This window comes from Geodermatophilus sp. SYSU D01105 (genome assembly GCF_054050095.1).
This window is the reverse complement of the sequence record NZ_JBJGYR010000008.1, coordinates 172,215-225,786: the sequence shown is the minus strand read 5'-3', so window position 1 is coordinate 225,786 and position 53,572 is coordinate 172,215. Positions and strand designations below refer to the sequence as shown.

Genomic DNA, 53,572 nt, shown 5'->3' with positions numbered 1-53,572 from the left:
CCCCCCCCCCCCCCCCCCCCCCCCCCCCCCCCCCCCCCCCCCCCCCCCCCCCCCCCCCCCCCCCCCCCCCCCCCCGCCCCCCCCCCCCCCCCCCCCCCCCCCCCCCCCCCCCCCGCTCCACCTCCGGAGCGACCGCATGACCTCCACCCTCGGCGTCGGCCTGATCGGCTACGCCTTCATGGGCGCCGCCCACTCCCAGGCCTGGCGCACCGCCCCCCACTTCTTCGAGCTGCCCCTGCGACCGGAGCTGACCGTGCTCGCCGGCCGGGACCCCGCCCGGGTCGCCGACGCCGCCGAGCGGCTGGGCTGGTCGAGCACCGAGACCGACTGGCACCGGGTCGTCGAGCGTCCCGACGTGGACCTGGTCGACGTCTGCACGCCCGGCGACACCCACGCCGAGATCGCCATCGCCGCCCTCGAGGCTGGCAAGCACGTCCTGTGCGAGAAGCCGCTGGCCAACACGGTGGCCGAGGCCGAGGCGATGGCCGAGGCCGCCGCGCGGGCCGCCGCCCGCGGCGTGCGGTCGATGGTCGGCTTCACCTACCGCCGCGTCCCCGCCATCGGCCTGGCCCGGCAGCTGGTCACCGAGGGCCGGCTCGGCCAGATCCGGCACGTGCGGGCGCAGTACCTGCAGGACTGGATCGCCGACCCGGCCGCGCCGATGTCGTGGCGGCTGGAGAAGGACAAGGCCGGCTCCGGCGCGCTCGGCGACATCGGCGCGCACATCGTCGACCTCACCCAGTACATCACCGGCGAGCGGGTCACCGGGGTCAGCGCCCTGCTGGAGACGTTCGTCAAGCAGCGTCCGCTGCCGGTCTCCAGCGGCAGCCTCACCGGGGTCGGCGGCGAGGAGCTGGGGGAGGTGACCGTGGACGACGCCGCGGCGTTCCTCGGCCGGTTCACCGGCGGCGCGCTGGCGACGTTCGAGGCCACCCGCTTCGCGCTGGGCCGCAAGAACGCGATCCGCATCGAGGTCAACGGTTCGGCCGGCAGCCTGGCCTTCGACTTCGAGGACATGAACGTCCTGGAGTTCTTCGACGGCTCCGAGCCCGCCGCGACCGCCGGCTTCCGCCGGATCATCGTGACCGAGCCCGAGCACCCCTACGTCAGCGCGTGGTGGCCGGCCGGGCACGGGCTCGGCTACGAGCACGGCTTCACCCACCAGGTGGTCGACCTGGTCACCGCGATCGCCAAGGGGGAGGACCCCACCCCCTCCTTCGCCGACGGGCTGCAGGTCCAGCGGGTGCTCGACGCCGTCGAGCGCAGCGCGGCGGCCGAGTCCCGCTGGACCGAGGTCCCGTCCTGAGCGCCCGGCCGGAGCACCTGCCCACCGTCGGTTGAAGCCGACTCCCACGGATCCATCGAGAGAGGACCTGCGATGCCCCGTCCCGTCACCCTGTTCACCGGCCAGTGGGCCGACCTGCCCTTCGAGGAGATGTGCCGGCTGGCCTCCGAGTGGGGCTACGACGGCCTGGAGATCGCCTGCTGGGGCGACCACCTCGACGTCGAGCGCGCCGCCAACGACGACGCCTACGTCGCCGACCGCCTCGGCCTGCTGGAGAAGCACGGCCTGCAGGTCTTCGCGATCTCCAACCACCTCAACGGCCAGGCCGTCTGCGACGACCCGATCGACGAGCGGCACCGCGGCATGGTGCACCCGCGCGTCTGGGGCGACGGCGACCCCGAGGGCGTCCGGCAGCGGGCGGCCGAGGAGATGAAGACGACCGCGCGCGCCGCGGCCAGGCTGGGCGTGCGGACCGTCGTCGGGTTCACCGGGTCGAAGATCTGGAAGACCGTCGCGATGTTCCCGCCGGTGCCCGAGTCGATGATCGAGGACGGGTACGCCGACTTCGCCGCGCGGTGGAACCCGATCCTCGACGTCTTCGACGAGGTGGGCGTGCGGTTCGCGCACGAGGTGCACCCGTCGGAGATCGCCTACGACTACTGGACGACGGTCCGCACGATGGAGGCGATCGGCCACCGGGAGGCCTTCGGGCTCAACTGGGACCCCAGCCACTTCGTCTGGCAGGACCTCGACCCGGTCGGCTTCCTCTGGGACTTCAAGGACCGGATCTACCACGTCGACTGCAAGGACGCGAAGCGGCAGGTGGGCAACGGCCGCAACGGCCGGATGGGCTCGCACCTGCCGTGGGCCGACCCGCGGCGCGGCTGGGACTTCGTCTCCACCGGACACGGCGACGTCCCGTGGGAGGCCTGCTTCCGGATGCTGAACACGATCGGCTACGACGGGCCGATCTCGGTCGAGTGGGAGGACGCCGGCATGGACCGCCTCGTCGGCGCCCCGGAGGCGCTGCAGTTCGTCCGCCGGCTGGCGTTCGACCCGCCGTCGGCCGCGTTCGACGCGGCGTTCGCCAGCGGGAACTGAGCAAGGACCCCGTCCGCACCGCTCGCAGGCTCGCGGGCGAGCCTCTGGACGGGGTCGAGGGAGCGGCCGGCGGTCGGGGGTCCGCCGGTCGCTCCCTCGGTGTCCGGACCCCGCCGTGCCCGGCAGGGGTGGGGCGCACGGGTCACGCGCTGACGGTGACCGGCACCTCCATGCCGTTGGCCCGGTGCTGGCCGACGCTGCAGTAGAAGACGTAGTCGCCCTCCTTGAGGGTCACCTCGAGGGTCGCCGAGGCGCCCGGCTGGAGGACCTCGGTGGCGGCGACGTCCTCACCGTCCCGCTCGACGACGAAGTCGTGCGGCATGTTGCCGGTGTTGGTCACCTCGAAGGTGTACGTGCCGGCGGAGTAGGAGTCCTCCGACAGCTCGAAGTCCATCTCGACCGCGTTCACCGTCACCGTCTCGGACTCCGCGGCCGGGGCCGCCTGGGACGCCGGGGCCTCCGAGGACGACGGCGCCGCGGCCGCGCTCGAGCCGGTGTCGGCGGCACTGCTGGTCGACCCGCCGGACGCGGTGTCGGCCTCGGCGTCGTCCCCGCCGCAGGCACTCAGCCCGAGGCCGAGGGCGAGCACGAGAGCCGCGGCGCGGCGGGAGGAGCGGGTGGAGCCGGTCAGTCGGAGCACGGGACCTCCTCGGTGCCGGCGGTGGCCCCGCCCCGTCGGCGGGCACCGCTGTGGCCCGAGATACTGCAACTTTGCAGTACTTCGCGGAACCCCTTCACAGGGGGTTCGCAGGTGGCCGACAGCGCGTCGCCAGGGGAGCCGCGCGGCCTCACTCCAGAGGGTCAGCCGGTGACGCGCCGGCACCAGGCGACGACCGTGGCGAGCACCTCGGCGTCCACCGGGCGGCGCAGCTCCTCCCGGTAGGCCCGCAGCGAGGCGGGGCCCGGCTGGCGGCGCAGCGTGTGCGTCAGGCCGGGCACCCGGTGGACCTCCACCGGGCCGGGCACGGTCGCGGCGATGACGTCGAGGTCGTCCGCGGGCACCTGGAGGTCCTGGTCGCCGGTGATCGCCAGCACCGGGACGGTCAGCCGGGCGAGGTCGGTGCGCGGGTCGTGCGCCAGGAACTCCCGCGTCCACCGGGCATTGAGCCGAGCGCCGCCGACGCGGGCGACGTCGGTCGTCGTCGCCTTGATCTTCTCGTGGTTGGCGGCGACCTTGGCCTCGAGGTCGGTGCGGAACAGCCGCAGCAGCGCGCGCACCGGTCGGGGGAGGGTGGGGGCGATCCGGCGCGCCTGCCAGCGCAGCAGCTCCTCGCCGGGGGTGGCGCTCATCGACAGCAGGACGACGCCGGCGGTGCCGCTCCCGGCGTCCTGGCGACCGGCGTCGCGGGCGGCGAGGGCGGCGGCCAGGATCGCGCCCTCGCTGTGCCCGGCGAGCAGCACCCGGCCGGGATCGACCTCGGGCCGGGCGGCCAGCGCGTCGCGCGCCCGGGCGAGGTCGTCGACGTTGTCGTGCAGGCCGGCGGCCCGCCAGTCCCCCGGGCTCTCGCCGACACCCCGCTTGTCGTAGCGCAGGGAGGCCAGGCCGCCCTCGGCGAGGGCCGCGGCCAGCTGCCGGCTGACGTCGAAGCGGGCGCGGCGGTGGTTGGCGTCCCGGTCGAGCGGACCCGACCCGGCGGCCAGCACCACCGCCGGCACCGGCAGGGGGGAGTCGGGGAGGGTGAGGGTGCCGGCGAGCGGGTGCTCCCCGGGGACCCGCTGCGGCAGCTCGCGCACCGTCACCGGCCCGCGGTCAGGTCGGCGGCCAGCGTGGAGGCGTCGTCCGAGCCCACCAGCAGCGTGTCGAACCGCTGGCCGGACAGCCGGACGCGGACAGCGGGCTGGCCCCGGCGCACCGACACCAGCGTCTTCTCCCCGTGCCCGCGCCAGGTGCCGATCTTGCGGACGCCGGGGAGGCCGAGGCCGGGAGCGCGCAACCCGCGCGGAGCGGTCAGCCCGTCGGGGACGACCTCGACCGATCGCACCGACGACCGCGGGACCTCCAGGTCGCGCAGCAGCCCGAGGGCCTTCTCGGTCGCGGTGAGGGTGACGCGGATGGTCTGCGGAGTGGTCGTCAGCGTGGCCATGGGCCTATCATTCTCGATGTTGAGATCGATGTCAATCATGAGAACGGTGAGGCCATGGCGACCGCGGACCTGCTACTGCACCCGGTGCGCCTGCGGATCGTGCAGGCCTTCCTCGGCGACCGGGTGCTGACCACCGCCGACCTGCGCACGGAACTGGCCGACGTCCCGCCGGCGACGCTCTACCGGCACGTCGGCGTGCTGGCCGAGGCGGGTGTCCTCGCGGTGGCGGGGGAGCGGCGGGTGCGCGGGGCGACCGAGCGCAGCTACCGGCTGGTGACCGAGGCGGCCTCGGTCGACGGCGCGACCGCGGCGACGATGTCGGCCGACGAGCACCGGCGGGCCTTCGCGACCTTCGTCGCGGCCCTGCTCGCCGACTTCGACCGGTACGCGGACCGGGCCGACGGCGACCGGCTGGACCTCGCCGCCGACGGGGTCGGCTACCGGCAGGTCGCGCTCTGGCTGACCGACGAGGAGTTCGCCGAGCTGGTGGGGCAGCTGCGCGCCGTCCTCGCGGCCGCCGCGGCGTACGAGCCCGACGGCAGCCGGCGCCGGCGGCTGGTCAGCCAGGTCTTCCTGCCCGGGTGACGCCGGGCCCTGGAGGGTGGCCGTTCCCGGCCCCGCCCAGGGCACCGGCCCCAGCGTGTCCTCCCTCAGGCGGCCTCGCGCCGGGCCGCCCGGGTGGCCTTGCGGTTGGCCTTGGCGAGGGTCTTCGCGGCCTTGCGGACCTGCCGCGGCTTCCGGTCGATCGTGCCCCGGGTGAGCAGGCCGACGCCGATGCCCAGCAGCCAGACGTCCTTGGCGACGGTCAGGCCCTCCTGGGTCGGGGCCAGGCTGCCGGGCTTGCGCATCCCCGGGGTGTTCAGGTAGAGCCCGAGCAGGCCGCCCGAGAACCCGGTGAGGATGGCGCCGGCCAGCGCCGTCGGGACGAACGGGGTCAGCAGCGCGGCCCCGACGGCGATCTCGGCGTAGGCGAGCCCCTTCACGAACTGCTGCGGCGGGATGTCCTTCAGGAACGGGTAGGTCCCCGTCGCGAACCCGTGCAGGCCGGCGGCGGTCGCCTCGTCGGCGCCGCGCTTGCCGAGGCCGCTGTTGAGGATGAACGCGCCGGCCGAGATGCGGGGGCCGATCTCGGACAGGGTGATGGGCAGGGCCATGGTGTACCTCGCTGGTCGGGGACGGGTGGGTCGAGAGCTCGACCCACCCTGCCCGCCTCCTGCCGCGCCCACCACCCCGGCGGTCGACCGTGCCGGCTGGGCGGTCAGCGGCCCCCGCGCCGGGACCGGCCGCTGAACGTCGCGGCCGAGTGGGTGCCGGCGCGCGCGGCCAGTTCCGCCCGGGTGCGCGCCGGGCCCGCCGCACGACCCGAGCCGCTCCGCCCGCCGGACGCCGCGGTGCCCGCCGTCGGGGCGCCCTTGGCCGGGGTGCCCGCGGACCCGCCACCGGACCGGCGGCGCCGGCCGCCGTCCTGGCCCTGCGGCTGGGGAGCCGGCGCCGGGGCGGGCTCGACGTGCGGCGCGGGCGGCCCGGTCAGCGCGCTGATCTCCGGGGCGCCGGGTCGCACCACGCTCACCGTGGGGCTGATGCCGGCCTGCCGGGCGAGCGTGCGCACCTCACCGGCCTGGTCGGGCGTCGCGACGGTCACGACCGTGCCGCCGGCGCCGGCCCGCGCCGTCCGCCCGGAGCGGTGCAGGTAGGCCTTGTGCTCGGCCGGCGGGTCGACGTGGACGACGAGCGCGACGTCGTCCACGTGGATGCCGCGCGCGGCGATGTCGGTCGCGCACAGCACCCGGGTCGCCCCGCTGCTGAATGCCTCGAGGTTGCGCTCGCGGGCGTTCTGGCTCAGGTTGCCGTGTAGGTCGACCGCCGGCACGCCGGCCGCGGTCAGCTGCTTGGCCAGCTTCTTGGCCTGGTGCTTGGTGCGGGTGAACAGCACGCTGCGGCCCAGGCCGGAGGCGAGCTCGCGCACCACGGCGGCCTTGTCCGCGGCCTCGACCCGCAGGACGTGGTGGGTCATCGTGGCCACCGGGGCCACCGCGGGGTCGACCGAGTGGGTGACCGGGTCGGACAGGTAGCGCTTGACCAGGACGTCGACGCCGTTGTCGAGGGTGGCGGAGAACAGCAGCCGCTGGCCGGTCTTCGGCGTCCGGTCCATGATCCGCTTGACGCCGGGGAGGAAGCCCAGGTCGGCCATGTGGTCGGCCTCGTCGAGGATCGTGATCTCCACGGCGGAGAGGTCGGCGTGGCCCTGGCCGATGAGGTCCTCCAGCCGGCCCGGGCAGGCGATGACCACGTCGACGCCGGCGGCGAGCGCCTGCACCTGCGGGTTCTGGCCGACCCCGCCGAACACGGTGGTGGCCCGCATGCCCAGCGCCCGGGCGAGCGGGTCCACGACGGCGAGCACCTGGTTGGCCAGCTCACGGGTGGGCACCAGCACCAGCGCGCGCGGCCGCCGCGGCTGCCGGCGGCTGTCGGACGCGGCCAGCCGGGCCACCAGCGGGAGGCTGAAGGCGAGGGTCTTGCCCGACCCGGTGCGGCCGCGGCCGAGGACGTCGCGCCCGGACAGGGAGTCCGGCAGCGTCGCCACCTGGATCGGGAAGGGCGCGGTGATGCCGCTGGCGGCGAGCACCTCGACCAGCGGTGCGGGCACGCCGAGCGCGGCGAAGGTGGTGTCGGTGGGCAGCACGGTGGCCGGGGCCCCGCCGGGGACGACGGCGGCCGGGACCGGGTCCTGGCGCGGGGTGGAGGGGCGCGGCTGCGGCGTGGCCGCGGGGTGGTCCTGCCGGGGGGCCGAGGATCGACCGCGGCCCCGGCTGCCGCGGCGGCGGGAGCGCGGTGCGGCGTCGGAGGCGGGCGTGGACGGGTCGTGCGAGGTCATGCGGTCTTCCTGACGGTCGGGGTGGCCGCCGTCGATCCCGGGCGCGGCGCACCTGCGCAGGGCAGGGCGAGCTCGCGTGGTCCGCGGGACGTCGGGCAGCCGGGCGCGCCTCGGTGGCGCAGCCTCGGGCCGACGTCGAGTCCTGCAGCTCCGGATGAGCGGAGGGCGGCGCCGGTACCTCGTACTCAACCAGACACCGCGGGCCGCGGTTCCGTCAGGCGGGGGAGTCTCCGGTCACACCCGCGCCGCGGTAGGTGCGGCGGTAGGTCCCCGGGGCCACGCCGATGCTGGCCCGCAGGTGCTGGCGCAGCGAGGCGGGCGTGCCGAAGCCGGCGTCCGCGGCGACCCGGTCGATCGGCGCGTCGGTGGCCTCCAGCAGCTGCCGCGCCAGGGCCAGCCGCTGCCCGGCCAGCCAGCGCAGCGGCGAGAGCCCGGTCTCCTCGCGGAACCGGCGGGTGAAGGTGCGCACGCTCATGCCGGCGTGCGCGGCCAGGTCGGCCAGCGTCAGCGGATCACCCAGCCGTTCGGTGGCCCAGGCGCGCGTGGCGGCCGTGCCCGTGTCGCCGGCCTCGGGCAGCGGGCGCTCGACGAACTGCGACTGGCCGCCCTCCCGCCACGGGGCGACGACGTTGCGCCGGGCGACCCGGTTGGCGACCTCGCTGCCGTGGTCCCGGCGCACCAGGTGCAGCAGCAGGTCGATCCCGGCCGCGTTGCCGGCGGAGGTCAGCACGTCGCCGTCGTCGACGAAGAGCACTCCCGGGTCCAGGCGCACCGACGGGAACAGCCGGCGGAAGGCCTGCGTGTGCATCCAGTGGGTGGTGGCCGGGCGGCCGTCGAGCAGGCCCGCGGCGGCCAGCACGAAGGCGCCGGTGCAGATCGACAGCATCCGGGCGGAGCCGGACGCCGCGCGCAGCACCTCGGCCAGCTCCGCGGGCACGGTGCCGTCGGTCATCGCCGTCCCGCCGTAGACCCCCGGGACGACGACGGTCTGCGCGGTGGCCAGCAGCGAGGCGTCGTGCTCGGGCACCACGGTGAACCCGGCGGAGGTGCGCACCGGGCCGCCGTCGAGCGTGGCGACCCGCACCCGGTAGAGCCGCCGGTCCTCGCCGTCCACGGCGGACTCCAGCAGCCGGTGGGGGAGGCCCAGCTCGAAGGCGATCGTGTTCGGCAGCGCGAGGACGGCGACCTCGTGGCGGTCCGGGCCTGGGGGCATGGCCGGACTCGGGCCTGGGGGCATGGCCGGGCTCGGGCCTGGGGGCATGGCCGGGCTCGGGCCTGGGGGCATGGCCGGACTCGGGCCTGGGGGCATGGCCGGACGCGGGCCTGGGGGCATGGCCGGACGCGGGCCTGGGGGCATGGCCGGATCGTTGCACATGTTGGCCTCCGGGCCACTGTCGGTCCGCGGCGCCGGTCGTCATGCTCGTCGCCGTGACGACGACCGACCACCGCTCGGCCACCGCCCCCCGCATCCACCCGGCCTGGTGGGTGGCCGCGGTGACGTTCCTGGCGCTGGTCGGCGCCGCGGCGTTCCGGGCCGTGCCGGGGGTGCTCATCGACCCGCTGCGGGCGGAGTTCGGCTGGTCGGTGACCACCATCTCGGCCGCCGTCGCGGTCAACATGGCCCTCTACGGGCTCACCGCGCCGTTCGCCGCCGCGCTGATGGAGCGCTTCGGCGTGCGCCGGGTCGTCGTCGGTGCCCTGCTGCTGACCGCGACCGGCAGCGGCCTGACGGTGTTCATGACCGCCAGCTGGCAGCTGGTCCTGCTGTGGGGGTTCCTGGTCGGCCTCGGCACCGGGTCGATGGCGCTGTCACTGGTGGCCACGGTGACCGGCCGGTGGTTCGTGGCCCGCCGCGGGCTGGTGTCCGGGATCCTCACCGCGGGCGGCGCGACCGGTCAGCTGGTGTTCCTGCCGCTGGTCGCGTGGGCCGACGCGACCTGGGGCTGGCGGTCGGCGTCCCTCGGGACGACGGTGGCGGCGCTGGCCGTCGTCCCGCTGGTGCTGTGGCTGCTGCGCGACCGGCCGCGGGACCTCGGTGTGGCGCCCTACGGCGGGACGCCGGACGACGACGTGGCCCCGGTGCGGACCGGCGCGGCCCGCTCGGCCGTGCGCGGCCTGGTGGAGGGTGCGCGCAGCCGGCCGTTCTGGCTGCTCGCGGGCGGCTTCTTCATCTGCGGGCTGTCGACCAACGGGCTGGTGCAGCCGCACTTCATCCCGGCCGCGCACGACCACGGGATGCCGGTGACGACCGCGGCGGGCCTGCTGGCCGTCGTCGGCGTCTTCGACATCGCCGGCACGGTGTTCTCGGGCTGGCTCACCGACCGGGTCGACCCGCGGGTGCTGCTGCTGGCCTACTACGGCCTGCGCGGCATGTCGCTGTTCCTGCTGCCGACCCTCTTCGGGCCGGACCTGCACGTCAGCATGATCGCGTTCATCGTCTTCTACGGCCTGGACTGGGTGGCCACGGTGCCGCCGACCCTGGCGCTGTGCCGCGAGCACTTCGGCGCGCGGGCCCCGGTGGTGTTCGGCTGGGTGTTCGCCTCGCACCAGGTCGGGTCGGCGTTCGCCGCGTTCGGCGGTGGTGTGGTCCGCGACGTCACCGGCTCCTACGACCTGGCCTGGTTCGCGGCCGGGGCACTGTGCCTGGCGGCCGCGGCGATGTCGATCGCGATCCGCCGCGCCCGCCCGGCCGCGTCCGACGTCGGGCTGCCGCCCTCGCCCACCCAGGCCGCGGCCGGCCAGGCGCACGGCTGAGGGCCCCGTCCCGGGGACCGCCGCGAACTCGCGAGGGGTGGGGGGAGCGGGTCCTCAGCCGGTGCGCTCGAGGGTGAGCCGCACGGTCTGCACCCGGATCAGGTCGCCCTGGAAGACGAAGGTGTCCACGCCCTCGGCACGGGCCTTCTCGGCGACCGCCGTCCACTCGATGAACAGCACGTCGCCCTCGTAGATGCGGGTGGGCACCTCCCAGTGCGCGTCGGGCAGGTCGCCGAGCAGCGACGTGAAGACCTGCCGGATGCCGTCCCGGCCACGGGTCACGCCGTCGGGGGTGATGAGGACGGCGTCCTCGGCGTAGTCGGCGACGATCGCGTCGACGTCGCCGGCGCCGATCGCCTCCACGTGGTGCTCGAAGACCTCCTGCGGCGTCCGGGCCATGGCTCCTCCTGATCGCGTCAGCGGGCGGGGCTGCCGAGCATGCTCCCGACCGGCGGCGCTGCACAGACCCCGTGGTGGCACGGCGGCGCGGCGGGGGAGAACAGCGCCGAGGAGCAGACCGCGACGCCGCAGAGCAGGAGGGCGAACCCGACCGGCCGGACCAGCCGCGCTCCCCACCGCGCGGTCTTCTCCGCCACCATCACCGCGGTGAGGGCGAGCATCCATCCGAGGCTGCCGGCGCCGGTGGCGAACAGCACCAGCATCAGCGCCCAGCAGCAGCCCAGGCACCACAGGCCGGCCCGGACGCCGAGACGCGCGGCGCCGCCGAACCCGCGGCGGTAGGACTGCCACAGGAAGGACGCCGGTGACCGGCAGGTGGTCAGGCACGCGTCCTTGAACCGGCTGTACTGGTAGGCCCCGGCCAGGAGGAGCGCCCCGCCGAGGACCAGCCCGTCGCGCGCGGCGAGCGCCGGCCAGGCCCCGACCAGCCGGTGCAGCCCCCAGGCGGTGGCCAGCGCCACCGGTGCGACGGCGGTCCAGGTGGCCAGGTAGCCGGCGTAGAGGCCGGCCCGGGCGGTGCGGGGACGCGGCCCGCGCGCGCTGACCGCCGCGAACAGGCGGGCGAGCGGCACCAGGGTGGGCAACATCATCGCGCCGAGCATCACCGTCCAGGCGGCCAGGAACACGGCCGCCTGCACCGCCCACGGCGAGCCGTCGGCGGCCGGCGCGTGGCCGTGCCCGGCCACCCCGGTGAGCACCAGCGCGGAGGTGCCCGCCCAGCACGCGCCGGCGACGCCCCACAGGAGGGGCGCGGGGTCGCGCGGGAGGCGCGCCGCGGGCGCCGCCCGGGACGCCGTCGTCACGCCGGCCGCTCAGCCGGAGAAGCGGAAGTGGCCCTGGAGGGCGTTCTTGCCGGAGATGTCGATGTCGGGGCGGCCCAGCATCCGCCCTGCCTGCCGGTAGACCGTGGCCTTGCCGGGCCAGGCGGGGGAGCCGGGGATCGTGCTGAACACCGTCTCGGTCAGCGTGGTCGTCCGGCCGGTGGCGCCCTGGAAGGGGGACAGCTGGGCCTCCACGACGTCCCCGACCCGGAGCGTCCCGGCGCCCTCCTCGACGGTGAACGTCAGGGGTGCCCGCTGCACGGAGACCACCTCGCCGATCAGCGCGGCGAGGTCGGCGATCGGGCCGCCGAGCTGCCCGGTGAACACGTCGAGCAGCGCCTTCTCCTGCTCCTCGGTGCAGCGGTCGTCCACGTAGAGGGCGACGCGCCAGTTGCCGGCCAGCACGTTGCCGGGGATGTGGGTGACCGAGGCCAGCGCCCGGTCGGAGACGTCGACCCCGCGCACCGTGCCGGAGTCGATGTACCAGGCCAGCGCCGAGTCGCAGACGCCCCCGTCGGGGTCCTCGCCGACCCAGCAGGGGCAGATGGCGTCACACGTGCACACCTCCAGGAGGCGCCCCTCGAGGGTGTAGGTCGTGCCCTCGGCGGTCGGGGTGGTCGCGGTGGCGGTCATGGCAGTCCTCCCTCGTCGCGAGCCGTCGCCCGGCAGCGTGCGCGGGAGGCCGCGAGGGAAGCGCCTCCGCCGAGCGCGCCGGGTCTGCGGGCACGGTCATCGCAGCACCGCGGGCCCGCCCGGGGCAGGGTCGGCGGTCCCTGCTGGGCAGGGACCGCCCTCCTCGACGGGTCAGGCGGTGCCGGCGAGGGCGGGGTCGACGCTGCGGCCGGTGACCAGGTCGGCGGCGCGCTCGGCGACCATGATCGTCGGGGCGTTGGTGTTCCCCCGCACGAGCGTCGGCAGCACCGAGGCGTCGGCCACCCGGAGCCCCTCGAGGCCGTGCACCCGCAGCTGCGGGTCCACGACCGCGCCCTCGTCGGTGCCCATGCGGCAGGAGGAGGCCGGGTGGTAAGGCGACTCCAGCGTGTCCCGGACCGCCCGGCGCAGCGAGTCCGGGGTCTGCACGGTGCCGCCCGGGGACCACTCCTCCCCGAGGACGGCGGCCAGGGGGGCGGTCGCGGCGATCTCGCGGGCCTGCTCGACCCCGCAGACGAGCGCGTCCAGGTCACGCTCGTCGGTGAGGTAGCCGGGGTCGATCGCCGGCGCCCACGTCGGGTCGGCCGACCGCAGCCGCACCGAGCCCCGCGAGTGCACCCGGACCAGCACGGCTGCGGCGGTGAAGGCGTCGACGTCGGGGTCGACCTCCGCCTGCCGCCAGTACTTGACCGGGAGGAAGTGGAACTGCAGGTCCGGCGCGGGCAGGCCCGGCCGGGAGCCGGTGAACAGCCCCGCCTCGGCCAGGTTCGACGTCAGGGGGCCCCGCCGGGCGCCGAACCACTGCGCGTACCCCGACGGTGACTCGGCGTGGACCAGCGACCTCCCCGAGCGGGTGTGCCACACCGTCGGCACCAGCGGGTGGTCCTGCAGCCCGGCGCCCACGCCGGGCAGGTCGTGCACGACGTCGACGCCGACCTCGCGCAGGTGCGCCCCGGGGCCGATGCCCGAGAGCATCAGCAGCTGCGGGGAGTTGACCGCCCCGCCGGCGAGCACGACCTCGGCGGCGGCGTGCGCGGTGTGCGTCCGCCCGCCGGAGCGGTACTCGACGCCGGTGGCCCGCCCGCCGGAGACGAGCACCCGCGTGGTCAGCGCTCCGGTCCGCACCGTGAGGTTGGGCCGGCCGGCCGCCGGGTGCAGGTAGGCGTCGGCGGCCGACCAGCGCCGGCCCCGCCGCTGGGTGAGCTGGTAGAGGCCCGCGCCCTCCTGGGTGGCGCCGTTGAAGTCGTCGTTGCGGGGGTACCCGGCGGCGACCGCGGCCTGGACGGCGGCCCGCGACCAGGGGTGCGGCGAGCGCGGGTCCTCGACGCGCAGCGGCCCTCCGGCGCCGTGGAAGCGGTCGGCGCCGCGGGCGTTGTCCTCCATCCGGCGGAACAGCGGCAGGACGTGGGAGTACGACCACGACGGGTCGCCGGTCAGCTCCGCCCACTCGTCGTAGTCGGCAGCCGCGCCCCGCATGTAGATCATCGCGTTGATCGACGAGGACCCGCCGACCAGCCTGCCGCGCGGCCAGAACAGCCGCCGCCCGTCCAGGCCCGGCTGCGGCTCGGTGGTGTAGTTCCAGTCCCGCCGGGTGCGCCAGTTCTTGTACAGCGCCGCCGGGATCCGCACCTCCAGCGCGTCGTCGCAGCCGCCGGCCTCCAGCAGCAGCACCCGCCGCGACGGGTCCTCCGTCAGCCGCCCGGCCAGCGTGCAGCCGGCCGAACCCGCGCCGACGACGACGACGTCGTACTCCTCGGCCGCGTCGAGCGGGCTCACCGGTGGCGCCCGTGCACCAGGCCCATGACCCGGGCGAGCGCGTCGGCGGCCGCGGCGGGACGGCCGAAGCTCATCAGGTTGACGGGGAGCGGCACCCGCTGCCGGGTGATCGCCTTGGCCCGGGTGAACTCCTTGAGCCCGTCCGCGCCGTGGATGCGGCCGAAGCCGCTCTCGCCGACGCCGCCGAAGGGCAGCGCGGGCACCGAGGCGAAGGTGAGCACCGAGTTCACCGACGTCATCCCGCTGCGCATGCGGCGGGCCAGGTCCATCGCCCGCGCCTTCGAGCGGGAGAACACCGCGCCGGCCAGGCCGTGCGGGTTGGCGTTGGTGCGCGCCAGGGCCTCCTCGGCGTCGCGCACCCGCGTGACGGTGAGCGTCGGGCCGAACGTCTCCTCGCGCACCGCGGCCGAGGTCTCGGGGACGTCGAGCAACACCGTCGGCGCCACGTAGCGGCCCTCGACGGTGCCGCCGGCCAGCACCCGCCCGCCGGCGGCGACGGCGTCGTCGAGGTGCCTGCGCACCACGTCGGTCTGCGCGGGCATGGTCATGGGTCCGTACGCGGCGCCGTCGTCCGACCCCGGCCGCAGACCGCGCACCCTCTCGGTCACCTCCGCGACGAAGGCGTCGTAGACCCGCTCGGTGGCGTAGACCCGCTCGATGCCGATGCAGGTCTGCCCGGCGTTGCTCATCGCGCCCCAGACCGCGGCGTCGGCGGCGGCGGCCACGTCGGCGTCGTCGTCGACGATCATCGCGTCCTTGCCGCCGAGCTCCATGAGCACCGGGGTCAGGGTCTCGGCGCAGGCGGCCATCACCCTCCGCCCGGTGGGGGCCGACCCGGTGAAGGCCAGCTTGCCCACGCCCGCCCGGCACAGCGCCGCGCCGGTCTCGCCGTACCCGGTGACGGCCTGCAGGGCGTCGGGGGCGTCGGGCACGGCCGCCCGCCACGCGTCGGCCAGCCACGTGCCCACCGCGGGGGTGTGCTCCGAGGGCTTGAAGACGACGGCGTTGCCGGCCGCGAGCGCGTAGGCGATCGAGCCCATCGGCGTGAACACCGGGTAGTTCCACGGGCCGATGACGCCGACGACGCCGAGGGGCTGGTACTCCAGGTACGCGGCGTGGTTCGCGGCCAGCAGGCCGGGGTTCACCCGCCGCGGGCCGAGGACCGTGCGGGCGTGGGCGCCGGCCCAGGCCAGGTGGTCGATCGCGAGGCTGATCTCGAGGATCGCGTCGGCGTGCGGCTTGCCGTTCTCCCGGTGCACCAGGTCGGCCAGCTCGTGCAGGCGCCGGGCGAGGTAGCCGCGGTAGGCGGCCAGCCGCTGCCTGCGGCCGTCGAAGCCGAGGGCCGCCCACCCGCCGGCGGCGGTGCGCGCCCGCTCGACCGCGGCGCGGACGTCGTCGGCGTCCTGCACGGGGAACACGCCGACGACCGCGCCGGACGCGGGGTCGGTGGACTCGAACGTGGGGGCCGGACCGCCCCCGGCCGGGACGGCGTCCTCGTGCTCCGCGAGCGTCATGGCACCGCAGGTTACCGACCGGTAGTGCCACCCGCCTCCACAGAGGCAGCCCTCTGGCGCTCGTCACCGATCTGCGTATCGTGATCTCCGGGCCGGGAGGGCGGCGGGTCCTGCGCGCCGCTCCGGGGCGCCGACTGCGCCGGGGAGGGGACGCCTCTCCGCGTCGACCGGACGGGAGGACGTGGCCATGACGGGTTCGACCGCGCCACCGGCGGGGAGTGCGCGGCCGTGACGGCCACGGTCCCGGCTCCGGACGGCGGGCTGCTGGCGGAGGCGGCCGACGACCTCGCGAGCGGGGGTGACACGGCCGGCCTGCCGCAGGTGCGCCCGCAGACCCACGTGCTCGTGTTCTGTGGCGTCCAGCTGACCGCCCCGGGTGCCGCGGTCCCGACGGCGGGTCTGGTCGACGTGCTGGCGCGGATGGGCGTGGGGGAGCACGCCGCCCGGTCGACGGTCAGCCGGATGCTCCGCCGCGGGACCCTGCAGGGGCACCGGCGGGGCAAGCGCCTGCTCCTGTCGCCGTCCCCGGCCGCCCGGGCCGAGCTCGCCGAGGGCGGCGAGCGGGCCTGGCGGTCGCCGGTCAACCGCACGTGGGACGGCCAGTGGACGCTGCTGGGCTTCTCCCTGCCGGAGAGCCGGCGGGCCGACCGGCACCTGCTGCGCTCCCGGCTGCAGTGGGCCGGGTTCGGCCCGCTGCAGAACGGGCTGTGGGTCGCTCCCCGGCAGGTCGACGTCGAGGGCCTGCTGAGGAAGGTCGACGTCCTGGACTCCCTCAAGGTGTTCCGGGCGCAGGTGGCCGCGCCCAGCCAGGTCGCCGACCTCATCGACGACGCCTGGGACGTCCCCGGCATCGCCCGCGGCTACCAGCGCTTCCTCGAGCGGTGGGACCGGCCCGACCCGCTGCCCGAGGCACCTGACGACCTCGCCCGCCAGCTGTGGCTGCACGGGGAGTGGACCCTGCTGGCCCGCGCCGACCCGGGGCTGCCCATCGAGTACCTGCCGGCCGACTGGCCCGCCGTCCGCGCCGAGCACGTGGCCCTGCGGCTGCGCGCCCGGTACGAGGCCGGCGCCGCGGCCCTGGCCGCGGAGCTGGTCGAGCGGCTCGACCCGGCCGCGAACCGGCCGCGCTGACCAGCCGCGGTCGGTCGGCGCCGCGACCTCGTTGACGCACGTGCGTTGACGTCCGACACGAAAGTGAATAACTTGCCGGGCAGCGGTCCGACGTGGTGCGCGCCACGTCCACCCCGCTCCCGAACGCCGTCGAGAGGACTCCCATGCAGCTGAACGGCAAGGTCGCCGTCGTCACCGGGGCCGGTCGCGGCCTCGGCCAGGCCTACGCGAAGGCCCTCGCCGCGGCCGGCGCCGCCGTCGTGGTCAACGACCTCGACGTGGAGCTCGCCGAGGAGACCGTGCGGGCCATCCAGGCCGCCGGTGGCACCGCGGTCGCCGAGGGCTCGGCCATCGGCTCCACCGAGGCGGCCGACGCGCTCGTCGCCACGGCGGTCGGGGAGTTCGGCCGGCTCGACGTCATGGTGACCAACGCCGGCGTGCTGAGGGACCGCTCGCTGCTCAAGATGGAGGACGCCGACTTCGACCTCGTCGTCGAGACCCACCTGCGCGGCACGTTCACCTGCGGCCGCGCCGCCGCGCGGCAGTTCAAGGAGCAGGGCGGGAACGGCCGGCTCATCCTCATCGGCTCCCCGGCCGGCCAGCGGGCCAGCTTCGGGCAGACCGGCTACACCGCCTCGAAGGCCGGCATCGTCGGCCTGGTCCGCACCTGGGCCGCCGAGCTCGAGCGCAGCGGCAGCACGGTCAACGCCGTCATCCCGGTCGCGCTGACCCGGATGGTGGCCACCATCCCCGCCATGGCCGAGCTTGTCGAGAAGGTCGACCGCGGCGAGCCGATCCCCGCCGAGGTCCGCGCCAGCGGCCTGGGCACCCCCGACGACGTCGCCGGCCTGGTGGTCTTCCTCGCCTCCGACGAGGCCGCCGGCATCACCGGCCAGGCCATCGGCATCGGCGGTGACCGCATCGCGATCTGGTCGCACCCGACCGAGGTCGCCGTCGAGGTGCGCGAGGGCGGCTGGGACGCCGACGCGATCGCCGCGGCGTTCCCGACCCAGTTCCAGCCGCACCTGCAGGCGTTCAAGCCGGACACGATCCCCGGCGTCCCCGAGGGGAAGTGAGCACGACCATGGGTATCGACCTCGACGAGGTCGTCGCCATCGACGTGCACACCCACGTGCACAAGTCGGTCCACGGCGCCGCGTACACCTCCGACGCCGAGGACATGGGGCAGTACTTCGGCATCGGCACGATGCCGCAGTACTCGGTGCCGGAGGTGGCCGAGTACTACCGCGAGCGCAGGATGGCCGCGGTCGTCTTCGGCGTCGACAGCGTCTCGCAGACCGGTGAGGACCCGGTCCCGACCAACGAGGAGGTCGCCGAGCTCGCCGCCGAGCACAGCGACGTGCTCATCCCGTTCGCCAGCATCGACCCGGCCCGCGGCGCGGCCGGCGTGCGGGCGGCCCGCAAGCTGGTGACCGAGTACGGGGTGCAGGGCTTCAAGTTCCACCCGAACACCCAGGCGTTCTTCCCGAACGACCGGCTGGCCTACCCGCTCTACGAGGTCATCGCCGAGCACGGCCTGGTCGCGCTGTTCCACACCGGCCAGACCGGCGTGGGTGCCGGTCAGCGGGCCGGTGGCGGCATCCGGCTGAAGTACTCCAACCCGATGCACGTCGACGACGTCGCCGTGGACTTCCCCGACATGAAGATCATCCTGGCCCACCCGTCCTTCCCCTGGCAGGACGAGGCGCTGTCGGTGGCCACGCACAAGCCGCAGGTCCACATCGACCTGTCGGGCTGGTCGCCGAAGTACTTCCCGCCGCAGCTGGTGCAGTACGCCAACTCGCTGCTGAAGGACAAGGTGCTCTTCGGCTCGGACTTCCCGGTGATCACCCCCGACCGGTGGATGAAGGACTTCGACGGCATCGCGGTCAAGGACGAGGTGCGGCCGAAGATCCTCAAGGAGAACGCCGCGCGGCTGTTCGGGCTGGGCGGGTCCGGGTCGTGAACGAGAGCTTCGCGACCGTCCTGGAGGCGGTCGGGGACCTCCGTCGCGACCGGCTGGCGGTCAGCCACGGGGAGCGCACCCGCACCTGGGCCGAGCTCGACGAGCGGGCCGCCCGTCTCGCCGGACACCTCGCCGCCCAGGGGATCGGCCCGGAGTCCCGGGTCGCCGTCGCGCTCTACAACGGCATCGAGTACCTGGAGAGCGTCTACGCGATCCTCAAGCTCCGCGCCGTGCCGCTGAACGTCAACTACCGGTACCGGCGCAACGAGATCGTCGCCCTGCTGGAGGACGCGCAGGCCGAGGCGGTGCTCTTCGACGCCTCCCTGGCCGAGCGGTTCGGGGAGGCCCGACCGGCACTGCCGCGGCTGCGGGCCCTGGTGCAGGTCGGCGGGCCGGACGACGTCCCGGGGTGGGCCGCCGACTACGAGCGGGCGGTGGCCGACGCCGAGCCCGCGCCCCGCACCGAGCGCGGCAACGACCTGTGGCTGATGTACACCGGCGGCACGACCGGACGGCCCAAGGGCGTGCTCTCCCGGCACTCCGGGCTGTTCACCACCTGCAGCGCCAACGGGTTCCTGCTGCTCGGGGAGCCCTTCCCGACGACGCTCGACGAGCTGCGGGCCACGCTGGAGCGCCTGGGCCTGGACCGCGACGCCATGGTGTGCCTGCCCGCGCCGCCGCTGATGCACGCGACCGGCATGTACACGACGTTCGGCGCGCTGCTGGCCGGCGGGCGGGTGGTCTACCTCCCGTCGCGGTCCTACGACCCCGACGAGCTGGCGGCCACGGTGCAGCGGGAGCGGGTGGACACCGTGTCGATCGTCGGCGACGTCTTCGCCCGGCCGCTGGCCGACGCGCTCGACGCCGCCGAGGCGGCCGGCCGCCCCTACGACCTGTCCAGCCTCAAGCGGATGATCAGCGTCGGGGTGACCTGGAGCGCGGACGTCAAGCAGCGGCTGCTGCGGCACGCCGACATGGTCTGCCGGGACCTGGTGGCCTCCTCGGAGGGCGGGCCCTACGCCGTCCAGGAGACCCGCCGCGGCGACCCCACCGAGACCTCGCGCTTCCGGCTGTTCCCCGGTGCGCGGGTCATGGACGACGCGGGGCGGCCGGTCGTGCCGGGATCCGGGGAGATCGGCATGCTGGCCGCGCCGGTCGACGAGCACATCCGCTACCAGGGGGACGACGCGGCCACCGCGGGCACCTTCCGCGAGATCGGCGGGACGCGGTGGGTGGTCCCCGGCGACATGGCCAGCCTGGAGGCGGACGGCACCGTCGTCTTCCACGGCCGCGGCAGCCGGGTGATCAACACCGGCGGCGAGAAGGTGTTCGCCGAGGAGGTCGAGCAGCTGCTGCTCACCCACCCGGCCGTCCGCGACGCCATGGTGGTCGGCGCGCCCGATCCCCGGTGGGGGTCGCGGATCGTCGCCGTCGTCGCCCTGCAGCCCGGCGCGCAGCTCACCGACGAGGAGGCCCGGGACTTCGTGGGTGCGCAACTGGCCGACCACAAGCGGCCCCGGGAGCTGGTCGTCGTCGACGAGTTGAAGCGCAGCCCCTCGGGCAAGGCAGACCTGTCCTGGGCCCGGCACGTGGCCGAGTCCCACCAGTAGTCCGGAGAACCACGAGTAGTCCGGAGAAGAGGAGAACCCCATGGCCACCCCCATCACCGTCGACGGCGTCGAGGGCGTCAAGAGCCTGGTCGGCAAGGAGCTCGGCCCCACCGACTGGGTGGAGATCACCCAGGAGATGGTCAATCAGTTCGCCGACGCCACCGGCGACCACCAGTGGATCCACGTCGACGTCGAGCGGGCCAAGACCGAGAGCCCCTTCGGCGGCCCGATCGCCCACGGCTACCTGACCCTGTCGCTGTGGCCGCGCTTCGCGCCGGAGCTGATGGAGTACACCGGCTTCAAGCTCACCGTGAACTACGGCACCGAGAAGGTCCGCTTCCCCTCGCCTGTGCCGGTCGGCGCCAAGCTGCGCGCCAAGGCGACCATCGACTCGGTGACCGACGTCGCCGAGGGCGTCATCCAGACGCTGCAGACCGCCACCTTCGAGGTGGAGGGCGCGAGCAAGCCGGCCTGCGTGGCGACGATCGTCCTGCGCCACTTCGTCTGACCGCCCGTCCGCCCGACGAGAGAGGCCCCTGACCGGCAGGTCAGGGGCCTCTCTCGTCGGATGACGCGATGCCGGTCAGCCGGCGGTGCGCCCGGTGACCGTGGCCAGGACGCCGTCCGCGTCCCCGACCCGGTCCCCGGCCCAGGCGACGTACTGGTCGGGACGGACCAGCACCAGGTCGGCGCCGTACGCGTCACGGACGTCGGCGCCGACGTCCACGACCCGCAGCGGGACCGCCGCGCGCTCCGCGGCCGCGACCAGCTCGTCGCCGCCCGTGCCGGCGCGCAGGAGCACGAACCCGCCTCCGGTCAGGTGGTCGAACAGGTCGACGTCGGCACCCTCGGGCTGGGCGGCGAGGTGGTGCCCCGGACGGGCCCGGGTCTCGTGCCGGCCCAGGGCGCTGGGCGTCCCCCCACCGTCCCCGGCGACGACGGGGGAGCCCTCGTAGTGGGGCTCGAACGCGTCGACCTCCTCGGGGGAGCCCGACGCCCGCTCGTTCCAGGCGGCCTCGAAGTCCTCGAGGTCCTTGGCGGGGTCGTGGGCGGCCAGGAAGTCCCGGTCGACCTCGATGGACTTCGCGATGAAGTCGTCCCGGGTCGAGGCGAAGACCGGCCGCCGCTCGGCGTCGTAGGAGTCCAGCAGGCGCTCGCCGGCCCAGCCCTCCAGCGTGGCGCCGAGCTTCCAGGCGAGGTTGGCGGCGTCCTCGAACCCGGTGTTGATGCCGAAGCCGCCGTAGGGCGGGTGGCTGTGCGCGGCGTCGCCGGCGATGAACAGCCGGCCCGCGCGGTAGGAGTCGGCCAGCGCGAACCGCAGGTCCCAGAACCCGACGTGCTGGAACTCGACGTCGAACTCCGTGCCGACCGTCCGGTACAGCAGGGGCCGGAAGTCGGTCGAGGCGTCGACGACGTCGCGGTCGACCGGTGCGTGGAAGAACCACGTCTCCTGGGCGTCGACCCGCCCGAGGAACTGCCAGTAGCCCTCCAGCTCCGGGTTGAGCACGTTGAAGTACGACCGTCCCCGGTACCGCTCCAGCAGGCCGTCGAGCTGCTGGGAGCGGAAGACGAGCAGGACCATGAGCTGGTCGTGGTCGCTGCGGGTCTGGGGGATGCCGGCCGCCTCGCGGACCAGCGACCGGGCGCCGTCGCAGCCGACCGCGTAGTCGGCCTCGACCTCCAGCACCGCGCCCGACCCGTCGCGGGCGCGGACGCGGACGCCCCCGGCGTCCTGGGTGACCTCCTCGGCCTTGTAGCCGTAGTGCACCGAGACGGCCGGCACCTCGGCCACGCGCTCGCGCAGCGCGCGCTCGGTGGCGTACTGGGGGAGGCGCTCGTTGTCGGCCGCGTAGAACCGGCGGACCGCCGCCCGGCGGTGCCAGTCGTAGGCGTACGGGCCGAGCAGCGAGCCGTAGGCGGTCATGCCGCCGATGCCGTACTCGGTGGGGATGCGCCGGCCCGCGCGGACGCGGTCCTCGACCCCCCAGGCCCGCATGTGCTCCATCGTCCGCTGGGTCAGGTTCTGGCCCTTGGGCACCGGCTGCGGTTCCGGGCGGCGCTCGATGACCGCGCACCGGATCCCGCGCTGCCCGAGGGCGATGGCCAGCCCGGTACCGACCGGCCCGCCGCCGACGACGGCGACCTGCGTCTGGACGGTCTGCGCGTTCTGCACGGTCTGCTCGGTCATCCGACGACGACCTCGTCCAGGTCGACCGGCGCCTCGATCAGGCCGTAGCTGACCATCCGGTCCTGGATGAGCTCCACCGACTCCCGGTCGGTGCCGCCCTGCCAGGTGTTGATCCGCACCTGGGAGGCCAGTTCGGGGGAGATGTCGCTGATCTCCGGCAGCGCCGCGCGGAACGACTCCGGGTCCTCCCGGATGGCGTCGGCGGTGGCCTGCACGCCCTGGAGGAAGGCCTCGGCCACCTCGGGGTCCTCCTGCACCGCCTGGGCGCTCATCACGTAGGTGCCGATCTGCAGGCCGGGTCGCAGCTCGGAGTACGGGTGGCCGACGATCTTCATGCCCTGCTGCTCGGCCGCGGTGACGAAGGGCTCGATGACCACGGCGGCGGCGACGTCGCCACCGAGCACGGCCGGGGCCATGTCGGGGAAGGGCAGCTCGACGAACTCGACGCTGTCGGGGGTGAGCCCGGCGTCCTCCAGCATCGCGCCGACGACGACGTCGTTGATGTTGCGCAGCGTGTTGACCGCGATCCGCTGCCCCTCCAGCTGGGAGATGCCGGTGACCGGGCTGTCGGGCGCCACCATGAGCGCGGAGAAGTCCTGCTCCGGGTCCTCCGAGGTGCTGGTGCCACCGGCGACCATGCGCACCGGCAGCCCCTGCTCGGCCGCCACGAGGACGGAGACGATGTTGGAGCCGGCGACGTCCAGGTCCCCGCCGAGCAGCTGCGGGATCACGGTGGCCCCGCCGGCGGAGGCGGAGACCTCCAGCTCCAGGCCGGCGTCCTCGAAGAACCCCTGCTGCTGCCCGTAGGTGAGGAAGTTCAGCGGCGCGCCGGCGGTGTCGGCGACGGTGATCGTGGTGAGGCCGCCCTCGCCGCCGGACGCGGAGGGGGACTCGTCGTCCCCTCCGCAGGAGGCGAGGAGCAGTGCCGCTGCGCTGAGCGCGGCGACGGAACGGAACCGGGCGGGCACGACGTCTCCTCTCGGGGATGTGGCGGCGCGTTGTGAGAGGCGCCACCCAACTGAGCGAGACGGTAGCTGTCGTTCCGTGCTGTGAACCAGCAGCGTGGGGAAGTTCCGCAGGGTCGAACGTCAAGCGCGGCGTGGCCGGGTCGGCGCGCTCACGTTCCTGCCTCCGGCCGGGTCACCGCGCCGGCACGAGGTCCTCGCGCCGCAGCGCCTCCCGGTCGGACTCCAGGACGTCGGCCGCCGCCACGACGATGTTCGGGTCGGGGGTGCCGACCACCGACGCGTCCTTGCCCTCGTAGTCCACCCGGGACAGCACGTGCCGCATGGCCTCCAGCCGCGCGCGCTTCTTGTCGTTGCTCTTGATGACCGTCCACGGCGCGACGTCGGTGTCGGTGGCGGCGAACATCGCCTCCTTGGCGGAGGTGTAGTCGTCCCACCTGTCCAGCGAGGCGAGGTCGGTGGGGGAGAGCTTCCACTGCCGCACCGGGTCGATGGCGCGGACGACGAACCGGGTGCGCTGCTCGTGCCGGGACACCGAGAACCAGAACTTGACCAGGTGGATGCCGCTGTCGACGAGCATCCGCTCGAACTCCGGGCACTGGCGCATGAACTGCTCGTACTGCTCCTGGGTGGCGTAGCCCATCACCCGCTCGACCCCGGCGCGGTTGTACCAGGAGCGGTCGAACAGCACGATCTCGCCGGCCCCCGGCAGGTGCTGCACGTAGCGCTGGAAGTACCACTGGGTCTGCTCGCGCTCCGACGGCTTGTCCAGCGCGACCACCGAGGCGCCGCGCGGGTTGAGGTGCTCGGTGAACCGCTTGATGGTGCCGCCCTTGCCCGCGGCGTCCCGGCCCTCGAAGACGACGACCAGCTTCTGCCCGGTGTCCTTGACCCAGCCCTGCAGCCGCAGCAGCTGGATCTGCAGGCGGCGCTTCTCCCGCTCGTACTCCCGCCGCGGGAGCTTCTCGTCGTACGGGTAGCCCTCGCGCCAGGTCTCCACCAGCTGGCCGTCGGGGCCGAAGAGGAGGCCGTCGTCGTCCCAGTCCTCGTCGGAGTCCTCGTCGGGGAGTGCCTGCAGCCGGTACTTGGAGACGTCGATCTCGCTCACGGCCGGTGCGGTACCCAGGGGCGGGCCGGTCCCATGCCCCGCTGCCATGCTGACCGGCGTGTCCGACCCCTTCGCCACCGCGGAGCTGCGGCGGCGGGTGCTCGCCGCCTGGACCGACTCCCCGGCCCGGTTCCGCGAGGACGCCAACGCCGAGGAGGACCTCGTCCGCGGCGGGTACCGCGACCGGCTGCTGGTCGAGCTGGCCCAGAACGCCGCCGACGCGGCGCTCCGGGCGGGCGTGCCGGGACGACTGCGGCTCGAGCTCGACACCGACGGCTCCGGGGCGGAGGTCCTGCGGGCGGCCAACACCGGCGCACCGCTGGACGCGGCCGGCGTGCAGGGGCTCGCCTCGCTGCGCGCCTCCGCCAAGCGCGACGACGCGGCGACCGTCGGCCGCTACGGGGTGGGCTTCGCGGCGGTCCTCGAGGTCAGCGACGAGCCGGCGCTGCTCTCCACCACCGGAGGGGTCCGGTTCAGCGCCGCGCGCACCCGCGCCGAGGTCGCCGCGGTCCCCGCGCTGGCCGACGAGCTGACCCGCCGCGAGGGCGGGGTGCCGGTGCTGCGCCTGCCGTGGCCGGCCGAGGGCGGCCCGCCGGAGGGGTACGCCACCGAGGTCGTCCTGCCGCTGCGCGCGGGGACGCGGACCGCCGTCCGCACGGCCCTGGAGGAGCTCGAGGCCGAGCTGCTGCTGGCCCTGCCCGGGCTGGCGGCCGTCGACGTGGTGCTCGACGGCGCGGTCCGGTCCCTCGCCGTCGCCCACCGCGACGCCGTGGCCGACCTCACCGACGGAGCGCGGACGACGACCTGGCGGCTGGAGCGGCGCAGCGGCGAGCTCCCGGCCGAGCTGTTCGCCGAGCGGCCGGTGGAGGAGCGCGCGCGGCGCGGCTACACCGTGACCTGGGCCGTGCCGCTGGACGACGACGGCCGCCCGGTGCCGCTGCCCCTGCCGCAGCGGGTGCACGCACCCACCCCGAGCGACGAGCCGCTCACCCTGCCCGCCCGGCTGCTCGCCCCGTTCCCGCTCGGCCCGGACCGCCGGCACGTGCTGCCCGGCCCGGTCACCGACGCGCTGGTCGACGTCGCCGCGGACGCCTACGCGGGGCTGCTGACGGCGCTCCCGGCCGACGCCTCGGTGCTCGCGCTGGTGCCCCGCGTGGGGCTCGCCGGGGCCGACCTCGACGCCGCGCTGGGCACCGCCGCGCTGGACCGGCTGCGCGCGACCGCGTGGCTGCCGGTCGCCGGCCACGAGGGCGACCGACAGCCGCCCGCCCGGGCCGGGGTGCTGGCCGAGGCGACCGAGGAGCGGGTCGTGGCGCTCACCGACGTGGTGCCCGGCCTGCTGCCGGCGGGCTGGTCCCGGCGCGGCGACGCCCCGGCCCTCGCCGCCCTGGGCGTGCGGCGGGTGGGCACCGCCGAGGCGGTGGAGGCGGTGCGCGGCGTCGACCGCCCGGCGGACTGGTGGGCGCGCCTCTACACCGCCCTGGACGGCGCCGACCGCGAGGAGCTCGCCGCGCTGCCGGTGCCGCTGACCGACGGCCGGACCGCCCACGGCCCGGCCGGGGTGCTGCTGCCCGACGCCGGCCTCCCGGTGCAGCGGCTGGGCCCGCTCGGCCTGCGGGTGGCCGAGCCCGCGGCCGTCGCCCCCGCCGCGGCCCGGCGGCTGCTCGAGCGCCTCGGCGCCCGGCCCGCGACGGCGGCGGGCGTGCTCGCCGACCCGGAGGTGCGCGCCGCGGTCGAGGGGTCGATGGACGCGGTGGAGGACGGCTGGGACGACGGCGCCGACCCCGAGGCGCTGGCCGCGGCGGTGCTCGCCCTCGTCGCGGCTGCCGGGACCGCGCCGGGCGAGCTGCCGTGGCTGGCCGAGCTGGCCCTGCCCGACGCCGACGGCGGCTGGGCGCTGGCCGGGGAGCTGGTGCTGCCGGGCTCGCCGTTCGCCGCCGTCCTCGCCGCGGGGGCCCTGGGCACGCTCGACGGCGCGACCGCCGCCGCGCACGACCCCGCGGTCCTGCGGGCCGTCGGCGTGCTGGACGGCTTCGCGCTGACCACCGCCGAGGACCCCGACGACCTCGACGTCGACGACGCCGAGGAGTGGGCCGACGCGGTGCTGGACCGGCTGCCGCCGGGCGCACCGCCCCCGCGGTGGCCTCCGGTGACCGCCGTCCGCGACCTCGAGCTGGTCGTCGACTGGCCGGGCGCGCTGCGGCTGCTGACCACGCTCCCCGCGGCGGCGTGGGAGGACGTGCTGCTCGACGGGGTGGCGGTGCCGGGTCACCTGCGCTGGTGGCTGGCGACCCACCCGGTCCTCGCCGGTTCCCGGCCCGACCGGTTGCGGCACCCCGGCAGCGTCGAGCTCCAGGGACTGTACGAACCGGCGCGGGCCGAGCCGGCCCTGGTCGACCTGCTCCGGCCCCCGGCGACCGTGGCCGACGTGCTGGCCGACGTCGACGGCGCCCTCGACCTCCTCGACCGGCTCGGCGACCCCCGGCGCACCGTCGCGCCGGCGGTGCTGCGCACCGTCCACGCCCGGCTCGCCCGGGCGCTGGACGGGGTGGACGTCGAACCGCCGGACCGGGTGCGGGTCGCGCCGGACCGCGTGGTGGCCGCTGACGAGGCCGTCGTCCTCGACGCCCCCTGGTTGCTGCCACTGGTCGACCGCGCCCTCGTCCCGGCCGGCGGCGCGCCGGGACCGGTGGCCGACCTGCTCGACCTGCCGCTGGCCACCGAGGTGGTGCGGGCGCGCGTGGACACCCGCCCGGGGCGCCGGCTGCGGTGGGCGGAGGTCCCGGGAGCGGCGCTGGCCGCGGCCCGGCTCGGCGTCGCGGAGCTGGAGGGGGAGGTGGCCGTCCACGAGCCGCTGAGGGCCGGCGGGCGGCCGGTGCCCTGGTGGCCGGGCGACGGCGTCGACCACGTCGACGGCACGCCCGCGGCGCTGGGCCGCGCGCTGGCCTGGCGGGCGGGGGCCTGGCCGCTGCGCCAGGCGCTGGCCGAGGCGTTCGCCGGTCCCGACCGGGCCGGTGAGCTCGCCGCCGAGGACGCTGTCGGCCCCTGGCCGCCGAGGACGCTGTCGGCCCCTGGGCCGACAGCGCCTCCCTCGGTAGCGGGTCCTCCTCAGCTCCCCCAGCGCGGGATCGCCAGGGCGCCGGGCGCGTGACCGTGCGTCGACGGTCGCCCGGTGCGGCCACCCTGGACGCCGGTCGTCCGGATGGCGGCGGTGCCGGCCCAGCAGCGGTACAGCGACGACCACTGGTCCGCGGTGAGGTCGGCCGCACGGGCGGTGGCCGGCAGGCCCGCCGAGCGCAGCCAGCGGACCCCCTCGGTTCCGGGCAGTTGGGAGCGCAGCACCGCGCCGAGCGCCGCGGTGGGCTTGGCGAGGACGGCGTGCGCCAGGCGGTCGAAGGCGGCCGCCTCGGTCTCGGGCAGGGCGGCACGGGCGGTGGCCGGCGCGCCGTCGAACGGGCGGTGCGGGCGTGACATGGCGGACCTCCAGGAGGAGGGCAGGGCTGCGGGCAGCCGGGGGAGAGGGCACGAGGGCGCCCGGTCGGTGCCAGGGCGCGGACGGCGGGGAGCAGGAGCTCGACCCGCGGGAGGAGATCGCTCGACAGGTGCACTCAGAGCCGCATGGGGACGACCGTAGGGACGCCGTCCCGCCGCGTCGACCGGTTTTCCGGGACGCCGGCCGAGGGCCCGGGTCTCAGCTCTCCCGGCGGCCGGCCTTGCGCTGCTGGTGGGCCTCCCAGCGGGCGCGGTCACGGGCCCGCGCGTCCTTGGTCTTCTCCCACTGGGCGGCACGGCGGCGGGAACGGGCCAGCTCCCGCTGCTCGAAGGAGGGGTGCCGGTCCCAGTCGGAGGCGAGCAGGGCCACGCCCCACAGGCACAGGCCGAGGATCGCGATGAAGGCGGCGAGGATCGGGTCCAGCAGCAGGAAGGCCGTGATCGCCACGGCCAGCCAGATCCCGCCCCACACCATCAGCCGCTTGGACACGTGCCCAGTATCCCCAGGTAGCTGGACGTGTGCGGTCGAGGGCGGAACGTGGTCGCCGGGTCGGCGAGGCCTTGCTTCCCGGCCGCTGGGTCCCTACCGTCGGAGGCAAGCGGTTCAACAGTCAGCCGTCGCATAGTGCCGGACTCCGCGCCGCACCCCGGACTGCCGGGGGCCTCGTTCGGGTTCGCTCTCTTCGAGAGGCGTACCGTGACCGCTACCCATCTCCCGCCTGGCGACCAGCTCGTGTCGATCGACGTGGCCACCACCACCTCCGCCGTCCGCGTCACCGTCGCCGGTGAGGTCGACTCCTCCTCCGCGCCGTCCCTGCGCGCGTCCGTCGACGAGGCCTTCGCCGCGGGCGCCGACGAGATCACCATCGACCTCGACGCCGTGACCTTCCTGGACTCCGCCGGCCTGTGCGTGCTCGCCGGCGCCCACCGCCGCGCCGACGAGGCCGGCGTCCGGCTGCGCGTGCTGGCCTCGAACCGGGCCGTCATGCGCCCGCTGCAGATCACCGGCCTGTGGGAGCTGCTGGCCGTCGAGCAGGTCGAGCCCGGAGCGGGCAGCGCCGCCTGAGGCGCCCTCCCGATCCCGTCCACCACCGCAGCGGCCGCTCCTCGTCCCGACGGGGACCGGCCGCTCTCGGGCGCCCGGGAGAGGCCGCTGCGCCGGGCGGCGCCCGGCGGGGGCAGACTCAGGGGCGCTGACGTGGCCTGACGGCCACCCCGGAGATCGCAGCCAGCTGCGGACCGGGGTGCGGAGCAGGTCCCGTGGACCCGGACTGACGAGGAGGACCCCCGTGCGAGATGCGGTCATCTGCGAGCCCCTGCGGACCCCGGTGGGCGGCTTCGGCGGCTCGCTGCGCGACGTACCCGTGCAGGAGCTGGCCGCGACGGTCATCCGCGCCGTCATGGAGCGCACCGGGCTGCCGCCGGAGTCGGTGGACGACGTCCTGCTGGGCCACTGCTACCCGACGATGGACGCCCCCGCGCTCGGCCGCGTGGCGGCGCTGGACGCCGGCCTGCCGGTGACCGCCTCCGGGCTGCAGATCGACCGCCGCTGCGGATCGGGCCTGCAGGCGGTCGTCTACGCCGCCATGCAGGTGCAGTCCGGTACCTCCGAGGTCGTCCTGGCCGGTGGCGCGGAGTCGATGAGCAACGCGCCCTTCTACACGACCGCCATGCGCTGGGGCGTCAAGGCCGGACCCGGTGTGATGCTGCAGGACGGCCTGGCCCGCGGCCGGGTGACCGCCGGCGGCCAGAACCACCCGGTGCCCGGCGGCATGCTCGAGACGGCGGAGAACCTCCGGCGGGAGTACCGCATCGGCCGGGAGGAGCAGGACGAGTACGCCGTCCGCAGCCACCAGCGCGCCGCGGCCGCCACCGAGGAGGGCCGGTTCGCCGACGAGATCGTCCCGGTGACGGTGAAGCAGCGGAAGGGCGAGACCGTCGTCGACCGCGACGAGCACATCCGCCCGGACTCCTCCGTCGAGACCCTCGCCAAGCTGCGGCCCATCCTGGGCAAGGACGACCCCGAGGCCACCGTCACCGCCGGGAACGCCAGCGGGCAGAACGACGGTGCCGCGATCTGCGTGGTGACCTCGCCGGAGAAGGCCGACGAGCTCGGCCTGCGCCCGCTGGCCCGGCTGGTCTCGTGGGGCGTGGGCGGCGTGCCGCCCAAGACGATGGGCATCGGCCCGGTGCCGGCGACGGCCAAGGCGCTGGACCTGGCCGGGGTCGCGCTCAAGGACGTCGACCTGATCGAGCTCAACGAGGCCTTCGCCAGCCAGGTGCTCGCGGTGACCCGGGAGTGGGGGTTCACGCCCAGCGACTTCGAGCGGATGAACGTCAACGGCTCGGGCATCTCGCTCGGCCACCCGGTGGGTGCCACCGGTGGCCGGATCCTGGCCACCCTCACCCGCGAGATGGCCCGCCGGGACGCCCGGTACGGCCTGGAGACCATGTGCATCGGCGGTGGCCAGGGCCTGGCCGCCCTCTTCGAGCGCGTCTGAGGGAGCGCTGCGGTGGGGCTCCCGCCATGATCCGCCGGGAGCCCCGCCGAGCGCCCGAGGAGAGCCGACCATGAGCCAGCCGTCCGCCCGCGTCGCGATCGTCACCGGTGCCGCCCGCGGCATCGGTGCCGCCACCGCCCGCCGGCTGGCCACCGACGGCTTCGCGGTGGCCGTCCTCGACCTGCGCGAGGAGGACGCGCGCGGCACCGTGGCGGAGATCGACGCCGCGGGTGGCCGGGCGCTGGCGGTGGGCGCCGACGTCGGCGACGCCGAGCAGGTGCAGGCGGCGGTCGACCGCGTCGCCGCCGAGCTGGGGCCGCCGGTGGTCCTGGTGAACAACGCCGGCGTGACCCGCGACAACCTGCTGTTCAGGACGACCGACGCCGACTGGGACGTGGTCGTGCACGTGCACCTGCGCGGGTCGTTCCTCATGACCCGCGCGGTGCAGCAGTACATGGTCGAGGGCCCGCTGGGGCCGGATCGTCAACCTGTCGAGCACGTCGGCCCTGGGCAACCGGGGGCAGGTCAACTACTCGACGGCCAAGGCCGGGCTGCAGGGCTTCACCAAGACCCTCGCCATCGAACTCGGCACGTTCGGCGTCACCGCGAACGCCGTCGCCCCCGGGTTCATCGTCACCGACATGACGCGGGCGACCGCCGCCCGCCTCGGGGAGGAGTGGGAGTCCTACGTGGCGAAGCGAGCCGCCGCGATCCCGGTCGACCGCGCGGGGCGGCCCGAGGACATCGCGCACACCGTGTCGTTCCTCGTCAGCGAGGGCGCCGGGTTCGTCTCCGGGCAGGTCCTCTACGTCGCGGGCGGCCCGCGCGCCTGAGGGAGGACCCTCGTGCGCCCCACGCCCCGCACGCTCGGCGCGGGACCCTGCACGAGGGCCGTTCCAGCACGTCACTGCGACGGGTCGCGGTCGGGGTAGCGGGCGCGGGCGAGGGCGTAGACGCCGAACAGGGCGAACCCGGCCGCCACGCCGGCGAGCAGCCACGGGCCACCGCGGACCGAGACGATCGCGGTCATGGCGCCGTCCAGGCCGGTGGCCGAGGAGACGTCCTGCGAGGTCGCCGCCCGCCACAGCAGGACCCCCGCCAGGCCGAAGGCGATCCCCTTGGCGACGTAGCCGACCCGGCCGGCCGCCTCGATCCACGGTTCCCAGCGATCGGGGGCCGCGGGCAGGTCGACGTCCTTCATGAACCCGCCGGTCAGGCCGCGGGTGACGGTGTAGAGCCCGACGGCGACCACGCCGGCGGCGGCGACGTGGACCAGTGCCGCGCCGCCGGGGAGGTCCAGCGCCTCGTCGGTGAGCTCGCGCAGCCGCTCATCGGCCTCGTAGCCCGCGCCGACCGCGAACAGCACCGCGGTGCCCCCGAGGACGGCGTAGACGGTGGCCTTGGCCAGGCACTTCGCGCAGACCACGGCCGTCCGCCGGCGGGCACCGGCGTCGAGCAGTCCGCGCCACCACAGCAGCACCTCGCCGGCCTGCCACAGCGCCAGCGCGACCAGGCCCAGGCCGATGAGCCAGAGCAGCACCAGCCCGCCCGGGGTGGCGGCGACGGTCTGCAGCGCGCCGGTCTGGTCGGCGTCGGTGCGCCCGGCGCCGCGGGCCAGCTGCACGGCCAGCCAGCCGATGAGCAGGTGCACCGCGCCGTAGGCGACGAGCCCCGCCCGGGCCACCGCCTCCAGCACGGGGTGGTCGGTGACCCCGCGGGCGGACTCCACCGCCCGGTGCACGCGGTCGAGCAGCGAGCGGGCGGCGGGCACCGCTCGATCGTGGGGGACGCGGCTCAGGTGCGCTCGGGGTAGCGGGCGCGGACGAGGCAGAACGCCCCGAACGCGGCGATGCCGATCGCCACCAGCGTGAGCAGCCACTGGCCGAACGGCGCGTCGAGGACGGTCCGCAGGGCGCCGTCGAGCCCACTGGCCTTGGACGGGTCGAAGGTGACCGCCGCGTAGACCAGCAGCGCGCCGACCAGGCCGAGGGCCACGCCCTTGGCCGGGAAGCCGACCAGGCCCAGCTTCTCCACCAGCGACCGGGTCTTCGGCGGGGCCTGGCCGAGGTCGATCTGCTTGAGGAAGCGCTTCGAGACGCCCTTGTAGACGTGGTAGGCGCCGACGCCGATGACCACCAGCCCGACGATGCCGACCAGCCACCGGCCACCGGGCCAGCCGAAGACGCCGGCGGTCTGCTGCTGTTGCTGCGCGGAGCTGGACTGCCCGCCGCCGGTGGCGAAGCGCAGCGCCAGCACCGCCAGGGCCAGGTAGACGACGGCCTTGGCGATCGACTTGGCGGTCTTCTGCACCGCCTTCTTCCGGGCGTCCCCGGAGCCGGAGAGTCCGCTGCGCCAGCGCAGCACCTCTGCGGCCTGCCACACGGCCAGCGCGATCATCCCGAGGGCGATGATCCACAGCAGCGGCTTGCCGACGGGTGACTCCGCGACGGTGGCCAGGGCGCCGGACTGGTCGGCCTGCTGGCCGCCCCCGCCCCAGGCCAGCTGCAGCGCCAGCCAGGCGAGCAGGAGGTGGACCACGCCGTAGGCGATCAGCCCGACCCGGGCCAGGTGCTCCAGTGCCTCGCTGTTGCCGGCCCGGTCTGCCGCACCCGCGGCCGAGCCGACGGTCCCGCGTCCGCTGCTCATCGCCGGCTCCTTCCCGTCGTCCCACGGTGTGGGAACGCCCAGCGTGGCACAGGAGGAGCCGGGCTGCTGGTCGAGGTCGCGGGTCAGGGCTCCAGAGCCCGGGGGCGGGCGCGGAGGTGGGCCCGCTCGCCCTGCCGGCCGAACAGGCTCAGGAACTCCACCGGCTCGGGACCGGCGGCGCCGAACCAGTGGGGGACGCGGGTGTCGAACTCGGCGGCCTCGCCCGGTGCGAGCACCAGGTCGTGCTCGCCGAGGACGACCCGCAGCCGGCCGTCGAGGACGTAGAGCCACTCGTAGCCCTCGTGGGTCTTCAGGTCGGGCTGGTTGCGGCCGGGTGGGATCACCAGCTTGTACGCCTGGATGCCGCCGGCCCGGCGGCTCAGCGGCAGCATGGTCATGCCGTCGCGGGTGACCGGGCGCAGGTGGATGCGCGGATCCCCGGTGGGCGGGGCGTCGACGAGCTCGTCGAGGGTCACGCCGTGCGCGCGGGCCAGGGGGAGCAGCAGCTCGAGGGTCGGACGGCGGGCGCCGGACTCCAGCCGGGACAGCGTGCTCACCGAGATGCCGGTCGCTGCCGACAGGTCGGTCAGCGTCGTCTCCCGCTGCCGGCGCAGCGCCCGCAGCCGGGGGCCGACCGAGTCGAGGGCCTGGTCGAGGTCGTCGTCCACGGCCGTCAGTTTGCCATTCCAGCAAGGATGTTTGCCAATCCGGCCGGGTGGCTCGCACAGTCTCCGCAGGAGGTGGTCGAGATGACCGGTCAGGTGGCGCGCACCTGCGACGTGGTGGTGGTCGGCGGCGGGGCCGCGGGGTTGAACGCGGCACTGGTGCTGGCGCGGGCGCGCCGGTCGGTGGTGGTGGTCGACGCGGGCGCGCCGCGCAACGCGCCGGCCGACGGCGTGCACGGGCTGCTGGCGCGGGACGGCGTCCCGCCGGCCGAGCTGCTGGAGCGGGGCCGGGCGGAGGTCCGGGGCTACGGCGGGTCCGTGGTGTCCGGGGAGGTCGCCACCGTGGCGCGCGAGGACGGCGGCTTCGCGGTGACGCTGGCCGACGGCCGGGCCTTCCGCGCCCGCCGGCTGCTGCTGGCCTCCGGGCTGGTCGACGAGCTGCCGGACGTGCCCGGCGTGCGGGAACGGTGGGGCCGCGACGTGCTGCACTGCCCCTACTGCCACGGCTGGGAGGTCCGGGACCGGGCCATCGGCGTCCTCGCGTCGGGGCCGATGTCGGTGCACCAGGCGCTGCTGTTCCGGCAGTGGAGCGCCGACGTCACGTACTTCAGCGCCGCGCTGCCCCCGACCGAGGAGCAGGCCGAGCAGCTCGCAGCCCGCGGGATCCCCGTGGTGGACGGCGAGGTGGCGGGCCTGGAGGTCGTCGAGGACCGTCTCGTGGGGGTGCGGCTGGCCGACGGTTGGGTGGTCGGCCGGGACGCGGTGGTGGTCGGGCCGCGGATGCGGGCGCGCGCCGGCTTCCTGGCCGAGCTCGGGCTGCGGGCGGAGGAGCACCCGTCGGGGATGGGCGAGCACCTCCCCGTCGACGCGACCGGCCGCACCGCGGTGCCCGGGGTGTGGGCGGCGGGCAACGTCACCGACCTGTCCGCCCAGGTCGGCGCGGCCGCTGCCGCGGGCGCGGCGGCCGCCGCCCAGGTCAACGCCGACCTGGTCGCCGAGGAGACCCGCGAGGCGGTCGCTGCCCACCGTGATCCGTTCTCGGCCGGGTCCGAGGCCCGGCTCTGCGCGCTGGTGGGCGGCGACCGGCGTCACGGCCTCTGAGCGCCGGCGGGCCCCGGCCGACGGGTGGCCGGGGCCCGCGGCGGATCAGCTCACCGGGTGCCGGGCGCGGGCCAGGCAGTACACCGCGAACGAGGCCAGCCCCGCCGCGAGGACCGTCAGCACCCAGGCGCCGTACGGCTCCGCGGCGACGGTGCGCAGGGCGCCGTCGAGGCCGGTGGCCCGCTGCGGGTCGAAGGTGGCCGCCGCCCAGCCGACCACCGCGCCGACGAGCACGAACGCCACCCCCTTGAGCACGAAGCCGGCCTGGCTGAACCGGTGCGTGAGGGTGCAGAGGGCGGGGGAGACGGTGCTGAGGTCGATCTCGCCGAGGAAGTCCGAGCGCAGTCCCTTGCGGACCTGGTAGACGCCGATCCCGACGACGACCAACCCGACGGCGACGACGAGCACCTGACCGCCGGGCCACGACAGGACGCCGCGCACCACCCGCGCGCCCTCCGCCGGCCGCTGCCCGTCCCCGAGCGCCGTGCGGGCGGCCGAGACGGCGAGGAAGCCGTACACCACCGCCGTGCCCAGGGTCTTGCCGAGCTGGGCGAGGGCCGCCCGGCGTTCCGGGCCCGGGGGCGGCGGTGTGCGGTGGTGCCGCAGCACCTCCACGGCCTGCCACGCGCACAGCCCGGCCAGGCCGGCGGTGAGGGCCCACAGCAGCACCCTCCCGGCCGGCGTCTGGGCCAGCAGGGCCAGCGCCCCGTTCTGGTCGACGGCGTCCCCGCTGCCGCGGGAGCGTCCGGCGTGCCAGGCCAGTTGCAGCGCCAGCCAGGCGACCAGCAGGTGGACCACCGCGTAGCCCACCAGCCCCACCCGGGCGACCTGCTCCAGGACGGTGCTGCGCGCGGCCCGGTGCACCACCGGGACGGCGTCCCCGTCCGCCTGCCCTGCCCCGACCGCCACGCCGCCCCCGTTCCGTCGACTCCGCAGCGTGACACGGTTCGCGCCCCGTCGCCGGGACGGCCCGCGAGGGGCCGCGGCCGCCCGCGGCCGGTGAGGGACACTGGCACCGTGGCGAACGGCGCATCGGTACTGACGGCGGAGCGGACGACCCCCGAGGAGGCCCGCCGCTCCTGGGCGCGGTGGCTCGCCGGTGGGCTGGCCCTGCTCGCCGTGGCCGTCGCCGCGGTCTTCTGGGACGCTGCGGGGGCGCGGCTGCTGCTCGCCGTGGTCGGTGTGCTGGCCGCCGTCCGCGGCGGGGCCCTGCTCGCCGGGAGCCGGTCGCGCGGACCGGCCGCCGTCGCGGTCGCCGGGGGTCTCGCGGCGCTGGCGGTGGCGCTGGTCTCGGCGTCCGCGGCCGGCTGGGTGCTGCTGGTCGGCGTCCCGGCCGGGCTGCTGGCCGGCGCGCTGGTGCTGCTGCGCCGCGGCGGCGCGGTGCGGCGCAGCGGCCAGGCGGCGCTGGTGTGGTGGGTCCTGGTGACCGGCCTCCTGGTGGTCACCGGGGCGGTCACCGGGTGGAGCCGGGCGGCCGACGGCGCGACCGTCGTCGCCGCGCTCGCGGTCGGCCTGCTGGGCGTGTTCCTGCTCGTCGGCGCGGCCAACCTGCGCACCCTCGCCTCCCGTCCGCCGGCACCGGTCCGGCCCGCGGCCTGCGCCGGCTGTGCCTGCGGCGCCGGCGGCTGCGGCGCGCTCGGCTGAGACCCGGTCGACAGTCCGGACCCGTTCCGGTTACCGGGCGCCCGCGACGGGAACCCCCGTTGCGTGAGCGGACACGTCTTCGTCGTGGGCGCCGACCTGCGCCGCCTGGTCTGCGACGACGTCCTCGTGCCGACCGACCGGTCGCTGCGCGTGACCGCGGAGTGGCGTGAGCTGCTGCCCGCGGAACTGGTCACCGCCGAGGACGGCGAGGGCGTCTGCCTGGACCTGCGGTGGGACGGCGACGAGCGGGTGCTCGAGGTGCCCGGCGCCACGGACCGGCGGCTGTGGCTGGTCGACACCGTCGACGGTGCCGACCGCGCGGCCGACAACGACGACACCCTGCCGTGGCTGCTCGACGGCGCCCGGGAGGCACTGGCCGCCGTCGCCCGCCGGGAGGTCACCGAGCCGGTGCACGGCCGGGCCCGCCGGCTGGTGGCGCTGCCGCCCCTGGGCACCGGGTGGGGTGGCGTCGCCGGACGCCGCGGCGAGCTGCTCCAGCAGCTGCTGCCCGTGCTGCGCGAGGCGGCCACCGAGCACGGCTTCGACGTCGCGCTGGTGCTGCGCGGGCCCAGCGACCTCGCCGCCGCGCAGCGGGTGCGGAGGGGCGAGGACGGCGGCTGGGACCTCCCCGACCACCTGCGCGAGCTGGCCGAGGGCCTGGGCGAGCGGGCCCGCCGCGGGCAGCTGGCCGCCTTCGTCGGCGCCGGGGTCAGCGCCGCGGCCGGCCTGCCGACCTGGGAGCAGCTGCTCGACGAGCTGGCCGAGCGCTCCGGGCTCGACGACGCGCTGCGCGCCGGGCTGGCCCAGCTGCCGGCCCAGGACAGCGCGGCGCTGCTGGCCCGCGAACTGGGCCGCGAGCAGCTGGAGGGCTTCGTCAAGGAGCGGTTCGGGCCGGGCCACTACGCGCTCGCCCACGCGCTCATCGCCGACCTGCCCGTGCAGGAGTTCGTCACCACCAACTACGACCCGCTGGTCGAGACCGCCGTCCGGGACATCGGCCGGGAGCTGTCGGTGCTGCCCTTCGACGACGCCCGCCCCGGCCGGCCCTGGCTGCTCAAGCTGCACGGCGACGCCGCCCACCCGGAGAGCGTGGTGCTGACCCGCGAGGAGTACCTGCAGTTCGGCGACTCGCGGGCCGCGCTGGCCGGGGTGCTGCACTCGCTGCTGCTGACCCGGCACGTGCTCTTCGTCGGGACCTCGATGCAGGACGACGACCTGATCCGCATCGCCCACCAGGTGCGCAGCGCGGTCCAGGCCCCCGGGGCGACCGCGCGCCAGCGCAGCGGCACGGTGCTCGCCCTGCGCGAGGACCCGGCGCGGGCCCGGCTGTGGGAGCGGGACGTCGAGACGGTCGCGATGTCGCCGGCCGACACCCCGCCCGCCGAGGCCGCCCGCCTGCTGGAGGTCGTGCTCGACCTGCTCGGCTGCCTGTCCACGCCCCCCACCGGCTACCTGCTCGACCCGGCCTACCGCGGGATGCTCGACGAGGAGGAGCAGGCGCTGGCCGAGGCCCTGGCGCACGTCGAGCGGGTCATGCCCGAGGAGCCCAGCAGCTCGGCCGCCGGGGAGGTGGGCGCGTTGCTGCGCCGGCTGGGTTCCCGGGCCGGCGCGACCGGCCGGGGCGCGCCGCCCGCCGACGAGGCCACCGACCAGCGGGACGACCGGGTCCAGGAGCAGCGCCCCGGCTGACGGAGGACCCCCTGCCCCGAGCGGCGGGGCGGTGTGAGCCGGCGCCGGGGTGGGCACGCGCAGGACATGCACCGGCCCCGCTTCGAGAACAGCGTCCTCCTCCTGGCCAAGGGCTACGCCTGGCTGCCCGACAAGCGGCGGGCGCTGGGCCGGCGCACGGTGCCCAGCCGGCTCGGGGGGCTGCCCGCGTTCGGCATCGAGGGCCCCGAGGCCGCGCGGTTCCTCTACGACGAGGACCACGTCCGCCGCGCGCACGCCATCCCGGAGCCGGTGCAGGGCACCCTGTTCGGCAAGGGTGCGGTGCACACCCTCGACGGGCACCAGCACCGGGTGCGCAAGGCGATGTTCGTGGCCCTGCTGATGGACCGCGACCGCGTCGCCGCGCTGGTCGACCGGGCCACCGCGGCCTGGGACGCCGCGGTGCCGCGCTGGACCGGGAAGGACTCCGTCGTGCTCTTCGAGGAGGCGCGGCAGGTGCTGACCCGCGCCGTCTGCGACTGGGCCGGGGTCCCGCTGGCCGACGACGAGGTGCCCGGCGTGGCCCGCGACCTCACCGCCATGGTCGACGGCTTCGCCACCGGGGGGCCGCGGCACTGGCGCGCCCGGCGGTCCCGCGGGCGGCAGGAGGCCCGCCTCGGCCGACTAGTGGAACAGGTGCGCAGCGGCGAGACGACCGTGCCCACGGGCTCGGTGGTCGACGTCGTCGCCAGCCACCGGGACGCCGACGGCGAGCAGCTCGACCCGCACGTGGCCGCCGTCGAGCTGCTCAACGTCATCCGCCCGACGGTCGCGATCAGCTGGTTCCTGGCCTTCTCCGGGCACGCCCTGGTCCGGTGGCCGCAGTACCGGGAGCGGCTGGCCTCCGGCGACCCGGCGTTCGCCGAGGCGTGGGCGCACGAGGTCCGCCGCTTCTACCCCTTCGCGCCGTTCATCGGCGGCCGCGCCCCGCGCGAGGTGGAGTGGGACGGCGAGTGGATCCCGCGCAACGCGATGGTGCTGCTCGACCTCTACGGGCAGAACCACGACGCCGACCTGTGGGGCGACCCCTACGCCTTCCGGCCCGAGCGCTTCCTCGACCGGGAGATCGGCGCCTTCGAGCTGGTGCCCCAGGGGGCGGGGGACCCGCGGACCAACCACCGCTGCCCCGGCGAGCAGGTCACCGTCGCGGTGCTGGCGGCGCTGGCGGTCCGCCTGGCGCGGCTGCAGGTCGACGTCCCCGAGCAGGACCTCACCATCTCCCTGCGCCGGATCCCGGCCGTCCCCGCCTCGGGTGTCGTGCTCCGGGTCCGGGGTACGGCGTGACCGCAGCCGGGTGGTCGCGCTCCGCAGCAGGCACGCCGCGGGCGGTCCCGCGGGCCGGGAGCCCGTGGTCAGATCAGAGCCGGTTCGGGCTGGGGGAGGCGCGGGTGTGCAGGGTGTGGGCAGCAGCGGTGGGCATCGTCGGGCTGGTGACCCTGGTCGGCGGCGTGCTGTGGGCCGAGCTCGACATGGCCTCGATGGGCGGCCCGGCGCTGGTTGCCGTCGGCGCGCTGCTGCTGGTCGCCGCGGCCACGCTGTGCGGCGTCCGGGAGGGCCTCGACGTGCTGTCCCGGCACCGCCACGCCGGCCACCCCTGAGCCCCGCGCCCGCTGACGAGCCCGCCGTCCCTGCGGGCTGACGGGCGGTCGCTCAGGCCCCCAGCACGTCGACGCCGGCGGCGCGGAGGTCCCGGACGGCGGGATCCTCCGCCGGGGCGTCGGTGACGACACCGGTGACCGCGGCCAGCGGCAGCACGACGAACGGCGACGCGGCGCCGACCTTCTCCCGGCTGGCGAGCACGTAGGTGTCGGCCGCCCGGCGGGCCAGGGCGCGCTTCATGGCGGCCTCGTCCGCGTCGCCGGTGGTGAGCCCCTCCTGCGCGTGCACGCCGGTGACCCCGAGGAGGAACACGTCGGCGGTCACCAGCTGCGCGGCCTCGACCGCGGCCGCGCCGCAGGCGACCACCGAGTGCTTGAACAGCCGCCCGCCGATCAGCTGGACCTCGACACGGGGGTGGTCGACCAGTGCCACCGCGACCGCCGGGCTGTGGGTGACCACCGTGGCGGAGAGGTCGCGGGGGAGGGCGCGGGTCACCGCGAGGGCGGTCGTGCCGCCGTCGAGCAGGGCGGTGCTCCCCGGCCGGACGAGGGCCGCGGCGCGGGCCGCCACCCGTTCCTTGCTCGCCACCGCCACGGTGTGCCGGGTCGCGTGGTCGGCCACCGCGGGCGAGACCGGCAGGGCGCCGCCGTAGACGCGCTCGCACAGGCCGGCCGCGGCGAGCTCGCGCAGGTCGCGCCGGACGCTGTCCTCGGAGACGCCCAGCTCGGCGGCGAGGTCCTTGGCGACCAGCCGGCCCTCGGACCGCAGGCGGTCGAGCAGCAGGTCGCGGCGATGAGCGGCGAGCATGCACGTTCCTCCTCGTTTTTGCACGATTCTGCACTATGGTCTCTCGCCATGACCACCACCGTGCACCGGCACGCGTCCCGCGCCGGCATCGACGTGCCGGACGCCCGTGGGCGGACCGGCCTGGACCGCACCGGCCGGGACCTCACGGGCAACCCGGACGTGCGGGTCGTCGACGTGGAACTCGTGGCCACCGCCTGGCACGTGCTTCGCCGGACGACGTTCGAGTACCGCCACGCGGACGGCCGCCGGACGACCGAGCAGCGGGAGACCTACGACCGCGGCAACGGGGCGACGATCCTGCTGCACGACGTCGCGCGGGGCACCGTCCTGCTCTCCCGCCAGTTCCGCTTCCCCGTCTACGTCAACGGCCACCCCGACGGGGTGCTCGTCGAGACCGCCGCCGGTCTGCTGGACGACGACGACCCCGAGACCGCGATCCGGCGGGAGGCCGAGGAGGAGCTCGGCGTGCGCGTCGGCTCGCTGGAGCACGTGTTCGACGTCTACACGAGCCCGGGGTCGGTCACCGAGCGGGTGCACTGCTACGCCGCGTCGTACACGGCCGCAGACCGCACCGGTCCCGGGGGCGGGCTGGCCGAGGAGGGGGAGGACATCGAGGTCCTGGAGCTGCCCTTCGGCGCGGCGCTGGAGATGACCGCGGACGGCCGGATCTGCGATGCGAAGACCATCCTGCTGCTGCAGTGGGCGGCGCTGCGGGGGCCGTTCGCCCGGCAGTGAGCCGAGCGGTGACCGGGCGCGCCGCGTGGTCGCCGCCCTTGCCGTGCACCCGCGAGGACGGCGACCACGCCCGCGGGGGCCGGCCGCCCGAGAGGCGTGCCGACCCCAGCGTCAGGCGAGGCGGGCGAGCTCCGCGGGCAGCGCGCCGGGCGAGAGGACGCCGAGCCGCTGGGTGGCCCGGGTGAGGGCGACGTAGAGGTCGTTGTGCCCGCGTACGCCCTCGTCGAGGACCCGCGCCGGGTCGACGACCAGCACGTCGTCGAACTCCAGGCCCTTGGCCTCGGCCGGGGTGACCACGACCGGCCCCAGGGAGGAGTCCGCGTCCGGACCGCTGGTGACCTGCTGCACCCGCGCGGCCACCGCCGAGGCGACCTCGGCCACCCGGCTCGCCGGGACGACCACCGCGGTGGTGCCCTCGGCGGCGGCGAGCTCGGCGGTGACCTCGGCGACCCGTGCGGCCAGTTCCTCCTCGCCGGTCAGCTCCGCCCACGGCGCGGCGGTGCCCGGCCGCACCGAGCGCGGCGAGGTCGCTCCCGTCCCGCCGGCGGCGAGGACGTCGGCGGCCACGGCCATGATCTCGGCCGGCGTGCGGTAGTTGACGGTGAGCTCCTCCAGCCGCCAGGCGTCGCCGACGTGCGGGCGCAGCGTCTCGTCCCAGGCGTCGGCCCCGGCGAGCGTGCCGGTCTGGGCCAGGTCGCCGACCGCGGTCATCGACCGCGTGGGGCAGCGGCGGACCAGCAGCCGCCACGCCATCGGCGAGAGCTCCTGGGCCTCGTCGACGACGACGTGCCCGAAGGTCCAGGTGCGGTCGGCGGCGGCCCGTTCCGCGGTGGTGCGGGTGTCGAGCGTCCGCTGCCGCTCGGCCAGCTCCTCGGCGCCGATCAGGTCGCCGGCGCTGAGCACCTCGGCCTCCAGGTGCTCGTCCTCGAGGTCGATCGAGCGCGAGCCGTGCAGCACGTCGAGGGTCTCCTGCGCCTGGGCCAGCCGGCGGCGGCGGTCGCGCTCCTCGCGGGCCCGCTGCGCGCTGTCGTCGAAGCCGAGCAGCTCCTCGGCCTCCTCCAGCAGCGGGACGTCGGCCGGGGTCCATGCTGACGGGGAGGTGGCCGATCCTCGAGGGCGGTGCAGCAGCGCCCGCGTCGCGTCGTCCCACTCCGGCGTCGCGGTGGCGATCCGGGCCGGGTCGGCGAACAGCTCGGTGAGCAGCCGCTCGGGGGTCAGCACCGGCCACAGGTCGTCGACCAGCAGCCGGACGGCGGGCTCGGCGGCGACCTCCCGGCGCAGCGCGGCGACGTCCTCGCGGTCGAGCAGGTTGGCCCCGCCGCGGACGTCGGCGCCGATCCGCTCCGCGTAGCGCTTGGTGAGGACGTCGACGATCCGCCGGGCGAAGTGCGGCCGGGCCAGGTTGTGCAGCCGGTCGGCCTTGCGCGCCGCGTTCTGGGCCCGCTTCACGTCGATGGGCCGCAGCCGCAGGGGGAAGCCGTCGACGACCACCTCCCGCGGCGCGTCGAGGACCACCTGCCGGTCGGTGACGGCGCGCTCGAGCACCTGCACCATCTCCAGCCGTCCCTTCACCGCCGCGGTCTCCGGCGACTCGGTCCCGCGCGCGTCCAGGCCCGGGCGCAGCTGGCCCAGCCCGGCCAGCAGCACGCCGGTCTCGCCCAGGGAGGGCAGGACGTCGGCGATGTAGCGCAGGAAGGTCGGCGTGGGCCCGACGACGAGCAGGCCGCGGCGGGCCAGCCGCTCGCGGTGGGTGTAGAGCAGGTAGGCCGCGCGGTGCAGCGCGACGGCGGTCTTGCCGGTGCCCGGCCCGCCCTGGACGACGAGGACCCCGCGGTCGTCGGCGCGGATGATGCGGTCCTGCTCGGCCTGGATGGTGCGGACGATGTCGGTCATCCGGCCGGTGCGCGCGGTGTCCAGCGCCGCCATGAGCGCGGCCTCGCCGGTCAGGCCGGAACCGGCTCCCCCGGAGGTGAGCACCTCGTCGTCGAGCCGGACCACCCGGCGCCCGCGGGTGCGGATGTGCCGGCGGCGGGACACGCCCAGCGGGTGCACCGGGGTGGCGGTGTAGAAGGGCCGGGCCGCGGGTGCGCGCCAGTCGACCAGCGCGGGGTCGCCCCCGGCGTCGTCGGCGGCCAGCCCGATCCGGCCGATGTAGAGGGGCCCGTCGTCGGTGCGGTCGATCCGCCCGACGCACAGGCCCGCCTCGGCGGCGTCGAGCGCGGTGACCCGCTCGGTCTGGAACCGCACGGTGGCGTCGCGCTCCTGCAGCGCCTGCGGGTCGACGGCGGGCCAGGAGATGGCCTGCTTGAGCCGATGCTCGGCGAGGTCGCGGGCGGCGTCGAGGCGGCCGTAGAGCTCCTCGACGTACTGCTGTTCGGCTTCGATCTCGGGGTGGGGAACGACCTCGGGCTGCGTCGTCGGCACTGCGCGTCTCTCTGTCGGTGTCTCGGCTCAGGAGCAATCGCCCATGGTGCCCCGGCATTCCCGGATCGTGCGTCGGACGCACCCGGGAGCCCTACCCTTCGGTGCCGTGGGTCCCGGCCTCCTGCTGTCGCTGACCCTGCCGGGTCTGGTGCTGCTGCTCGTCGTCCTCGGGGTCGCCGAGTCCGCGTGGGCGCGCCTGGGCCGGCGCAGCCCGGTCACCCGCCGGTCCCGGCACGCGCTCTCGGCGGGCGGGATCGACGTGTTCTCCGCGGCGCTGGCGCCGGGCCGGGAGGCCGACCTCGAGCAGCAGCGGGCCCAGCAGACCAGGCGGGCCGACGACGAGGACGGCGCGCCGCCGCGCAGCACCGTGGACCTCGACGCCGGCGTCGCCGTCCTCGTCGTGGGGCACCGGCGCTCGGCCGGGGAGTGACCGCCGCTCACCCGCCGAGCAGCCGGCGCAGCCAGCGGGTGCGCGCCGCCCGCGCCTCCGTGGAGATGGTGGCGTCGGGGGCGAACCCGTCGAAGCCGTGGAAGCCGCCCGGCCACACGTGCAGCTCGGCGACCCCGCCGGCCTGCCAGATACGGGTGGCGTACTCGACGTCCTCGTCGCGGAAGGTCTCGGCCGAGCCGACGTCGACGAACGCCGGCGGCAGCCCGGACAGGTCGGTGGCCCGTGCCGGTGCGGCGTAGGGGGAGACGTCGGGGCCGCCGCGGGCGTCTCCGAGCAGCGCCGTCCAGCCGGTGTCGTTGGCCGTGCGGTCCCAGACGCCGAGGCCGGCCATCTGGTGGGCCGAGACGGTGTCGTTGCGGTCGTCGAGCATGGGGCACACCAGCAGCTGCCCGGCCAGCGCGGGACCGCCGCGGTCGCGCGCCAGGAGGGCGACCGCCGCGGCGAGGCCGCCGCCGGCGCTGACGCCGCCGACGACGATGCGCGCCGGGTCGATGCCGAGCTCCTCGGCGTGGGCGGCGGTCCAGACCAGGCCGGCGTAGCAGTCCTCGACCGGGCCCGGGTGCGGCGTCTCGGGCGCCAGCCGGTACTCGACCGAGACCACCGCCATCCCGAGCTCCTCGGCGTGCTCCACCATGCCGAGGACGCCGGAGCGGTTGTCGCCGATGACCATGCCGCCGCCGTGGATGGAGTAGATGGCCGGCGTCGGGCCGGTCGCGGCGGTGGGCCGGCAGACGAGCAGCGAGATCTCCGGCGCCCCCTCGGGGCCGGGGACCGTCCGGTCCTCGACGGTGAACGCGCCGCCGCGGCGCAGCTCCTCGTCGGTCGGTCGAGGGGCGAGCTCGGCCTGCCGCAGCGCCGGGATCTGCTCGGCGGTGAGCGGGGTCGAGAAGACCTCCGCGAACGCCTCGAGCGCGACCGCGCACTCGGGGTCGAACGGGGGCGGCGGGCCGATCCCGGCGGCGGGGCGGGCGGACGGCGACGTCAGGGTCACGGGACCTCCAGGGGTGCGGACGGCGGCCCCATCGTGGTGGGCGGGCCCGCCCCGAGCCACCCCCTCAGCGCTCGTCGAGCAGGGCGATGAGCCGGTCGGCCAGCTCGGCGGGGTGGCTCAGCGCCACCAGGTGGCCGCCGGGCACCTCCTGGACGGGCAGGCCGAGGCGCTCGGCGGCCACCCGGCGCTGGAACTCCAGGGGGAAGAAGCGGTCCTCGCGTGCCGCGAGCAGCCGGGTGGGCACGTCGGGCCAGGCCGGGAGCGGCCACGGCTCGCCGAACGGGGTCCCCGACTGGGCGAACGGTCGGGCCATGGCCGCGGCGGTGACCTCCGGCGGGACGTCGGCGAAGAAGGCGTCGTCCTCGTCGTCCACCGGCCGGCCCTCGCGCTCGGCCGCGGCGCGCCGGGCCTGCTCGTGACCGGTGACGGTCCACCAGTCGCCGCCGGTCTCCCCGGGTCGCGGCACCATCGCGTTCACCAGCACGAGCAGGTCGACCGGGACGCGTGCGCACACCAACGGGGCGGTCAGCCCGCCCATGGACTGGCCCACCACGACCAGCGGTCGCGTGGCCCCGGCGGCCGCCGCGACCACGGTCTGCGCGTAGCGGTCGAGCCCCGCGGTGTCGTCGCCCGCGGGGAGGTCCACGGGGACAGCCGCGTGCCCCCGGCGCTCGAGCTCGGGCACCAGTCGGTGCCAGTACCACGCCTGCCCGCCGGCTCCTGGGACGAGGACGAACGTCGCGCGCACACCCCTCCGACCGCCGGCCGGTGCCGGACTCATCGCGGCCCGGGCCGGCCGGCCGCCACGTGCGCGGTCCGGGAGGGGGACTAAGGCCTCTGGTGCAGGTCACAGGAACCGATCGTGACGGCAACTCGTAGGTCATCTCGACGTCATGTCGTCTGCCTACCGTCGGGCCTGCACACCTCAGGAGGAAGCCATGACCGCACCCACCGCCCCCCGTCCGACCCGCCGCGCCTCCGGCTCCCGGACCCGCCCGCGTCCCGAGCGCTCGGCCTGGACCTGCCCGAACTGCCAGCGGGAGACCCAGCCGCCGCGCAAGCGCTGCTCCGACTGCGGCACCTCGCGCTACTGAGAACGAACGCCCCGCCGGTGAGCCGACGAGGTCCGCGGGTGGCCGGCGGCACGCCCCGCACGACGGCGGCGCGGTAGCGCGGCGCCCGTCCGGCCGCCGGGATCCCGCCTCCCGGAGGCGGGGCCGTCGCTGCCACGGGGCGGATCGCCGGGGGAGTCCTTCCGCGGGGAGGGACCGGGGGGACAGGGACGGGGCCGTCCGGCTACCGTCGGCGGGTGAGCGTGATCATGCGGAACCGGGTCCGCGTGACCGGGGTCGACGGGGGTCGACCCATGGTGTTCGCGCACGGATTCGGGTGCGACCAGGAGATGTGGCGGTTCGTCGCCCCGGACTTCGAGGTCGACCACCGCGTCGTCCTCTTCGACCACGTCGGGTCCGGGCGGTCGGACCTGTCGGCCTACGACCCGGTCAAGTACGCCTCGCTGCGGGGGTACGCGGCCGACGTCGTCGAGCTGTGCCGGGAGCTCGAGCTCGAGGACGTGGTCTTCGTCGGCCACTCGGTGAGCGCGATGATCGGCGTCCTCGCCGCGCAGCAGGCCCCGGAGCGGGTCGGCGCCCTGGTGATGGTCGGCCCCAGCCCTCGGTACGTCGACGACGAGGACTACACCGGCGGTTTCTCGCGGGCCGACGTCGCCGGGTTGCTCGACTCCCTCGACAGCAACCACCTCGGCTGGTCGAGGGCGATGGCCCCGGTGGTCATGGGCAACCCCGACCGGCCGGAGCTCACCGAGGAGCTCGCCAACAGCTTCTGCCGCACCGACCCCGACATCGCCCACCAGTTCGCGCAGGTGACCTTCCTGTCGGACAACCGCGCCGACCTCCCCGGCGTCCGCGTGCCGACGCTGGTGCTGCAGTGCGACGCCGACGCGATCGCCCCGCAGGCGGTGGGCCGCTACGTGCACGAGCAGATCCCCGGCAGCGTGTTCACGCAGCTGTCCGCGACGGGGCACTGTCCGCACCTGAGCGCACCGGAGGAGACCACCGCCGCCATCCGGGCCTTCCTGTCCCGCCTCTCCGGGTGATCGCGATGGAGGAGCCCGCGGGCAGCCCGCGGCCGGAGGACCCCGGCCGGCTGCAGCGGCTGCTCGAGGACGACCCGGCCGACCTCTACGAGAACGCACCGTGCGGCTACTTCTCCGCGCTGCCCGACGGCCGGGTGGTCAAGGTCAACCGCACCTTCTGCGAGTGGACCGGACGGGCGGCCGGGGAGGTGCTGGGTACGCGGTTCCAGGAGCTGCTCAGCATCGGGGGGCGGGTCTTCTACGAGACGCACATGGCGCCCCTGCTGCGGATGCAGGGCGCGGTGCGGGAGGTGGCGCTCGACATCGCCCGGGGTGACGGCTCACTGCTGCCGTGCCTGGTCAACGCCGTCGAGGTGCGCGACGCCTCGGGCGCGGCGGTCCTGGTGCGGGCGACGGTGTTCGAGGCGACGTCCCGGCGACGGTACGAACGGGCGCTGCTGGCCGCGCAGCGCGCGGCGGCGGAGTCGGAGGCCCGCTCGCGGACGCTCCAGCAGGTGGTGTCCGAGGTGGCGGCGGCCACGTCGGCCCGGGAGGTGGCCCAGGTGATCGTCTCCCGCAGCCGGGCGGCGGTCGGTGCCAGCGGCGCGGGGTTGTGGCTGGCCACGGAGCGGCGCGACGCCCCGCGCCCGGGACAGTCGGTCCCGCCGATCGAGCTGGTCGCCGTCGACGGCATCCCCCCGCAGCTGCTGCGGCAGATGGAGGCGGCCGCCGTCGGGGGTGCCGAGCTGGTCCGCGAGGGCGGGGTGCACACGGTGCCCCTCGGTGCGGGCGTGCAGGCGGTGTGGCCGGGGCTGGCCGCGGCGATGGAGGAGACCGGCCAGGAGGCGCTGGTCGTCGTCTCGGTCAACGCCGACAGCCGCCACCTGGGGGCGCTGGTGCTGGTGCTGGGCACGCTCGGGGACAGCGAACTCGTCGAGCTCACCGAGCCGGGACGCCGGGGCACCCTGCCGCAGGCCGACCTCGACCTGCTGGCCACCGTCGGTCAGCAGGCCGGACAGGCGCTGGAGCGGGTCCGGCTGTACGAGGAGACCGCGCGGGCGGCGGAGCGTTCGGCGTTCCTGCTCGACGCCTCGCGGCTGATGGCCTCGGCGCCGGACGTGGCGCGGATGGCCGAGCAGCTGGCCGAGCTGGCGGTGCCGCGGCTGGCCGACATCTGCGTCCTGGACCTGGTCACCGAGCACGGCCTGACCCGCCCGGCGGCCCGGCACGGTGATCCGCGGCGGCGCCGGCTGGCCGACGAGCTGCGGGAGCGGCACCTGCCGGTCCGCCACCCCGCACACCCCGGCGTGCAGGCGATGGAGCAGGGGCGGACGATCTGGATCCGCGAGGTCACCGACGCCTGGCTGAGGGAGGTCACGAGCGACGAGCGGCACCTGGCGACCGCCCGGGCGCTGCAGCTGGTCAGCCTGGTCTGCGTGCCGCTGCGGGCCGAGGGCCGCACGCTCGGCGTGCTGACCCTGGGCACCGACCGGCGACGCGGGCCGCTCACCGCGGCCGACGTCGAGGTCGCCGAGCAGCTGGCCCTCCAGGTCTCCCAGGTGGTCGACAAGGGGCAGCGCTTCGAGCTGGAGACGCAGACCTCGCACACCCTGCAGGCCAACCTGCTGCCCCCCGCCCCGCCGCCGGTGCCCGGCCTGCGGGTCGCCGTCCGCTACCTGGCGGCCAGCCTCGGGGCCGACGTCGGGGGCGACTTCTACGACGTCGTCCCGCTGCCCGGCGACCAGGTGGCGCTGGCCGTGGGCGACGTCGTGGGGCACGACATCACCGCGGCGGCGGTCATGGGCCAGCTGCGGAGCGTCTACCGGACCCTGCTGGCCGACGGCGCGACGCCGAGCGCGGTCATCGACCGGCTGCAGTCCGCGTGGTCGCTCCTGGGGCTGCAGCGCATGGCGACGGCGCTGTTCGCGACGCTCGACCCGGCCGGCGGGCAGCTGCGCGTGGCCTCGGCCGGTCACCTGCCGCCGCTGGTGGTCTCGGGTGAGGACGCCGCGCTGCTCGACGTCCGCCCGAGCCGGATGCTCGGTGCGCCGCCGGCGCCCGCGCCGACCGCGGAGTGGGCGGGGGTGCTCTCCCCGGGGGCCACGATGCTGCTCTACACCGACGGGCTGGTGGAGAGCCGGGACGCCGACATCGACGAGGGGCTGGCCGCCCTGCGGGATGCCGCCGTCCGCGTCGGGACCGACGACCCCGACGGGTTCTGCGACCGGCTGCTGGCGGAGCTGGCCGGCGGCGTGCGCCCCGACGACGTGGCCCTGCTGGCGATCACCCGGATGCCCTAGCGCACCGGCTCCGCGCGCGCGACCATCGGCGCAGGGCTCGTGCGGCGCGGGAGGCGGCCATGGAGCGTTCCCCCAACCCGGTGACCGACGCGATCGACGGCGCCACCGGTGACATCACGATGTCCGGAGACGCGATGCGGTGGTCCCCGGAGCTGGCCGACGGACAGGGGCGCGGCGCGGCGGCGTCCTTCCCGGGGGTGGACGTGGCCGCCGGCTTCGGCTCGCTGCTCGGGCTGGACGGGTCCGGGATGCGCCGGCTGGTCTCGGGCGCGGTGACCTCCCTGGCCACGGTCGCCGGGGACGTCGTCTCGGAGCTGCGCCAGCTCACCCGCGGGACCGAGGCGGACGACGAGCCCGAGCGCTGACCCGGCGCGCCGGGGGCGGCGGCGCCCTGTAGGAACGGTGGGGCACGGCCACACCGACGTGGGGAGTCGCACCGCATGACCAGCTCGCTGACCCTGGCGCCCGCGCCACCGTCCGAGGCCGCGGAGAGCGTGCGGGCGGAGGTGCGCGAGTTCCTCGCCGCCGAGCTGGCCGCCGGCACGTTCACCACGCACGTCGACACCTGGCTCTCCGGTGTCGACCCCGCGTTCTCCCGGAAGCTCGGGGAGCGTGGCTGGCTGGGGATGACCTGGCCGAAGCGCTACGGCGGGCACGAGCGGTCGGCGATGGAGCGCTACGCCGTCACCGAGGAGCTGCTGGCCGTCGGGGCGCCGGTCGCCGCGCACTGGATCGCCGACCGGCAGTCCGGGCCGAACCTGCTGCGCTACGGCACCGAGGCGCAGCGGCAGGAGATCCTGCCGCGCATCACCGCGGGGGAGTGCTTCTTCGTCATCGGCATGAGCGAGCCGGACTCCGGCTCCGACCTCGCCTCGATCCGCACCCGGGCCACCCGCAACGGCGACGGGGACTGGGTGGTCACCGGCGCCAAGGTGTGGACGTCGAACGCGCACGCCTCCCACTACGGGATCGTCCTGGTGCGCACCTCGCCCGCGGACCCGTCGAACCGGCACGCGGGGCTCTCGCAGCTGCTGGTGGACCTGTCGCTGCCCGGCATCACGGTCAACCCGATCCGCATCCTCGACGGCGGCCACCACTTCAACGAGGTGGTGTTCGACGACGTCGTCGTCCCCGGGGACATGCTGCTCGGGGAGGAGGGCGCGGGCTGGCACCAGGTGACCGCGGAGCTGGCGTTCGAGCGCAGCGGGCCCGAGCGCTTCCTCTCGACCTACCCGCTGATCGCCGAGTTCGCCCGCCGCGCCTGCGACTCCGGCGACCGCGCGCAGCTGGCCACGCTGGGCCGGCTGTCGGCGCGGTTGCTGGCCCTGCGGCAGCTGTCGATGCGGATCGCCGCGGCGCTGGACCGCGGCGAGCTGCCCGACATCCCGGCGGCGCTGGTCAAGGACGTCGGGACGACGTTCGAGGCCGACGTGATCGACGAGGTCCGGCGGGTGGTGGAGGTGCCCGCGTCGCTGGACTCACCGGACCCGCTGGGACGGGCGCTGGCCGAGGCGCAGCTGCACGCGCCGGGCTACACGCTGCGCGGCGGGACGAACGAGATCCTCCGCGGGATCGTGGCGCGCGGGCTGGGGCTGCGATGACGGGCGACCAGGACCTGGTGGTCGAGACCGTCCGGGACATCCTCACCGCGCACGAGCCGTTCCCGCTCAGCGCCGAGCAGCCGTGGGACGCCAGGTTGTGGGCCGACCTGGTCGGCACCGGGCTGACCGGGGTGGGCCTGCCCGAGGAGGCCGGGGGGTCGGGCGGGGAGCTCCACGACGCGGTGGCCGTCGTCCGGACCCTGGCGGCCGGCGCCGCCGCCGTGCCCCTCGCCGAGCAGCTTCTGGTCGCCGGCCCCGCGTTGCTCGCCGCCGACCTCGACCTGCCGCCGGTCGAGGAGCCGCTGACCGTCGCGACCGAGGGCATGGTGCACGCCGAGCCGGTCGACGACGGGGACGGGCCCGGGCGCTGGCAGCTCACCGGCACCGCGACCGACGTCGCGTGGTCCGGGGTCGCGCGGCACGTGGCGGTCCTCGCCACCGCGCCGCAGGGGATCGAGGGGGCCGTCCTGGCGCTGGTCGACGCGGCGGAGCTGGCGACCAGCGAGGCGCGCAACCTCGCGGGGGAGCCCCGGGGGTCACTGGTGTTCGCCGCGACCCCGGCCGCCGGTGCCCTGCTCAGCCCGGCGCGGGCCGCCGCGGTGCGGGCCCGCTACGCGCTGGCGCGGTCGGTGCAGCTGGCGGCGGCCCTGGAGCAGGTGCTGGCGTGGACGGTGCGGTACGCGGCGGAGCGGCAGCAGTTCGGCCGGCCGCTGGCGCGGTTCCAGGCCATCCAGATGGAGCTCGCGGAGATGGCCGGCGAGGTCACCGCCGTCAGCGCGCTGGTCGACGCCGCCGTCCGGCGGCTGGCCGGTGCCGACCACACCGCCGCCCAGGACGTCGTCCTCGCGGCCGCGGCGGCGAAGGTGCGCTCGGGGGCCGCCGTCGAGGTCGTGGCGCGCCTCGCCCACCAGGTGCACGGCGCGATCGGCTTCACCCAGGAGCACGCGCTGCACCACCTCACCCGGCGGTGCTGGTCCTGGCGGGACGAGGCGGGCAGCGAGCACACCTGGTCGGAGGTGCTCGGCGTGGGGCTGCTGGCCGGGGGCGCCGACGACCTCTGGCCGGCCCTCACCCGCGTCCTCTGAGGGAGGCTCGGAGGGGCAGGGTGCTGCCCCTCCGAGCGGAGGGGCGTCAGACGGTCTCGGGGACCCGCAGGTGGTGCAGGACCAGCTCGAACTCGGCCACCTCCAGGATCTGGGCGCCCATCGCCGCGGCGAACTCCTCACGGACCGCCGTGGCGTTCGTGCGGGAGCGTTCCAGGGTCTCCCGGTCGGCGTAGGTCACCGCACCGGCGCCGCGCCCCTCCTGCCGGTCCGTCATCAGGCTGGCGCTGCAGAACCCGTCCATCTCCTCGAGGCGGGGGAGCAGGCTCATCTTGTAGGCGTCGACGACCCGGTCGACGTTCGCGGGGTCGGTGCGGCTCCACGTCACCCGGGTGCACGCCCCGTCGGGTGCCTGGTGCGCGCGGTGGAGGACGGCGATCTCCCAGAGCTGCACCTCCGGCTGCCCGCCGAGGATCCGGCTGGCCTGGTCGCGCATTGGCCCCACCCGGTCCATCGTGGCCCGCATCGCCTCCTCGGTCTCCCACGCGGAGGTCACGATGCAGCGGCCGGAGTCGCGGTCGGCGAGCATGGACAGGCCGACGCAGCCGGGCATCTGCTGGACCTTCGGCATGACGTCGTCCCGCATGTAGGCGGTCGCCTCGTCGATCGCCCCGGGGTTGCCGCGGACGGTGGTCGTTCGGGCGTACATGCCACCACTCCTTCCGGGAGGCGGCGAGCCCCTGCGGCATCGCCGCGCAGCAGAGCCTCCTCGCCGGGCGGCGGGGTGACAACGACCTCGTGCGGGGCCGGCTCAGACGGTCTCGGGCACTCGCAGGTGGGCGAGGACCAGCTCGTACTCGCCGACGTCGGAGAGCTGGGCGCCGGCCGTCGCGGCGAGCTCGTCCCGGGCCGCCGTGGCGGTCGCGCGCGACCGGTCCAGGGTCCTCCGGTCGGCGAAGGTGACCGCGCCGCCGGCCCGGCCCTCCCGACGGTCGACCACCAGGCTCGCGCTGCAGAACCCCTCCATCGCCTCGAGGCGGGGGAGGAGCGTGGCCTTGTAGGCGTCGACGAGCCGGTCCACCTCCGCCGGCTCGGTGCGGATCCAGGTCGTCCGGGTCCAGGCCCCCTCGGGAGCCCCGTGCGCGCGGTGGACGACGGCGAACTGCCAGTAGTGGACCTGCAGGGAGCCGTCGAGCAGCTCGGCGAGGCGCAACCGCACCGGGAGCAGGGCCGCGTCGCTGGCCCGCATCGCCGCCTCCGACTCCCACGCGGTCGTGGCGATGCACCGGCCGGACTCCCGGTCGGCGAGCATCGAGAGCCCGACCCACCCACCGGTCTCGCCGATGACCGGCAGCACCTCGTCGCGGAGGTAGGCGATCCCGTCGTCGACCGCGTGGGGGTTGCCGCGGATGGTGGTGGTCCGGGCGTGCATGCAGAGCGCTCCTCTCGAGGGGCGGCGCTCCGGCCGGTGCGCGCGTCCATCCCGGGGCACCGGCCGGAGCC

52 protein-coding genes and 1 pseudogene are annotated in these 53,572 nt (G+C 75.9%); 27 read left to right on the top strand and 26 right to left on the bottom strand.

Annotated elements, in window-relative coordinates; all coding sequences use genetic code 11:
• The first annotated feature begins 136 nt into the window (after nt 1-136).
• The gene (locus tag ACI79I_RS10120; RefSeq protein WP_456992201.1) at nt 137-1,306 is read left to right on the top strand and encodes a Gfo/Idh/MocA family protein; all 1,170 of its coding nucleotides are present in this window, start codon (nt 137-139) and stop codon (nt 1,304-1,306) included.
• A 72-nt stretch (nt 1,307-1,378) separates the two neighbouring features.
• A complete protein-coding gene (locus ACI79I_RS10115; protein ID WP_456992200.1) occupies nt 1,379-2,386 on the top strand; it encodes a sugar phosphate isomerase/epimerase family protein in 1,008 nt (335 codons plus the stop codon).
• Nucleotides 2,387-2,528: 142 nt separating this feature from the next.
• Here ACI79I_RS10115 and ACI79I_RS10110 read toward each other — a convergent pair whose 3' ends face one another.
• The 3 genes from ACI79I_RS10110 to ACI79I_RS10100 all read right to left on the bottom strand — a co-directional run bounded on the left by ACI79I_RS10110 (nt 2,529) and on the right by ACI79I_RS10100 (nt 4,509).
• Nucleotides 2,529-3,026: a cupredoxin domain-containing protein gene (locus ACI79I_RS10110; protein ID WP_456992199.1), complete on the bottom strand. Its 498-nt coding sequence runs from the start codon at nt 3,024-3,026 to the stop codon at nt 2,529-2,531.
• Between the two features lie 161 nt (nt 3,027-3,187).
• On the bottom strand, nt 3,188-4,126 hold the full coding sequence (locus tag ACI79I_RS10105; protein ID WP_456992197.1) for an alpha/beta hydrolase family protein: 939 nt from the start codon (nt 4,124-4,126) through the stop codon (nt 3,188-3,190).
• Nucleotides 4,123-4,509, bottom strand: coding sequence for a hypothetical protein (locus tag ACI79I_RS10100; RefSeq protein ID WP_456992196.1), 387 nt, complete (start codon nt 4,507-4,509; stop codon nt 4,123-4,125). The genes ACI79I_RS10105 and ACI79I_RS10100 overlap by 4 nt, the downstream gene beginning before the upstream one ends.
• Before the next feature lie 15 nt (nt 4,510-4,524).
• Here ACI79I_RS10100 and ACI79I_RS10095 point away from each other — a divergent pair, with 15 nt between their 5' ends.
• The gene (locus ACI79I_RS10095) at nt 4,525-5,055 is read left to right on the top strand and encodes a helix-turn-helix domain-containing protein (RefSeq protein WP_456992195.1); all 531 of its coding nucleotides are present in this window, start codon (nt 4,525-4,527) and stop codon (nt 5,053-5,055) included.
• 65 nt (nt 5,056-5,120) lie between these two features.
• Here ACI79I_RS10095 and ACI79I_RS10090 read toward each other — a convergent pair whose 3' ends face one another.
• The 3 genes from ACI79I_RS10090 to ACI79I_RS10080 all read right to left on the bottom strand — a co-directional run bounded on the left by ACI79I_RS10090 (nt 5,121) and on the right by ACI79I_RS10080 (nt 8,558).
• Complete coding sequence (locus ACI79I_RS10090) at nt 5,121-5,624, bottom strand: hypothetical protein (RefSeq protein ID WP_456945496.1); 504 nt, start codon at nt 5,622-5,624, stop codon at nt 5,121-5,123.
• A 104-nt stretch (nt 5,625-5,728) separates the two neighbouring features.
• Nucleotides 5,729-7,345: a DEAD/DEAH box helicase gene (locus ACI79I_RS10085; protein ID WP_456992194.1), complete on the bottom strand. Its 1,617-nt coding sequence runs from the start codon at nt 7,343-7,345 to the stop codon at nt 5,729-5,731.
• A 214-nt stretch (nt 7,346-7,559) separates the two neighbouring features.
• Nucleotides 7,560-8,558 (bottom strand): GlxA family transcriptional regulator, encoded by a 999-nt coding sequence (locus tag ACI79I_RS10080; protein WP_456992192.1) that lies wholly within the window; start codon nt 8,556-8,558, stop codon nt 7,560-7,562.
• 215 nt (nt 8,559-8,773) lie between these two features.
• Here ACI79I_RS10080 and ACI79I_RS10075 point away from each other — a divergent pair, with 215 nt between their 5' ends.
• On the top strand, nt 8,774-10,099 hold the full coding sequence (locus ACI79I_RS10075) for an MFS transporter (RefSeq protein WP_456992191.1): 1,326 nt from the start codon (nt 8,774-8,776) through the stop codon (nt 10,097-10,099).
• Nucleotides 10,100-10,153: 54 nt separating this feature from the next.
• Here the strand turns inward: ACI79I_RS10075 and ACI79I_RS10070 are convergent, their stop codons facing one another.
• The 5 genes from ACI79I_RS10070 to ACI79I_RS10050 form a co-directional block, all read right to left on the bottom strand.
• Complete coding sequence (locus tag ACI79I_RS10070; RefSeq protein WP_456992190.1) at nt 10,154-10,498, bottom strand: nuclear transport factor 2 family protein; 345 nt, start codon at nt 10,496-10,498, stop codon at nt 10,154-10,156.
• Between the two features lie 17 nt (nt 10,499-10,515).
• Entirely contained in the window at nt 10,516-11,361 is an 846-nt protein-coding gene (locus ACI79I_RS10065) for a DUF2182 domain-containing protein (RefSeq protein ID WP_456992189.1), read from the bottom strand.
• A 9-nt stretch (nt 11,362-11,370) separates the two neighbouring features.
• Nucleotides 11,371-12,012 (bottom strand): DUF1326 domain-containing protein, encoded by a 642-nt coding sequence (locus ACI79I_RS10060; protein WP_456945490.1) that lies wholly within the window; start codon nt 12,010-12,012, stop codon nt 11,371-11,373.
• A 171-nt stretch (nt 12,013-12,183) separates the two neighbouring features.
• A complete protein-coding gene (locus ACI79I_RS10055; protein ID WP_456992188.1) occupies nt 12,184-13,806 on the bottom strand; it encodes a GMC family oxidoreductase in 1,623 nt (540 codons plus the stop codon).
• Entirely contained in the window at nt 13,803-15,320 is a 1,518-nt protein-coding gene (locus tag ACI79I_RS10050; RefSeq protein ID WP_456992187.1) for an aldehyde dehydrogenase family protein, read from the bottom strand. The genes ACI79I_RS10055 and ACI79I_RS10050 overlap by 4 nt, the downstream gene beginning before the upstream one ends.
• 228 nt (nt 15,321-15,548) lie before the next feature.
• Here ACI79I_RS10050 and ACI79I_RS10045 point away from each other — a divergent pair, with 228 nt between their 5' ends.
• From ACI79I_RS10045 to ACI79I_RS10025, 5 genes are all read left to right on the top strand, one after another.
• On the top strand, nt 15,549-16,451 hold the full coding sequence (locus tag ACI79I_RS10045) for a PaaX family transcriptional regulator (RefSeq protein WP_456992186.1): 903 nt from the start codon (nt 15,549-15,551) through the stop codon (nt 16,449-16,451).
• A 143-nt stretch (nt 16,452-16,594) separates the two neighbouring features.
• Complete coding sequence (locus ACI79I_RS10040; protein ID WP_456992185.1) at nt 16,595-17,506, top strand: SDR family NAD(P)-dependent oxidoreductase; 912 nt, start codon at nt 16,595-16,597, stop codon at nt 17,504-17,506.
• Complete coding sequence (locus ACI79I_RS10035) at nt 17,503-18,396, top strand: amidohydrolase family protein (protein ID WP_456992184.1); 894 nt, start codon at nt 17,503-17,505, stop codon at nt 18,394-18,396. The genes ACI79I_RS10040 and ACI79I_RS10035 overlap by 4 nt, the downstream gene beginning before the upstream one ends.
• Complete coding sequence (locus tag ACI79I_RS10030; RefSeq protein ID WP_456992183.1) at nt 18,393-20,006, top strand: AMP-binding protein; 1,614 nt, start codon at nt 18,393-18,395, stop codon at nt 20,004-20,006. The genes ACI79I_RS10035 and ACI79I_RS10030 overlap by 4 nt, the downstream gene beginning before the upstream one ends.
• Nucleotides 20,007-20,046: 40 nt before the next feature.
• Nucleotides 20,047-20,514, top strand: a complete 468-nt coding sequence (locus tag ACI79I_RS10025) for a MaoC family dehydratase (RefSeq protein ID WP_456992182.1) — start codon at nt 20,047-20,049, stop codon at nt 20,512-20,514.
• Nucleotides 20,515-20,589: 75 nt separating this feature from the next.
• Here ACI79I_RS10025 and ACI79I_RS10020 read toward each other — a convergent pair whose 3' ends face one another.
• The 3 genes from ACI79I_RS10020 to ppk2 form a co-directional block, all read right to left on the bottom strand.
• Nucleotides 20,590-22,194 (bottom strand): FAD-dependent monooxygenase, encoded by a 1,605-nt coding sequence (locus ACI79I_RS10020; protein WP_456992181.1) that lies wholly within the window; start codon nt 22,192-22,194, stop codon nt 20,590-20,592.
• Nucleotides 22,191-23,162 carry an ABC transporter substrate-binding protein gene (locus tag ACI79I_RS10015; protein ID WP_456992180.1) on the bottom strand — a complete coding sequence of 324 codons (972 nt, stop codon included), beginning with the start codon at nt 23,160-23,162 and terminating at the stop codon, nt 22,191-22,193. Before ACI79I_RS10015 ends, ACI79I_RS10020 begins: the two co-directional genes overlap by 4 nt.
• 172 nt (nt 23,163-23,334) lie before the next feature.
• The gene (gene ppk2, locus ACI79I_RS10010) at nt 23,335-24,267 is read right to left on the bottom strand and encodes a polyphosphate kinase 2 (protein ID WP_456992179.1); all 933 of its coding nucleotides are present in this window, start codon (nt 24,265-24,267) and stop codon (nt 23,335-23,337) included.
• Nucleotides 24,268-24,325: 58 nt separating this feature from the next.
• Between ppk2 and ACI79I_RS10005 the strand changes: the two genes are divergently transcribed.
• A complete protein-coding gene (locus ACI79I_RS10005) occupies nt 24,326-27,418 on the top strand; it encodes a sacsin N-terminal ATP-binding-like domain-containing protein (RefSeq protein ID WP_456992178.1) in 3,093 nt (1,030 codons plus the stop codon).
• Here the strand turns inward: ACI79I_RS10005 and ACI79I_RS10000 are convergent.
• Together ACI79I_RS10000 and ACI79I_RS09995 are read right to left on the bottom strand one after the other, a co-directional pair.
• Nucleotides 27,376-27,741 (bottom strand): hypothetical protein, encoded by a 366-nt coding sequence (locus ACI79I_RS10000; RefSeq protein WP_456992177.1) that lies wholly within the window; start codon nt 27,739-27,741, stop codon nt 27,376-27,378. The genes ACI79I_RS10005 and ACI79I_RS10000 overlap by 43 nt on opposite strands.
• A gap of 217 nt (nt 27,742-27,958) precedes the next feature.
• The gene (locus tag ACI79I_RS09995; protein ID WP_456992175.1) at nt 27,959-28,249 is read right to left on the bottom strand and encodes a hypothetical protein; all 291 of its coding nucleotides are present in this window, start codon (nt 28,247-28,249) and stop codon (nt 27,959-27,961) included.
• A gap of 207 nt (nt 28,250-28,456) precedes the next feature.
• On the opposite strand from ACI79I_RS09995, the gene ACI79I_RS09990 reads away from it, so the two are divergent.
• The 4 genes and pseudogenes from ACI79I_RS09990 to ACI79I_RS09975 all read left to right on the top strand — a co-directional run bounded on the left by ACI79I_RS09990 (nt 28,457) and on the right by ACI79I_RS09975 (nt 31,093).
• A complete protein-coding gene (locus ACI79I_RS09990) occupies nt 28,457-28,825 on the top strand; it encodes an STAS domain-containing protein (protein WP_456992174.1) in 369 nt (122 codons plus the stop codon).
• A 223-nt stretch (nt 28,826-29,048) separates the two neighbouring features.
• Nucleotides 29,049-30,260: an acetyl-CoA C-acetyltransferase gene (locus tag ACI79I_RS09985; RefSeq protein WP_456992173.1), complete on the top strand. Its 1,212-nt coding sequence runs from the start codon at nt 29,049-29,051 to the stop codon at nt 30,258-30,260.
• Nucleotides 30,261-30,330: 70 nt separating this feature from the next.
• Nucleotides 30,331-30,669, top strand: a pseudogene (locus ACI79I_RS09980) (SDR family NAD(P)-dependent oxidoreductase); the annotation flags it as partial.
• Between the two features lie 70 nt (nt 30,670-30,739).
• Nucleotides 30,740-31,093 carry an SDR family oxidoreductase gene (locus ACI79I_RS09975; RefSeq protein WP_456992206.1) on the top strand — a complete coding sequence of 118 codons (354 nt, stop codon included), beginning with the start codon at nt 30,740-30,742 and terminating at the stop codon, nt 31,091-31,093.
• 71 nt (nt 31,094-31,164) lie between these two features.
• Here ACI79I_RS09975 and ACI79I_RS09970 read toward each other — a convergent pair whose 3' ends face one another.
• The 3 genes from ACI79I_RS09970 to ACI79I_RS09960 form a co-directional block, all read right to left on the bottom strand.
• Complete coding sequence (locus ACI79I_RS09970; RefSeq protein ID WP_456992172.1) at nt 31,165-32,031, bottom strand: DUF1206 domain-containing protein; 867 nt, start codon at nt 32,029-32,031, stop codon at nt 31,165-31,167.
• Between the two features lie 23 nt (nt 32,032-32,054).
• Complete coding sequence (locus ACI79I_RS09965; RefSeq protein WP_456992171.1) at nt 32,055-32,906, bottom strand: DUF1206 domain-containing protein; 852 nt, start codon at nt 32,904-32,906, stop codon at nt 32,055-32,057.
• 83 nt (nt 32,907-32,989) lie between these two features.
• Nucleotides 32,990-33,574 (bottom strand): helix-turn-helix domain-containing protein, encoded by a 585-nt coding sequence (locus ACI79I_RS09960; RefSeq protein WP_456992170.1) that lies wholly within the window; start codon nt 33,572-33,574, stop codon nt 32,990-32,992.
• Nucleotides 33,575-33,655: 81 nt separating this feature from the next.
• Here ACI79I_RS09960 and ACI79I_RS09955 point away from each other — a divergent pair, with 81 nt between their 5' ends.
• A complete protein-coding gene (locus tag ACI79I_RS09955; protein WP_456992169.1) occupies nt 33,656-34,672 on the top strand; it encodes an NAD(P)/FAD-dependent oxidoreductase in 1,017 nt (338 codons plus the stop codon).
• 45 nt (nt 34,673-34,717) lie between these two features.
• On the opposite strand, the gene ACI79I_RS09950 is transcribed toward ACI79I_RS09955, so the two are convergent.
• The gene (locus ACI79I_RS09950; protein ID WP_456992168.1) at nt 34,718-35,581 is read right to left on the bottom strand and encodes a DUF1206 domain-containing protein; all 864 of its coding nucleotides are present in this window, start codon (nt 35,579-35,581) and stop codon (nt 34,718-34,720) included.
• Nucleotides 35,582-35,689: 108 nt separating this feature from the next.
• Here ACI79I_RS09950 and ACI79I_RS09945 point away from each other — a divergent pair, with 108 nt between their 5' ends.
• From ACI79I_RS09945 to ACI79I_RS09930, 4 genes are all read left to right on the top strand, one after another.
• A complete protein-coding gene (locus tag ACI79I_RS09945) occupies nt 35,690-36,316 on the top strand; it encodes a hypothetical protein (RefSeq protein WP_456992167.1) in 627 nt (208 codons plus the stop codon).
• Nucleotides 36,317-36,379: 63 nt separating this feature from the next.
• Nucleotides 36,380-38,005 (top strand): SIR2 family protein, encoded by a 1,626-nt coding sequence (locus ACI79I_RS09940; RefSeq protein ID WP_456992166.1) that lies wholly within the window; start codon nt 36,380-36,382, stop codon nt 38,003-38,005.
• A 66-nt stretch (nt 38,006-38,071) separates the two neighbouring features.
• Nucleotides 38,072-39,307, top strand: a complete 1,236-nt coding sequence (locus tag ACI79I_RS09935; protein WP_456992165.1) for a cytochrome P450 — start codon at nt 38,072-38,074, stop codon at nt 39,305-39,307.
• 113 nt (nt 39,308-39,420) lie between these two features.
• Complete coding sequence (locus ACI79I_RS09930; RefSeq protein WP_456992164.1) at nt 39,421-39,621, top strand: hypothetical protein; 201 nt, start codon at nt 39,421-39,423, stop codon at nt 39,619-39,621.
• A gap of 52 nt (nt 39,622-39,673) precedes the next feature.
• Here the strand turns inward: ACI79I_RS09930 and ACI79I_RS09925 are convergent, their stop codons facing one another.
• A complete protein-coding gene (locus ACI79I_RS09925; protein ID WP_456992163.1) occupies nt 39,674-40,429 on the bottom strand; it encodes a DeoR/GlpR family DNA-binding transcription regulator in 756 nt (251 codons plus the stop codon).
• A gap of 48 nt (nt 40,430-40,477) precedes the next feature.
• Between ACI79I_RS09925 and ACI79I_RS09920 the strand changes: the two genes are divergently transcribed.
• A complete protein-coding gene (locus tag ACI79I_RS09920) occupies nt 40,478-41,164 on the top strand; it encodes an NUDIX domain-containing protein (RefSeq protein ID WP_456992162.1) in 687 nt (228 codons plus the stop codon).
• A 111-nt stretch (nt 41,165-41,275) separates the two neighbouring features.
• On the opposite strand, the gene ACI79I_RS09915 is transcribed toward ACI79I_RS09920, so the two are convergent.
• Nucleotides 41,276-43,588: a HelD family protein gene (locus tag ACI79I_RS09915; protein ID WP_456992161.1), complete on the bottom strand. Its 2,313-nt coding sequence runs from the start codon at nt 43,586-43,588 to the stop codon at nt 41,276-41,278.
• A gap of 106 nt (nt 43,589-43,694) precedes the next feature.
• Here ACI79I_RS09915 and ACI79I_RS09910 point away from each other — a divergent pair, with 106 nt between their 5' ends.
• Nucleotides 43,695-44,018, top strand: coding sequence for a DUF6191 domain-containing protein (locus ACI79I_RS09910; RefSeq protein WP_456992160.1), 324 nt, complete (start codon nt 43,695-43,697; stop codon nt 44,016-44,018).
• A 7-nt stretch (nt 44,019-44,025) separates the two neighbouring features.
• Here ACI79I_RS09910 and ACI79I_RS09905 read toward each other — a convergent pair whose 3' ends face one another.
• Together ACI79I_RS09905 and ACI79I_RS09900 are read right to left on the bottom strand one after the other, a co-directional pair.
• Complete coding sequence (locus tag ACI79I_RS09905; RefSeq protein ID WP_456992159.1) at nt 44,026-45,030, bottom strand: alpha/beta hydrolase; 1,005 nt, start codon at nt 45,028-45,030, stop codon at nt 44,026-44,028.
• 64 nt (nt 45,031-45,094) lie between these two features.
• Nucleotides 45,095-45,811, bottom strand: a complete 717-nt coding sequence (locus ACI79I_RS09900; protein ID WP_456992157.1) for an alpha/beta fold hydrolase — start codon at nt 45,809-45,811, stop codon at nt 45,095-45,097.
• A gap of 157 nt (nt 45,812-45,968) precedes the next feature.
• Here ACI79I_RS09900 and ACI79I_RS09895 point away from each other — a divergent pair, with 157 nt between their 5' ends.
• The 6 genes from ACI79I_RS09895 (at nt 45,969) to ACI79I_RS09870 (ending at nt 52,111) form a co-directional block, all read left to right on the top strand.
• Nucleotides 45,969-46,124 carry a hypothetical protein gene (locus tag ACI79I_RS09895; RefSeq protein ID WP_456992156.1) on the top strand — a complete coding sequence of 52 codons (156 nt, stop codon included), beginning with the start codon at nt 45,969-45,971 and terminating at the stop codon, nt 46,122-46,124.
• A gap of 215 nt (nt 46,125-46,339) precedes the next feature.
• Nucleotides 46,340-47,146 (top strand): alpha/beta fold hydrolase, encoded by an 807-nt coding sequence (locus ACI79I_RS09890; protein WP_456992155.1) that lies wholly within the window; start codon nt 46,340-46,342, stop codon nt 47,144-47,146.
• 5 nt (nt 47,147-47,151) lie between these two features.
• On the top strand, nt 47,152-49,425 hold the full coding sequence (locus ACI79I_RS09885) for a SpoIIE family protein phosphatase (protein ID WP_456992154.1): 2,274 nt from the start codon (nt 47,152-47,154) through the stop codon (nt 49,423-49,425).
• 59 nt (nt 49,426-49,484) lie between these two features.
• Nucleotides 49,485-49,790 carry a hypothetical protein gene (locus ACI79I_RS09880; RefSeq protein WP_456992153.1) on the top strand — a complete coding sequence of 102 codons (306 nt, stop codon included), beginning with the start codon at nt 49,485-49,487 and terminating at the stop codon, nt 49,788-49,790.
• 75 nt (nt 49,791-49,865) lie between these two features.
• Entirely contained in the window at nt 49,866-51,026 is a 1,161-nt protein-coding gene (locus ACI79I_RS09875; protein ID WP_456992152.1) for an acyl-CoA dehydrogenase family protein, read from the top strand.
• A complete protein-coding gene (locus ACI79I_RS09870) occupies nt 51,023-52,111 on the top strand; it encodes an acyl-CoA dehydrogenase family protein (protein ID WP_456992151.1) in 1,089 nt (362 codons plus the stop codon). Before ACI79I_RS09875 ends, ACI79I_RS09870 begins: the two co-directional genes overlap by 4 nt.
• A gap of 46 nt (nt 52,112-52,157) precedes the next feature.
• Here the strand turns inward: ACI79I_RS09870 and ACI79I_RS09865 are convergent, their stop codons facing one another.
• Both ACI79I_RS09865 and ACI79I_RS09860 read right to left on the bottom strand, forming a co-directional pair.
• Nucleotides 52,158-52,778: a putative quinol monooxygenase gene (locus tag ACI79I_RS09865; RefSeq protein ID WP_456992150.1), complete on the bottom strand. Its 621-nt coding sequence runs from the start codon at nt 52,776-52,778 to the stop codon at nt 52,158-52,160.
• Between the two features lie 102 nt (nt 52,779-52,880).
• Nucleotides 52,881-53,501 (bottom strand): hypothetical protein, encoded by a 621-nt coding sequence (locus ACI79I_RS09860; RefSeq protein ID WP_456992149.1) that lies wholly within the window; start codon nt 53,499-53,501, stop codon nt 52,881-52,883.
• Nucleotides 53,502-53,572: the final 71 nt, after the last annotated feature.

Bases quoted from the DNA above. Each gene is read 5' to 3' on its own strand.
- ACI79I_RS09920 (WP_456992162.1), top strand. From the start codon at position 40,478: ATGACCACCACCGTGCACCGGCACGCGTCCCGCGCCGGCATCGACGTG.
- ACI79I_RS10115 (WP_456992200.1), top strand. From the start codon at position 1,379: ATGCCCCGTCCCGTCACCCTGTTCACCGGCCAGTGGGCCGACCTGCCC.
- ACI79I_RS10020 (WP_456992181.1), bottom strand. From the start codon at position 22,194: ATGACCGAGCAGACCGTGCAGAACGCGCAGACCGTCCAGACGCAGGTC.
- ACI79I_RS09860 (WP_456992149.1), bottom strand. From the start codon at position 53,501: ATGCACGCCCGGACCACCACCATCCGCGGCAACCCCCACGCGGTCGAC.
- ACI79I_RS09880 (WP_456992153.1), top strand. From the start codon at position 49,485: ATGGAGCGTTCCCCCAACCCGGTGACCGACGCGATCGACGGCGCCACC.
- ACI79I_RS09885 (WP_456992154.1), top strand. From the start codon at position 47,152: ATGGAGGAGCCCGCGGGCAGCCCGCGGCCGGAGGACCCCGGCCGGCTG.
- ACI79I_RS09900 (WP_456992157.1), bottom strand. From the start codon at position 45,811: ATGAGTCCGGCACCGGCCGGCGGTCGGAGGGGTGTGCGCGCGACGTTC.
- ACI79I_RS10100 (WP_456992196.1), bottom strand. From the start codon at position 4,509: ATGATTGACATCGATCTCAACATCGAGAATGATAGGCCCATGGCCACG.
- ACI79I_RS10025 (WP_456992182.1), top strand. From the start codon at position 20,047: ATGGCCACCCCCATCACCGTCGACGGCGTCGAGGGCGTCAAGAGCCTG.
- ACI79I_RS09895 (WP_456992156.1), top strand. From the start codon at position 45,969: ATGACCGCACCCACCGCCCCCCGTCCGACCCGCCGCGCCTCCGGCTCC.
- ACI79I_RS10000 (WP_456992177.1), bottom strand. From the start codon at position 27,741: ATGTCACGCCCGCACCGCCCGTTCGACGGCGCGCCGGCCACCGCCCGT.
- ACI79I_RS09925 (WP_456992163.1), bottom strand. From the start codon at position 40,429: ATGCTCGCCGCTCATCGCCGCGACCTGCTGCTCGACCGCCTGCGGTCC.
- ACI79I_RS09955 (WP_456992169.1), top strand. From the start codon at position 33,656: ATGACCGGTCAGGTGGCGCGCACCTGCGACGTGGTGGTGGTCGGCGGC.
- ACI79I_RS10085 (WP_456992194.1), bottom strand. From the start codon at position 7,345: ATGACCTCGCACGACCCGTCCACGCCCGCCTCCGACGCCGCACCGCGC.
- ACI79I_RS10050 (WP_456992187.1), bottom strand. From the start codon at position 15,320: ATGACGCTCGCGGAGCACGAGGACGCCGTCCCGGCCGGGGGCGGTCCG.
- ACI79I_RS10120 (WP_456992201.1), top strand. From the start codon at position 137: ATGACCTCCACCCTCGGCGTCGGCCTGATCGGCTACGCCTTCATGGGC.
- ACI79I_RS09965 (WP_456992171.1), bottom strand. From the start codon at position 32,906: ATGAGCAGCGGACGCGGGACCGTCGGCTCGGCCGCGGGTGCGGCAGAC.
- ACI79I_RS10070 (WP_456992190.1), bottom strand. From the start codon at position 10,498: ATGGCCCGGACGCCGCAGGAGGTCTTCGAGCACCACGTGGAGGCGATC.
- ACI79I_RS10090 (WP_456945496.1), bottom strand. From the start codon at position 5,624: ATGGCCCTGCCCATCACCCTGTCCGAGATCGGCCCCCGCATCTCGGCC.
- ACI79I_RS10095 (WP_456992195.1), top strand. From the start codon at position 4,525: ATGGCGACCGCGGACCTGCTACTGCACCCGGTGCGCCTGCGGATCGTG.
- ACI79I_RS10040 (WP_456992185.1), top strand. From the start codon at position 16,595: ATGCAGCTGAACGGCAAGGTCGCCGTCGTCACCGGGGCCGGTCGCGGC.
- ACI79I_RS09875 (WP_456992152.1), top strand. From the start codon at position 49,866: ATGACCAGCTCGCTGACCCTGGCGCCCGCGCCACCGTCCGAGGCCGCG.
- ACI79I_RS09865 (WP_456992150.1), bottom strand. From the start codon at position 52,778: ATGTACGCCCGAACGACCACCGTCCGCGGCAACCCCGGGGCGATCGAC.
- ACI79I_RS10080 (WP_456992192.1), bottom strand. From the start codon at position 8,558: ATGCCCCCAGGCCCGGACCGCCACGAGGTCGCCGTCCTCGCGCTGCCG.
- ACI79I_RS09935 (WP_456992165.1), top strand. From the start codon at position 38,072: ATGCACCGGCCCCGCTTCGAGAACAGCGTCCTCCTCCTGGCCAAGGGC.
- ACI79I_RS09870 (WP_456992151.1), top strand. From the start codon at position 51,023: ATGACGGGCGACCAGGACCTGGTGGTCGAGACCGTCCGGGACATCCTC.
- ACI79I_RS10060 (WP_456945490.1), bottom strand. From the start codon at position 12,012: ATGACCGCCACCGCGACCACCCCGACCGCCGAGGGCACGACCTACACC.